This window comes from Acidovorax sp. 107, assembly GCF_003058055.1.
GTDB lineage: Bacteria > Pseudomonadota > Gammaproteobacteria > Burkholderiales > Burkholderiaceae_C > Acidovorax.
Map to the genome: position 1 here is coordinate 4,595,103 of NZ_QBTZ01000001.1, position 55,955 is coordinate 4,651,057.

General features: G+C 65.5%; 53 protein-coding genes (1 of these 53 only partly in view). 34 read left to right on the forward strand and 19 right to left on the reverse strand.

Features of this window, described 5'->3' with window-relative positions:
• From C8C99_RS21405 to C8C99_RS21430, 6 genes are all read left to right on the forward strand, one after another.
• Positions 1-872, forward strand: the end of a protein-coding gene (locus tag C8C99_RS21405; protein WP_108626834.1) for an alpha-2-macroglobulin. 5,101 nt of this gene lie to the left of the window's left edge; 872 of the gene's 5,973 nt are visible here — the last part of the coding sequence; the start codon falls outside the window, past its left edge; it ends in the stop codon at positions 870-872.
• Between the two features lie 71 nt (positions 873-943).
• Complete coding sequence (locus tag C8C99_RS21410; RefSeq protein WP_056646370.1) at positions 944-1,312, forward strand: hypothetical protein; 369 nt, start codon at positions 944-946, stop codon at positions 1,310-1,312.
• Between the two features lie 55 nt (positions 1,313-1,367).
• Complete coding sequence (locus C8C99_RS21415; RefSeq protein ID WP_108626835.1) at positions 1,368-2,237, forward strand: methylglyoxal synthase; 870 nt, start codon at positions 1,368-1,370, stop codon at positions 2,235-2,237.
• A gap of 24 nt (positions 2,238-2,261) precedes the next feature.
• Positions 2,262-4,601: a penicillin-binding protein 1C gene (gene pbpC / locus C8C99_RS21420; protein ID WP_369867700.1), complete on the forward strand. Its 2,340-nt coding sequence runs from the start codon at positions 2,262-2,264 to the stop codon at positions 4,599-4,601.
• A gap of 84 nt (positions 4,602-4,685) precedes the next feature.
• Entirely contained in the window at positions 4,686-6,974 is a 2,289-nt protein-coding gene (locus tag C8C99_RS21425) for a diguanylate cyclase domain-containing protein (RefSeq protein WP_108626836.1), read from the forward strand.
• A gap of 169 nt (positions 6,975-7,143) precedes the next feature.
• The gene (locus tag C8C99_RS21430; RefSeq protein WP_108627264.1) at positions 7,144-8,310 is read left to right on the forward strand and encodes an alpha-hydroxy acid oxidase; all 1,167 of its coding nucleotides are present in this window, start codon (positions 7,144-7,146) and stop codon (positions 8,308-8,310) included.
• A gap of 15 nt (positions 8,311-8,325) precedes the next feature.
• On the opposite strand, the gene C8C99_RS21435 is transcribed toward C8C99_RS21430, so the two are convergent.
• Positions 8,326-8,739: a cytochrome c family protein gene (locus C8C99_RS21435; protein ID WP_056646617.1), complete on the reverse strand. Its 414-nt coding sequence runs from the start codon at positions 8,737-8,739 to the stop codon at positions 8,326-8,328.
• 243 nt (positions 8,740-8,982) lie between these two features.
• Between C8C99_RS21435 and C8C99_RS21440 the strand changes: the two genes are divergently transcribed.
• The 5 genes from C8C99_RS21440 to C8C99_RS21460 all read left to right on the forward strand — a co-directional run bounded on the left by C8C99_RS21440 (position 8,983) and on the right by C8C99_RS21460 (position 12,807).
• Positions 8,983-9,558, forward strand: a complete 576-nt coding sequence (locus tag C8C99_RS21440; RefSeq protein ID WP_108626837.1) for an RNA polymerase sigma factor — start codon at positions 8,983-8,985, stop codon at positions 9,556-9,558.
• A gap of 10 nt (positions 9,559-9,568) precedes the next feature.
• Entirely contained in the window at positions 9,569-10,360 is a 792-nt protein-coding gene (locus tag C8C99_RS21445) for an anti-sigma factor domain-containing protein (protein ID WP_108626838.1), read from the forward strand.
• A 147-nt stretch (positions 10,361-10,507) separates the two neighbouring features.
• Positions 10,508-11,464, forward strand: coding sequence for a DUF3034 family protein (locus C8C99_RS21450; protein ID WP_108627266.1), 957 nt, complete (start codon positions 10,508-10,510; stop codon positions 11,462-11,464).
• Positions 11,465-11,474: 10 nt separating this feature from the next.
• Complete coding sequence (locus tag C8C99_RS21455; protein WP_108626839.1) at positions 11,475-11,951, forward strand: group 1 truncated hemoglobin; 477 nt, start codon at positions 11,475-11,477, stop codon at positions 11,949-11,951.
• 79 nt (positions 11,952-12,030) lie between these two features.
• A complete protein-coding gene (locus C8C99_RS21460; RefSeq protein WP_233247277.1) occupies positions 12,031-12,807 on the forward strand; it encodes a plastocyanin in 777 nt (258 codons plus the stop codon).
• A 44-nt stretch (positions 12,808-12,851) separates the two neighbouring features.
• Here the strand turns inward: C8C99_RS21460 and C8C99_RS21465 are convergent, their stop codons facing one another.
• From C8C99_RS21465 to C8C99_RS21500, 8 genes are all read right to left on the reverse strand, one after another.
• Positions 12,852-13,835, reverse strand: a complete 984-nt coding sequence (locus C8C99_RS21465) for a c-type cytochrome (RefSeq protein WP_056646347.1) — start codon at positions 13,833-13,835, stop codon at positions 12,852-12,854.
• A gap of 193 nt (positions 13,836-14,028) precedes the next feature.
• Positions 14,029-15,099 (reverse strand): ABC transporter substrate-binding protein, encoded by a 1,071-nt coding sequence (locus tag C8C99_RS21470; protein ID WP_056646344.1) that lies wholly within the window; start codon positions 15,097-15,099, stop codon positions 14,029-14,031.
• A 50-nt stretch (positions 15,100-15,149) separates the two neighbouring features.
• Positions 15,150-16,307: an FAD-binding oxidoreductase gene (locus C8C99_RS21475; protein ID WP_056646340.1), complete on the reverse strand. Its 1,158-nt coding sequence runs from the start codon at positions 16,305-16,307 to the stop codon at positions 15,150-15,152.
• A complete protein-coding gene (locus C8C99_RS21480; RefSeq protein WP_108626840.1) occupies positions 16,304-17,692 on the reverse strand; it encodes an NAD(P)/FAD-dependent oxidoreductase in 1,389 nt (462 codons plus the stop codon). The genes C8C99_RS21475 and C8C99_RS21480 overlap by 4 nt, the downstream gene beginning before the upstream one ends.
• Positions 17,689-17,985: a (2Fe-2S)-binding protein gene (locus C8C99_RS21485; RefSeq protein WP_233247278.1), complete on the reverse strand. Its 297-nt coding sequence runs from the start codon at positions 17,983-17,985 to the stop codon at positions 17,689-17,691. Before C8C99_RS21485 ends, C8C99_RS21480 begins: the two co-directional genes overlap by 4 nt.
• 15 nt (positions 17,986-18,000) lie before the next feature.
• Positions 18,001-18,795 (reverse strand): ABC transporter permease, encoded by a 795-nt coding sequence (locus C8C99_RS21490; RefSeq protein WP_056646331.1) that lies wholly within the window; start codon positions 18,793-18,795, stop codon positions 18,001-18,003.
• 5 nt (positions 18,796-18,800) lie between these two features.
• Positions 18,801-19,673: an ABC transporter permease gene (locus tag C8C99_RS21495; RefSeq protein ID WP_056646328.1), complete on the reverse strand. Its 873-nt coding sequence runs from the start codon at positions 19,671-19,673 to the stop codon at positions 18,801-18,803.
• Positions 19,670-20,779 carry an ABC transporter ATP-binding protein gene (locus C8C99_RS21500; protein ID WP_056646325.1) on the reverse strand — a complete coding sequence of 370 codons (1,110 nt, stop codon included), beginning with the start codon at positions 20,777-20,779 and terminating at the stop codon, positions 19,670-19,672. Before C8C99_RS21500 ends, C8C99_RS21495 begins: the two co-directional genes overlap by 4 nt.
• 284 nt (positions 20,780-21,063) lie before the next feature.
• On the opposite strand from C8C99_RS21500, the gene C8C99_RS21505 reads away from it, so the two are divergent.
• Positions 21,064-21,909, forward strand: a complete 846-nt coding sequence (locus tag C8C99_RS21505) for an IclR family transcriptional regulator (RefSeq protein WP_056646322.1) — start codon at positions 21,064-21,066, stop codon at positions 21,907-21,909.
• A 55-nt stretch (positions 21,910-21,964) separates the two neighbouring features.
• On the opposite strand, the gene gcvA is transcribed toward C8C99_RS21505, so the two are convergent.
• Positions 21,965-22,876 carry a transcriptional regulator GcvA gene (gcvA, locus tag C8C99_RS21510; protein WP_108626841.1) on the reverse strand — a complete coding sequence of 304 codons (912 nt, stop codon included), beginning with the start codon at positions 22,874-22,876 and terminating at the stop codon, positions 21,965-21,967.
• Between the two features lie 136 nt (positions 22,877-23,012).
• On the opposite strand from gcvA, the gene C8C99_RS21515 reads away from it, so the two are divergent.
• Positions 23,013-23,951, forward strand: a complete 939-nt coding sequence (locus C8C99_RS21515) for a DMT family transporter (protein WP_233247279.1) — start codon at positions 23,013-23,015, stop codon at positions 23,949-23,951.
• A 214-nt stretch (positions 23,952-24,165) separates the two neighbouring features.
• Here C8C99_RS21515 and C8C99_RS21520 read toward each other — a convergent pair whose 3' ends face one another.
• Together C8C99_RS21520 and C8C99_RS23970 are read right to left on the reverse strand one after the other, a co-directional pair.
• Positions 24,166-25,077, reverse strand: coding sequence for a LysR family transcriptional regulator (locus C8C99_RS21520; protein ID WP_199226473.1), 912 nt, complete (start codon positions 25,075-25,077; stop codon positions 24,166-24,168).
• 118 nt (positions 25,078-25,195) lie between these two features.
• Positions 25,196-25,336 carry a hypothetical protein gene (locus C8C99_RS23970; RefSeq protein ID WP_158274184.1) on the reverse strand — a complete coding sequence of 47 codons (141 nt, stop codon included), beginning with the start codon at positions 25,334-25,336 and terminating at the stop codon, positions 25,196-25,198.
• On the opposite strand from C8C99_RS23970, the gene C8C99_RS21525 reads away from it, so the two are divergent.
• The 5 genes from C8C99_RS21525 to C8C99_RS21545 all read left to right on the forward strand — a co-directional run bounded on the left by C8C99_RS21525 (position 25,335) and on the right by C8C99_RS21545 (position 32,016).
• Positions 25,335-26,870: an aldehyde dehydrogenase family protein gene (locus tag C8C99_RS21525; RefSeq protein WP_108626843.1), complete on the forward strand. Its 1,536-nt coding sequence runs from the start codon at positions 25,335-25,337 to the stop codon at positions 26,868-26,870. The genes C8C99_RS23970 and C8C99_RS21525 overlap by 2 nt on opposite strands.
• A 23-nt stretch (positions 26,871-26,893) precedes the next feature.
• The gene (locus tag C8C99_RS21530) at positions 26,894-28,090 is read left to right on the forward strand and encodes an FAD-binding oxidoreductase (RefSeq protein WP_108627268.1); all 1,197 of its coding nucleotides are present in this window, start codon (positions 26,894-26,896) and stop codon (positions 28,088-28,090) included.
• A 76-nt stretch (positions 28,091-28,166) separates the two neighbouring features.
• Positions 28,167-29,084, forward strand: coding sequence for an amino acid ABC transporter substrate-binding protein (locus C8C99_RS21535; protein WP_108626844.1), 918 nt, complete (start codon positions 28,167-28,169; stop codon positions 29,082-29,084).
• Positions 29,081-30,307, forward strand: a complete 1,227-nt coding sequence (locus C8C99_RS21540) for a pyridoxal phosphate-dependent aminotransferase (protein ID WP_108626845.1) — start codon at positions 29,081-29,083, stop codon at positions 30,305-30,307. The genes C8C99_RS21535 and C8C99_RS21540 overlap by 4 nt, the downstream gene beginning before the upstream one ends.
• A gap of 23 nt (positions 30,308-30,330) precedes the next feature.
• A complete protein-coding gene (locus tag C8C99_RS21545; protein WP_108626846.1) occupies positions 30,331-32,016 on the forward strand; it encodes a thiamine pyrophosphate-binding protein in 1,686 nt (561 codons plus the stop codon).
• A gap of 31 nt (positions 32,017-32,047) precedes the next feature.
• On the opposite strand, the gene C8C99_RS21550 is transcribed toward C8C99_RS21545, so the two are convergent.
• Positions 32,048-32,929: a LysR family transcriptional regulator gene (locus tag C8C99_RS21550; RefSeq protein ID WP_108626847.1), complete on the reverse strand. Its 882-nt coding sequence runs from the start codon at positions 32,927-32,929 to the stop codon at positions 32,048-32,050.
• Between the two features lie 135 nt (positions 32,930-33,064).
• Here C8C99_RS21550 and C8C99_RS21555 point away from each other — a divergent pair, with 135 nt between their 5' ends.
• The 4 genes from C8C99_RS21555 to C8C99_RS21570 all read left to right on the forward strand — a co-directional run bounded on the left by C8C99_RS21555 (position 33,065) and on the right by C8C99_RS21570 (position 37,439).
• A complete protein-coding gene (locus C8C99_RS21555; RefSeq protein WP_108626848.1) occupies positions 33,065-34,012 on the forward strand; it encodes a DMT family transporter in 948 nt (315 codons plus the stop codon).
• 135 nt (positions 34,013-34,147) lie between these two features.
• Complete coding sequence (locus C8C99_RS21560) at positions 34,148-35,365, forward strand: DNA polymerase IV (protein WP_108627269.1); 1,218 nt, start codon at positions 34,148-34,150, stop codon at positions 35,363-35,365.
• Positions 35,366-35,512: 147 nt separating this feature from the next.
• Entirely contained in the window at positions 35,513-37,072 is a 1,560-nt protein-coding gene (locus C8C99_RS21565; protein WP_108626849.1) for a PAS domain-containing methyl-accepting chemotaxis protein, read from the forward strand.
• Positions 37,073-37,172: 100 nt separating this feature from the next.
• Positions 37,173-37,439: a hypothetical protein gene (locus C8C99_RS21570; protein WP_056061307.1), complete on the forward strand. Its 267-nt coding sequence runs from the start codon at positions 37,173-37,175 to the stop codon at positions 37,437-37,439.
• Between the two features lie 33 nt (positions 37,440-37,472).
• On the opposite strand, the gene queF is transcribed toward C8C99_RS21570, so the two are convergent.
• From queF to C8C99_RS21590, 4 genes are all read right to left on the reverse strand, one after another.
• Positions 37,473-38,318, reverse strand: coding sequence for an NADPH-dependent 7-cyano-7-deazaguanine reductase QueF (gene queF / locus C8C99_RS21575; RefSeq protein WP_108626850.1), 846 nt, complete (start codon positions 38,316-38,318; stop codon positions 37,473-37,475).
• Between the two features lie 97 nt (positions 38,319-38,415).
• Positions 38,416-39,327 (reverse strand): 2OG-Fe(II) oxygenase, encoded by a 912-nt coding sequence (locus C8C99_RS21580; protein ID WP_056646286.1) that lies wholly within the window; start codon positions 39,325-39,327, stop codon positions 38,416-38,418.
• Positions 39,328-39,363: 36 nt separating this feature from the next.
• Positions 39,364-40,149 carry a peroxide stress protein YaaA gene (gene yaaA, locus C8C99_RS21585; RefSeq protein WP_108626851.1) on the reverse strand — a complete coding sequence of 262 codons (786 nt, stop codon included), beginning with the start codon at positions 40,147-40,149 and terminating at the stop codon, positions 39,364-39,366.
• Positions 40,150-40,379: 230 nt separating this feature from the next.
• Positions 40,380-43,517, reverse strand: a complete 3,138-nt coding sequence (locus C8C99_RS21590) for an Rne/Rng family ribonuclease (RefSeq protein ID WP_108626852.1) — start codon at positions 43,515-43,517, stop codon at positions 40,380-40,382.
• 599 nt (positions 43,518-44,116) lie between these two features.
• On the opposite strand from C8C99_RS21590, the gene C8C99_RS21595 reads away from it, so the two are divergent.
• The 4 genes from C8C99_RS21595 (at position 44,117) to C8C99_RS21610 (ending at position 47,364) form a co-directional block, all read left to right on the forward strand.
• Positions 44,117-45,118, forward strand: a complete 1,002-nt coding sequence (locus tag C8C99_RS21595; protein ID WP_108626853.1) for an RluA family pseudouridine synthase — start codon at positions 44,117-44,119, stop codon at positions 45,116-45,118.
• Between the two features lie 19 nt (positions 45,119-45,137).
• Positions 45,138-45,812, forward strand: coding sequence for an HAD family hydrolase (locus C8C99_RS21600; protein WP_056646276.1), 675 nt, complete (start codon positions 45,138-45,140; stop codon positions 45,810-45,812).
• Positions 45,813-45,842: 30 nt separating this feature from the next.
• Positions 45,843-46,220 (forward strand): Rieske 2Fe-2S domain-containing protein, encoded by a 378-nt coding sequence (locus C8C99_RS21605; protein WP_056646272.1) that lies wholly within the window; start codon positions 45,843-45,845, stop codon positions 46,218-46,220.
• Between the two features lie 97 nt (positions 46,221-46,317).
• Positions 46,318-47,364 carry a S49 family peptidase gene (locus C8C99_RS21610; protein ID WP_108626854.1) on the forward strand — a complete coding sequence of 349 codons (1,047 nt, stop codon included), beginning with the start codon at positions 46,318-46,320 and terminating at the stop codon, positions 47,362-47,364.
• A gap of 263 nt (positions 47,365-47,627) precedes the next feature.
• Here C8C99_RS21610 and C8C99_RS21615 read toward each other — a convergent pair whose 3' ends face one another.
• The gene (locus tag C8C99_RS21615; RefSeq protein WP_108627270.1) at positions 47,628-48,404 is read right to left on the reverse strand and encodes an SAM-dependent methyltransferase; all 777 of its coding nucleotides are present in this window, start codon (positions 48,402-48,404) and stop codon (positions 47,628-47,630) included.
• Positions 48,401-49,000, reverse strand: coding sequence for a Maf family nucleotide pyrophosphatase (locus C8C99_RS21620; RefSeq protein WP_108626855.1), 600 nt, complete (start codon positions 48,998-49,000; stop codon positions 48,401-48,403). Before C8C99_RS21620 ends, C8C99_RS21615 begins: the two co-directional genes overlap by 4 nt.
• Positions 49,001-49,025: 25 nt before the next feature.
• Here C8C99_RS21620 and C8C99_RS21625 point away from each other — a divergent pair, with 25 nt between their 5' ends.
• From C8C99_RS21625 to fabF, 8 genes are all read left to right on the forward strand, one after another.
• Positions 49,026-49,574 (forward strand): DUF177 domain-containing protein, encoded by a 549-nt coding sequence (locus tag C8C99_RS21625; RefSeq protein WP_056646259.1) that lies wholly within the window; start codon positions 49,026-49,028, stop codon positions 49,572-49,574.
• A 112-nt stretch (positions 49,575-49,686) separates the two neighbouring features.
• The gene (rpmF, locus tag C8C99_RS21630) at positions 49,687-49,869 is read left to right on the forward strand and encodes a 50S ribosomal protein L32 (RefSeq protein ID WP_005794249.1); all 183 of its coding nucleotides are present in this window, start codon (positions 49,687-49,689) and stop codon (positions 49,867-49,869) included.
• A gap of 107 nt (positions 49,870-49,976) precedes the next feature.
• Positions 49,977-51,029: a phosphate acyltransferase PlsX gene (gene plsX, locus C8C99_RS21635; protein ID WP_056646256.1), complete on the forward strand. Its 1,053-nt coding sequence runs from the start codon at positions 49,977-49,979 to the stop codon at positions 51,027-51,029.
• A complete protein-coding gene (locus tag C8C99_RS21640) occupies positions 51,029-52,006 on the forward strand; it encodes a beta-ketoacyl-ACP synthase III (protein WP_056646253.1) in 978 nt (325 codons plus the stop codon). The genes plsX and C8C99_RS21640 overlap by 1 nt, the downstream gene beginning before the upstream one ends.
• Before the next feature lie 59 nt (positions 52,007-52,065).
• Complete coding sequence (gene fabD, locus C8C99_RS21645; protein WP_056646250.1) at positions 52,066-53,016, forward strand: ACP S-malonyltransferase; 951 nt, start codon at positions 52,066-52,068, stop codon at positions 53,014-53,016.
• On the forward strand, positions 53,013-53,771 hold the full coding sequence (fabG, locus tag C8C99_RS21650) for a 3-oxoacyl-ACP reductase FabG (protein ID WP_056646245.1): 759 nt from the start codon (positions 53,013-53,015) through the stop codon (positions 53,769-53,771). Before fabD ends, fabG begins: the two co-directional genes overlap by 4 nt.
• A gap of 103 nt (positions 53,772-53,874) precedes the next feature.
• A complete protein-coding gene (gene acpP, locus C8C99_RS21655; RefSeq protein ID WP_056646241.1) occupies positions 53,875-54,114 on the forward strand; it encodes an acyl carrier protein in 240 nt (79 codons plus the stop codon).
• Between the two features lie 48 nt (positions 54,115-54,162).
• The gene (gene fabF / locus C8C99_RS21660) at positions 54,163-55,407 is read left to right on the forward strand and encodes a beta-ketoacyl-ACP synthase II (protein ID WP_056646238.1); all 1,245 of its coding nucleotides are present in this window, start codon (positions 54,163-54,165) and stop codon (positions 55,405-55,407) included.
• The last annotated feature ends 548 nt before the right edge of the window (positions 55,408-55,955 follow it).

The window sequence follows — 55,955 nt, forward strand, 5'->3', positions numbered from 1 at the left end:
TGGACGACCCAGCCTGGAAGGACGACATGGGCCGCCTGGCCAACGGCTTCATCAGCCGCCAGCAGGCGGGCGCCTGGCACACCACCACGGCCAACCTGTGGGGCGGCCTGGCGTTGGAAAAATTCAGCGCCAAGTTCGAGGCCACACCCGTGTCGGGCACCACCAAGGCCAGCATGGGCGGCAACACCGTCAGCGTGGACTGGAGCAAGGTGGACCGCGTGAAGGCATCGGACGCCACCGGCGCTCCCAACCAGATCACCTGGTTTGGCGCGCCCGCATCGCCCGGCAACCTGAAGAACAACGGCATGTTCCTGCCCTGGAGCAAGGCGGGCGGCAAGGAGCAGCTGGCCGTCACGCACCAAGGGCCGGGCAAGCCCTGGCTCACGCTGCAGTCGGTGGCGGCCATTGATCTCAAGGCGCCGTTCGCGGCGGGCTATGCGATCAAGAAGACCATCACCCCGGTGGAGCAGGCCAACAAGTCGCTGCCCGCCGGCCAGTACACACGGGGCGACGTGCTCCGCGTGACGCTGGAGGTCAACGCCACGGCCGACATGACCTGGGTGGCCATCACCGACCCCATCCCGGGCGGCGCCACCATTTTGGGCAGCGGCCTGGGCCGCGACTCCGAGATCGCCACGCAGGGCGAAAAGAAGACCGGCGCGGGCTGGCTTGCGTTCGAGGAGCGCAGCTTTGAGTCCTTCCGCAGCTACTACGAGTACCTGCCCAAGGGCACTGTCAAGATGGAGTACACCGTGCGCCTGAACAACGCGGGCGACTTTGCGCTGCCGCCCAGCCGCGTCGAGGCCATGTACGCGCCCGAGATGTTTGGCGAACTGCCCAACGCGCGGGTGAAGGTGCAGGTGGCCAAATAGGCCGCTACGTCGTAACACCCTAACGCCGCCATGCACCGCCTTGCCCATCGCTCACCCAGGGCCCGCATGCCATGAGCCTCAGCGTCTTTCTGGAGCTGCGGTTCTGGCTGCTGGTGGGGTTCTCGCTGGTGCTGCCGGTGGGCATCTATGCGCTGCTGCTGGTCACCCGGTCGATCTCGCGCTGGGCGGTGCTGGGGTTTGGGGTGGCGCTGGTGCTCATTGCGGGTGTGGATGTGTACCTGCTGCAGTCGCTGGCCGCGCAGGCCAAGAGCACCCTGTCGCCGGCGGATGACGCGTGGTTCAGCTCCGAGCTGACGATTGCGCTGTACCTGCTGCCGGTGGTGTTCGGCGGTATTGGCGTCAATCTGATCTCGCACGTGCTGCTGCGCCACCTGACCGAGGCCGAGGGGCGGTTTGACCGTGAGCACTCCGATCGCTGAGTCGTGAGGGGCTTACGATGCTCCGATCCCTTCGTTTTCAGAAAGTCAAACCGCCATGATCCTGGGTCTCGCTGCCAACCGCCTGCACCACCACACCGAAGACGCGGCGCTCTTTTCCTGGTTGCGCGCCTGCGAGGCGGGCATCCGGGAACTGCAGCTGGGGCTGCACGCCGTGGGCCGCACGCACGATGCCATCGTCGCTGCGGGCATGCTGCAGGGGTACCGTCCGCTGGTGCGCTATCCGTACGGGCGCGAAGGTGGGCTGATGAAAGTGGTGGCAGAGGTGGTGGGCATGGGGGAAGGGCGCACGCTCGATGGTGCGATTTACCTCACCGACCCTGTGGACCCTTCTTCCATCTTTCCCGAGGCGCTGGCGCTCAAGCGGCAGTGTGTGATCCATGGCAAGCCGTTTCTCTCCACCGTGGCCAGTGCACGCGACTGGATCGAGATGGAGCGCATCCACGCCGGGCTGCCTCCCGACCCGCAGGCTGACCGGTTTCATGACCATGGCAACCAGACGCTGGCCCTGATTGCGCACGACGCGTGCAAGCAGGCCATGCTCGACTTCGCCGATCGCAACTTTGATGTGCTGTCGCAGTTTCGCCACCGGGTGGCCACCGGCACCACGGGCCAGCGACTGAACGCCCTGGCGTGGAGCAAGGGCTGGCCCGAGGGGCAGCCCTGGGTGCAGCGCTTCAACAGCGGGCCGCTGGGTGGCGATGCGCAGATTGCCGACCTGGTGCTGGAGCGCCGTTGCCACCGGGCTGTTTTCTTTGAGGACCCGCATGTGGCGCGCCAGCACGAGGCCGACATCCAGCTGCTGGAGCGCGCAGTGACCACCGCCACGCACGATGCGGTGTGTGTCACAGTGCCGGGCGTGGCGCAGCGCTGGTGCGACGCCGTGCGCCTGCGCGCAGCGCGCTGATGGCGCTTTCATTTCTGTGCGTTTGTGTTCCTTCCCTTCGATTTCTTCTTCACCTTGCGCCTGCGAACGCAGGCCGCCGCTCTGGTGCTGGCGGCCTGTGCCTCGGGCGCCTGGGCTATTCCCACGTTTGACGAGGTGCGCGCGGACTTCAAGCCCTCGGACACCCTGATCCTCTCGCGCGAAGGCGAGGTGCTGCAGCGCCTGCGCACCGATGCCACCGTGCGGCGCGGCCAGTGGGTGCCGCTGGCCGATGTGTCGCCCGCGCTGCGCCAGGCGCTGGTGCTGAGCGAGGACAAGCGCTTTTTTGAACACAGCGGCGTGGACTGGCGTGCTGCGTCGGCCGCCGCCTGGGGCAACCTGTGGAACCAGCGCACGCGCGGGGCCAGCACCATCACCATGCAACTGGCCGGCCTGCTGGACGGCGACTGGCGCCAGGGCCCGGGCGGGCGCACCGTGGCGCAAAAGCTGGGCCAGACCGTGGCCGCCCAGGTGCTGGACCGGCGCTGGCGCAAGGACCAGATCCTGGAGGCGTACCTCAACCTTGTGCCGTTTCGCAGCGAGCTGGTGGGCATCGACGCGCTGAGCCGTACCCTGTTTGACAAGGCAGCCCACGGCCTGGACGACCGCGAAGCTGCGGTGGCAGCGGCCCTGGTGCGCGCGCCCAACGCGCGGCCTGCGCTGGTGGCACAGCGTGCCTGCGGCGTGCTGCGCGACATGCAGCAACCCACCGGTGCCAAGGCGGCGCGTGTGGAATGCGATGCCCTGGACCTGTTCACCACGGCCGCTCTGCAGCGCCGCGCGTTTGACGCGAGCGAAGGCGTGGCGCCGCACTTTGCGCGCTACCTGCTGCGCCAGCGGGACAAGGACAGCGCCGTGCCCGAGCGGGTGACCAGCACCTTGCGCGCGCCGCTGCAACGCTTTGCGATGCAGATCCTGCAGCAGCACCTGCGCGAGCTGCGTGGGCGCCATGTGGAAGACGGCGCCGTGCTGGTGCTGGACAACGCCACGGGCGCCGTGCTGGCCTGGGTGGGATCGTCCGGCCAGCTCAGCCAGGCCAGCGAGGTCGACGGGGTGCTGGCGCTGCGCCAGCCGGGCTCCACGCTCAAGCCCTTTTTGTATGCCGAGGCGATTGCAGAGCGGCGGCTCACAGCGGCGTCGCTGGTCGAAGATTCGCCCGCGCAGATCACCACGGCGGGGGGGCTCTACATCCCGCAGAACTATGACCGCCAGTTCAAGGGCTGGGTGTCGGTGCGCACGGCGCTGGCGGCGTCGCTCAACGTGCCTGCGGTGCGGACGCTGGTCATGGTTACGCCCGATGCGTTTCACCGCCAGCTCGGTGCTGTCGGAATGCCGCTGCGCGAAAGTGGCGACTACTTTGGCTACAGCCTGGCATTGGGCAGCCCCGAGGTGCCGTTGCTGCACCTGACCAATGCCTTCCGCACGCTCGCCAACGGCGGGCGGGCGAGTCCTGTTGCAAGCACGCTCGCCAACGGCGGGCGACAGGGCCCCGTAGCCTCGGCCGATGCCAAGCCCCGCTTCACGCCCGCCATCGATCCACGCGCCGCGTTCATCGTGGGTGACATCCTGTCCGACGGCAATGCACGCGCACGCACCTTCGGCACCGACAGCGTGCTGGCCACCCGCTTCTGGACGGCGGTGAAAACCGGGACCAGCAAGGACATGCGCGACAACTGGGCAGTGGGTTGGTCGGAGCGCTATACCGTGGGCGTGTGGGTGGGCAACGCCAGCGGTGCAGCCATGCACGAGGTCAGCGGCACCAGCGGCGCAGCACCCATCTGGGCGGCGGTGATGGGCTTTCTGCACGCCCGCGAGCCCAGCCGGGCGCCCAAGACCCCTCCGGGCCTGGTGCGGGCGGCCGTGCGGTTTGGCCCGGGGCCGTCGTCTGGCGCAGGCGGCCCCCAGCCGCTGGAGGCTGCACGCGACGAGTGGTTTGTGCCTGGCACGCAGCAGCCGTTGTTTGCTATGGATTCAATAGCTGGTGAGGTATATGACACTAGCGCATCAAGCCAAAAAACCTCAAAAAGTGCCGCCCGTGCCCCAGCAGCGCCTGCGGCCGCTGTCCCGGCGCGCATCACCGCTCCAGCATCCGGCACGGTGATTGCGCTGGACCCGGACATTCCACCCGCGCGCCAGCGCCTGCAGTTCACGGCCACCGGCGATGCGGTGCAGTGGCGGCTGGACGGCAAACCCCTGGGTCGGGGCTCCCGGGTAGCCTGGCTGCCTTGGCCCGGGCGGCATCTGGTGCAGATCACCGACGCGCAGGGCCAGGTGCTTGACGAGGTCCGGCTGGAGGTACGTGGCGCGGGTGTGGTGGCCGTGCCTCCCCGGGCAGGTGCGCATTGACTCGGACAAATCCGAGGAATAGGGTGTGACTTGGGGCTGAGTCCCGGTTAAGGCGACTGTTTAAAATAGTTACAAACTATCCATATGCCCTCGTTTCGCCAGTTCTTCTCTCACCGCCTGATCTGGCTGGCTTTGCTGGTGGCTTTGGGCATCGGTGCATTGTTTGCCCGCACCATCTGGACCATTCGCAACGACGAGTGGAGCTACGCGGTGCAGACCAACACCAACCTGGCACGCACCCTGGAGCAGGGCCTGGCCTGGTCGCTGGACTCGTTCGACAAATCCCTGGAGGGCGTGGCCCGCGAGGTGGCACGGCCCGAGGTGTGGGCGTTGCCCCCCGACCTGCGCTCGCGCGTGGTGTTTGACAACTCGCTGCGCGCACGCGGCGCGGGGGATGTGCTGGTGCTGGATGCGCAGGGCAACGTGGTGCTGGACTCGGGCTCCCTTGAGCCCCGCCGGGCCAACTTTGCCGACCGCGACTACTTTCTGGCAGGGCGTGACCATGGCGAGCGCGGGCTGTTCTTTGGCAAGCCCGTGCCTTCGCGGGTCACGGGACTGAACATCCTGCCCATATCCCGCGCGTATTACCATCCGGACGGCAGCTTTGCCGGTTCGGTGGTGGGCGCCATCCGCCTGAGCTACTTCAACGAGCTGTTTGGCTCGCTGGACCTGGGTCCCAACAGCGGTATCAACCTGTTTCGGCAGGACGGGGTGGTGATCTCCCGCTTCCCGTATGGCGATTCGGATGTGGGCAAAACGATTGCGGGCTCTCCTAACCTGCTGCGCTTTCAGACGGAGGGCACGGGTTCTTTTGTGGGCAAGGCGGCGCTCGACGGCGTGGAGCGTCTCTACTCCTTCCGGCCTGTGGGCAACTACCCGCTGATCCTGAATGTGGCCCAGTCCACCGACACCATCCTGGCCAAGTGGACGAACAGTGCCTGGGTGCTGGGCGGCTTTGCCGTGCTGCTGATGCTGGGTTGCCTGGGCCTGGCCCTGCTGTTTGTCCGCGAGCTTCTGCTGCGCCAGCAGGTTTCCGCGCGCCTGGCGGAGGCAGAGCACGACCTGCGGACCATCCTGGACAACGTGCCCTCGATGATTGCCTATTGGGATGCCAATATGCGCAACCGCTTTGCCAACCGTGCGGCGCTGGAGGAGTTCGGCACCTACCCGGCGCCCGTGCAGGGCCGGCACATCAGCGAGCTGCTGAGTGACTCCCGCTACGCGGCCAGCAAGCCGTATTACGACCAGGCTCTGGCCGGCGCGCTGCAGCGCTTTGAGCGCACGGACGAGGACTCGCAGGGCCGGCGGCGGCACTGCATCGTTTCCTACCAGCCCGACGCCGACGAGCGGGGCGTGGTGACCGGCCTCTTTGTGCAAGTGACTGACATTACCGAGCGCAAGCGCATGGAGGACGAGCTGTTTGACGAGAAAGAGCGCGTGCGCCTGACGCTGCAGGCCATTGGCGACGCCGTGGTCTGCTCGGACGCCCAGGGCATGGTGACTTACCTCAACCCGGTGGCTGAGCGCCTGACGGGCTGGCAGGCGTTTGATGCCGCGGGCCACACGGTGAATGAAGTGGTCTGCCTGCGCAGCCCCGACAACGACATACTCCTGTCCAACACGCTGCGCACCGCCATTCAGCTGGGTGCAGCCTCAGACCCCGTGCGCGGCGTACTGGTACACCGCACCAGCGGCCAGCGCTTCCAGGTGGAGGAGACTGCCAGCCCCGTCACCGACCGCCATGGCGTCGTGACCGGTGCCGTGGCCGTGCTGCGCGACGTGACCGAGGCGGTCGCCATGGCCGAACGCATGGCCCACCTGGCGCAGTACGATGCACTCACCGATCTGCCCAACCGCGTGCTGCTGCAGGACCGCGCCCAGCTGGCCATGGCCCAGGCGCAGCGCGACGGCAGGTCGCTGGCGGTGATGTACCTGGACCTGGATGGCTTCAAGGGGGTCAATGACCGCCTGGGCCACGATGTGGGCGACGTCCTGCTGGTGCAGTTTGCCCAGCGGTTGCAGGCGGCGGTGCGCGCATCCGACACCGTGTGTCGCCAGGGAGGCGACGAGTTTGTGGTGCTGCTGCCCGGCCTGGACGGGGTGGAGCCCGCCTGCCTCGTGGCGCGCAAGATCCTGGCATCCTGCAATCCTGCGTTCGATCTCGCCGGTCAGCGGGTGCAGGTGGGCGTGAGCGGCGGCATTGCGCTGTTTCCGCAGCATGGCAGCACCTTCGATGAGCTCTCGCGCCATGCGGACGGTGCCATGTACGCGGCCAAGCGTGGCGGGCGCATGCGCTTCATGCTCTACCGGGGGCCTGACGCCGAGCCCGAGGTGGTGCTGCCCGAGCCCGCCCTGGTGACCACGGCCAAGTAACGCAACTGCGAGGTTGTGGATGGGCGCCGTATGTCAGGGCTTTGGGCTGGCTGGCAGGCCCAGATACCCGTTCGCTGGAAATTTGTTGTAGGCCGCCAAAAAAATTTTGATGGCTGGCCCGCGTGCCACCGCCTACCATTTGGCGCATTTCCCATACCGGAGAGCCTGCGTGCCCAATCTGTCCAAAATCACCTGCATCGAAGACCTGCGTGTCATTGCCCAGCGCCGCGTGCCGCGCATGTTTTATGACTACGCCGATTCGGGCTCGTACACCGAGGGCACCTACCGCGCCAACGAAAGCGACTTCCAGCGCATCAAGCTGCGCCAGCGCGTGGCCGTGAACATGGAAGGCCGCACCACCCGCACCACCATGGTGGGCCAGGACGTGGCCATGCCCGTGGCCATTGCGCCCACGGGCCTTACCGGCATGCAGCATGCCGACGGCGAGATCCTGGGCGCCAAGGCGGCCAAGGCGTTTGGCATCCCGTTCACGCTGTCGACCATGAGCATCTGCTCCATCGAGGACATTGCCGAACACACGGGCCGCCACCCCTTCTGGTTCCAGGTGTATGTGATGCGCGACCGCGACTTCATCAACCGCCTGATCGACCGCGCCAAGGCCGCCAACTGCTCTGCGCTGCAGCTCACGCTGGACCTGCAGATCCTGGGCCAGCGCCACAAGGACATCAAGAACGGCCTGTCGGCCCCGCCCAAGCCCACCCTTGCCAACCTGATCAACCTGGCCACCAAGCCGCACTGGTGCCTGGGCATGCTGGGCACCAAACGCCGCAGCTTCGGCAACATCGTGGGCCATGCCAAGGGCGTGGGCGATTTGTCGTCGCTGTCGTCATGGACGGCCGAGCAGTTCGACCCCCAGCTCAACTGGGGCGACGTGGAGTGGATCAAGAAGCGCTGGGGCGGCAAGCTGATTCTCAAAGGCATCATGGACGCCGAAGACGCGCGCCTGGCGGTCAACAGCGGTGCCGATGCGCTCATCGTCAGCAACCATGGTGGCCGCCAGCTCGATGGCGCGCCGTCGTCCATCGCTGCGCTACCCAGCATTGCAGCAGCGGCAGGCAAGGACATCGAGGTGTGGATGGACGGCGGCATTCGCAGCGGGCAGGACGTGCTCAAGGCCCGCGCGCTGGGCGCGCAGGGCACGCTGATCGGCCGCAGCTTTCTGTACGGACTGGGAGCCTATGGCGAGGCCGGGGTGACGCGCGCGTTGCAGATCATCCAGAAAGAGCTGGACATCACCATGGCGTTCTGTGGCCACACCAACATCAACAACGTGGATTCGTCGATCCTGCTGCCCGGCACCTTTCCCACTGCCTGAGTCGAGGCAGTCTGTTCAGCGGGTGGCCGCCTCTGGCACCGGCAGGCGTTTGAGCGTGGCCAGATAGGCCACCACGTCTTCGCGGTCGCGCGCATCTTCGAGCCGGTAGTCCATGCCCTGGCCGGGGATGAGCGCCTCGGGGTCGCTCAGCCATGCCTTGAGCGTGGCGCGCGTCCACAAGATCTTGCTCGCGCGCAGCGCAGGCGAATAGTCAAAGTCCTTCAGCGCTCCCGCGCGGCGCCCCACCACCCCCCGGTGGGCGGGGCCGTCTCCATGCTGGTCGATGCTGTGGCAACCGCTGCAATGCGCAGCGTACAGCGCGGCACCACGCTCCACCGACTGGGCGGTGGCAGCGCCGTGGGCCGCCCAGACCAGGGCGGCTGCCACGGCAACACGACAAACAGGGGACAGCGGGCGGGGCAGGGGCATGGTGGTGGCGAGGGGTAGAAAGCGCAGGGGTGTGAGCGGTACGGTCTCTTGCAGTACGGGCGATCACGCCGCCTGGATTCAGCCGCCCGGCGTTTTGTGTCATCGGGGGCTGTGCCCGCTCCCATTGCCGGCGCCAATTGCTGCGTGTGCCCCGGCCACATCCAAAACGCCCGCTGTGGCGTATTCACCTACAGCAATGCCCCGAAGGCACTGCCAACCCCACCAATCTCAGAGAATGGGCGCATGAGCACCCTCCACCCAGACAGTGAACTGATGGACCTCCTAGACCGCATCGCCGCGCAGGACGACTCCGCGCTGAAAAGGCTGTACGAGCGCACCTCGTCGCAGCTTTTTGGCCTGGCCCTGCGCATCGTCCGCAACCGCGACGCGGCGGAGGACGTGCTGCAGGAGGCGTTCTTGACCATTTGGCGCGGCGCGGGCAGCTACCGGGCATCGCTGAGCCCGCCCATGGCCTGGATGGGGCTGATCGTGCGCAGCCGGGCCCTGGACGCCCTGCGCAAGCGCACCACCGACCGGGCCGACCTCATGAACGAGCTGGATGACGCAATGGTGCAGACGCTGGAGGGAGATTCGCCCAACCCCATGGACACCGCCGATGCCAGCGAGCAGGCGTTTGCACTGCACCAGTGCCTGGGCAAGCTCGATCACAAGCAGCGCGAGGTGGTGAGCCTGGCTTACCTGCGCGACCAGAGCCATGGTGAGCTGGCCGAGCAGCTCAAGCTGCCGCTGGGCACCGTCAAGACCTGGATTCGCCGGGGGCTGGAGCAACTGCGTGCCTGCATGGCGCGCTACGCCTGAGGTCGTCGCCATGAACATCACCCAACACCCCGATCTGCTGGACCGCCTGGCCGCCAGTTATGCCCTGGGCACGCTGCGCGGCGGCGCCCGCCGCCGTTTTGAGGCCCTGGCCCGCGAACACGCCACTGTGCGCGCCGCTGCCCTGGTGTGGCAGACCCGCTGGTCGGGCCTGACCGAGTTGCAGTCCTCCATCGACCCCGCACCGGCCGTGTGGACCCGCATCGACAACCTGGTGCAGGCCGACCGGGCCGCCACCGCCATGCAGGCCGCGCGCGTGCCCCCGGCTGCTACAGCCCCCGGTGGCTGGTGGCGCAACCTGCTGGTGTGGCGCGGCGCCGCAGCGGCAGGCGCCATGGCCACGCTGGCGGCCGTGGTGGTGGGCATGCAGGTCAACGGCGGTCTGCGTGCCAACACCGGGGCGCAGATTGCCGCACTGCAGCAGCAATTGCAGGCCACCCCGCAGATCCAGTACGTGGCCGTGCTGGCGGACGACAAGGCCGATGCGTCGATGCTGGTGACATTCGACCCCAAGAACAACCAGCTCGTGCTGCAGCGCGTGGGCGGCTTTCAGGAGGGGACGGACAAGTCCTTGCAGCTGTGGGCACTGCCTCCGGGCCAGGGGCCCCGCTCGCTCGGTGTGCTGGGCCAGGACAAGCTGCTCAAGCTGGTGGCACAGGAGGGCGATGTGAAAGAAGTGCCCACGCTTGCCATCAGCCTGGAGCCCAAGGGGGGGGTGCCCAGCGCCACGGGGCCCACGGGGCCGGTGCTGTTCAAGGGTGAGCTGATCCAGCGGATGCTGTAGCCCCGCCGGAGCACGGGTGGCGAGTGGCGGGGCGGCGGCGCGGATCACCCCTGAAAAAAATTTCTGTCGTTTTTGAATCCACCGACTGCCGGCGCTCGTAAGTTGAGAGCAACATCCACTTACAACCCTCACGCTTCGGAGATGACGATGACACACAGGCTGAAACATGGGCTGCGCCCCTTGGTGGGCGGCACGCTGCTGGCCGCTCTGGCAACCACCGCTGGGCTGGCCCACGCCGATACCGGCAAGCTGTTGCTCACAAGCGGTGTCAGCACCATCGCCGGGTCGGCCGGTGGGGGGCTGACCCCTTGGGCAGTGATTGGCAGCAACGCCACTGAGGGCGAGGTGGGTGTCAGCGCCTATGCCACCCGTGCGGCCACGCAGGACTACAGCCTGAACGGCTATGGCGTGGCACTGGGCCTGCACGACCGCGTGGAGCTGTCGCTGGCGCGGCAGGACTTTGATGCGTCGCCTGCCGTTGCGCTCAACGGCATTGCGCCGTTTGGTGTCACGCCCGGCCAGCACATCAAGATGGACGTGCTGGGCATCAAGCTCAAGGTGGCGGGAGATGCTGTGCTCGACAGCGACAGCTGGATGCCCCAGATTGCGGTGGGGCTGGAGCACAAGCAGGTGCACCCGGGCTCCATCGGCTCGGTGCTGGACTTTCTGGGCACCAAAACCAGCGGCACCGACGTGTATGTGAGTGCCACCAAGCTGCTGCTGGCGCAAAGCGTGCTGGTCAACGGCACGCTGCGCTACACCAACGCCAACCAGAACGGTCTGCTGGGCTTCGGCTCGGCCGCACCCGGCAAGAACAGCCGCAGCCTGCAGCCCGAGTTCTCGGTGGCGTACCTGATCAACAAGAACCTGGCGGTGGGTGCCGAATACCGCTTCAAGCCCAATAACCTGCAAGCGCTGGGTGCCGCGGCGGGCTTGGGCGCTGCGCTGCGCGAAGACGACTGGAAGGACATTTTTGTGGCCTGGGCGCCCAGCAAGAACGTGTCGCTCACGCTCGCCTATGTGGACCTGGGCCGCATCGTCCCTGGCATCACCAACAACCGCCGCCAGACGGGCTACTACCTGTCGGCCCAAGTCGCCTTCTGAGGAAATTGTCATGACGCACTCCAAAACCTTCATCGCCCTGGCCATCTCCCTCGGAGGCTGGCTTGCTGCCCCGGCCTTTGCGCAGACCGCTGCGGCTCCGGTAGCGACTACTGCCGCTCCTGTAGCTCCTGCAGGCCTGTACCAGGCGCTCGGCGAAAAGCCCGGCATCACCCGCCTGGTGGACGATTTTGTGAACCGCGTGGTCAAAGACCCGCGCATCGGCGGCCACTTCAAGGACACCAAACCGGCCGCGCTCAAAGAGAGCCTGACCGACCAGTTCTGCCAGCTGAGCGGTGGCCCTTGCAAATATGAAGGCGCTGACATGAAATCGGCCCATGCCGACATGGACATCAACAAGGGCCATTTCAACGCCCTGGTGGAGGTGCTGCAAAGCGCCATGGATGCCCAGGGCATACCGTTCGCTCAACAAAACCGCCTGCTGGCCTTGTTGGCGCCCATGCACCGTGATGTGATCACCCAACGGTAAGACGATGAAAAATGCTATTTTTTTCATAGCGGTTAGCGCAATATTCACTAGCGCTTGCGCCGGAAATGTCCAAATACAGGTGCTGGACCGCGAGGGCAAGCCCGTGCCCGACGCCGTGGTGGTGATGTACCCCGGTGCCACGGCTGGTGCTGCGCCCAGCTTGCTGCAGGCCAGCCCCACCATCGAACAGGAGCGCATGCGCTTTGTGCCCGCCGTCACCGTGGTGATGCCCGGCACCACCGTGCGTTTTACCAACCAGGACCGGTGGGACCACCATGTGCGCGGCAACCCCACCGGGGCGTCCACCGCGGCGGCACCGGCTGCGGCGGGTTCCAACTTTGAGCTGCGCCTGGCGGGCAAGGCCGATGGCAAGCCCGCCAACTTTGCCGACGTGAAGCTGGACACGCCCGGCGTGGTGCTGCTGGGCTGCCACTTGCACGGCTCCATGCGTGGCCATGTGTTTGTGACCGATTCGGCCTGGACACTCAAGACCGACAGCGACGGCATTGCCCGTTTTGCCAACGTGCCCGATGGCGCCGCGCAGGTGCGCGTGTGGCACGCCGAGCAACTGGTGGACCTGCCGCGCAAGGCGCTGAATGTAGTGCCCGGCCCGGTGCTGGATACCGTGCAGCTCAGCGTGGTGCCCCGGGTGCGGCGTGCGCCCCCGGCCGCGCCCGCAGGCCCCAACAACAGCCCTGGCGGGCCCATGGGGTCGTACAGCCTGGCGCCAGTGCCGTCCCAGGGGGGCATCAGCACCCTGGCAGCTGACCCGCCACCACAGCGGGTGGTCCACCGGGGGCGGGTCAGCAGGGCAGCCATTTTTGGGGACGGAGTTACTCGCCCTTTCTTTGCCTGAGTGTCTGTGGATGCCCACTGAGGGGCCGCCCGCAGGTTGCGAGGTCAGCCGGGCAGCTTGAGCCCGCTTGGCCCCGAGGGCACGGTGTTGGCGCTGCTCTTCTGGCCGCCGGCCGCTGCGCTGCCGACTTCTTGCTTCACGCTGCCGGGGGGCGCGTTCAGATACAGGTACAGCGCCTGCGCATCCACATCGCTGAGCTGGCCGAGCGACTCGAAGGGCATGACCTGGATGGGCGTGCCGTCCGGCCGCTTGCCGGTGCGCAGCATGGCCACAAAACTGGCGGCATTGGGGTAGCGTGCCAGGGCGCTGTCGGTACTGTGTGTGCCGGGACGGATGTCTGCTGCCGCAGGCCAGTCGGGCGGGCCGCCGGGGATCTTGCCGCCCGACAGGTCGGCGCCGTGGCAGCCGATGCACATGTTGGCCACGTACTGGCCGTTGGCCAGCGTCACGCCGGCAGCGGTAGGGCGCGAGGGGGCCAGCTGGTGGTCGATGCGCGAGGCCGCATCGGGGATCGCGCCCAGCCCATACAGCACCCAGGCGGGGTGGGGCAGTTCGATGACGGCGGGCGTGCCTTCCTTGGGCGGGAACTGGCGCACGTACGACACCAGAGCGTTCAGGTCTTCATTGGTAAAGCGGTTGTAGTCTTCGCTGGGCATCACCAGCACCGGGCGGCCGTTGGGCTTGACGCCATGGCGGATCACGCTGTTCCAGTCTTCAGGCTGGTAGCGCGCCACTACACCGGCAGACGTGATGTTGGGGCCTGCCAGGCGCGTGCCCTTGCCATCGTTGACGAACTCGCGGCCCGTGCCCTGCGCGCCATGGCAGTCGGTGCAGCCGCGCGATGCATACAGGTAGCGCCCGCGCTCGATGGTCTGCGCGTCGGTGGTGTAGGCCACGGGGCGGGGCTTGATGTCGATGTAGCGGTTGCGCTTTTGCTCGGCCAGGTACAGGCCGCTGGCGGCGGTGGCGACAACGATCACGCCCAGCAGCAGCGCGCTGCCTGCGGTCCATTTGATCCAGCGTTTCATGGTGGTATCCGTCTTCTTCGAATGTGGGCGGACTGGCTGAAAGGATCAGCGTGTCCTGGCGCCGGATTCTGAAGTCGAAGAAGGGGTTTGTGACACCCCACCACCGCAGGGGACAGCGGAGCCGGTGACATTTGTCACAAACGGCCCGCCGGTGTGAGCAGGTGTAGCCCGCTCACACGCTCTCCATATCCTGTCAGCGCTCGATGGTTTTGTTCCAGCGTGCATTCCAGGCAGGGCGGTTCGCGTTCACGCTGTCCCAGTCCAGCGTCACGGCGTTTTTCATCCACTGGCTGATTTGCGCCACTTGCGCCGCGCCTTCACCCACTGCGGGTGCCTTGGGGTTGGTAGGGATCTGCGCGCCAAACTGCAGCACGTTGGCCTGGGCCAGGGGGCTCAGAAGAAACTCGGCCAGCTTTTGGGCCAGCTCGGGCTCGCTGTTCTTGGCGATCACGCACTGGCCGGTCATCAGCACCACCGAACCTTCCTTGGGCTGTGCGTATTCCACCGGAATGCCCTTGGCCTTGAGGGCCGCCACGCTGGTCGGGGTGAGCGGGAAGATCGCGGCTTCACCCGTCTGCACCATCTCCGAAATCTTGGCCGAGCTGGGGATGTACTCCAGCACGTTCGGCCCGATGGTCTTGGCCCAGTTGTTGAAGCCTGGCTCCACGTTCTTGTCGTTGCCGCCTTGAATGCGGTTGAACATCAAGAAACCGTGCAGCCCGAATGACGACGAAGGCATGGACTGGAACACCACCTTGCCCTTGTACTTGGGGTCGGCAAAGTCCATCCACGAGGTGGGCGCAGCCCAGCCCTTTTCGGCAAACATCTTGGTGTTGTAAGCAATGCCCGTCATGCCCAGGCTCACGCCGCTGGCCAGGTCGTCCTTGAAGCGGGCGGCGGGGTAGATCTCGTTGAGGTGCTGGTTGGGTTTTTGCTTCTCGCACAGGCCCATTCCCATGGCGCGCACCATGATGCCGTCGTCCAGAAACATCACATGCATCTGCGGCTTGTCCTTGTTGGCCTGCGCCTTGGCCAGGATGTCCGAGGACGTGCCGGGCACCACCACCACCTTCACGCCGTGCAGCTTTTCAAACGCCGGGAACACGTACTGCGTGTACGCCTTCTCCATGGTGCCGCCGTTCATGCCGATGTACAGCGTCTTGGTCTGCGCGGTGGCGGTGCCTGCGGCGGCCACGGTGGCCAGTGCGGCGGCCGCCACAAGGGCGCGGCGGGTGCGGCTGGCAAAGCGGGGGGTGAAGGTCATGGTGGTTTCCTTTCTGGTGGGAGAGTGGGGACGGGTCGGTGGCAAATGGGTCACTGGACAGCCGCAGTGCTGGCCACTTCAGCCACTGCTTTGGGAACAAATCGCTCAATCGCGAAGGCATCAATCGGCGTGGTGCTGCGGCCATCGCGGGCCAGCTCGGCCAGCACCTCGCCCACGCCGGGACCAATCTGAAAGCCTGCGCCGGCAAAGCCAAAGCCGTGGATCAGGCCGGGCGTGGTACTGCTTTGGCCCAGCACGGGCTGGCGGTCAGGCAGGTAGCCCTCGGTGCCGCTCCAGGTGCGGATGAAGTGCGCGTTCTTCAGCGCGGGCAGCAGCTCTACCGCCTGCACGGCCAGGGTGGCGATGGCGCTGCGCTCGGAGCGGGCGCGGTCGGCATCCAGTGCCACGCCCGATCCGCCGCCCAGCACCAGGTTGCCGCGGGCCACCTGGCGGCAGTAAATGCCGCCGCCTTCCACGCCCAGGCTCCAGTGCATGAAAAAGGGCAGGGGCTCGGTCACGGCCATGGCCGGGTGGCCGGAGTGGATGGGCACGGCCTCGTCAAATTGCGCTGTCAGCGCACCGGCCCAGGCGCCTGCGCAGTTGATGAGCACGGGCGCACGCACGGCCACGGTAGTGCCCGAGCGCACGGTGAAGATCTTGCCGTCGTGCTCCACCGAGGTCATCGGTGTGCGTTCCAAAATCTGCGCCCCCGCACGCCGCGCAGCCAGCGCAAAGGCGGGCGACACCAAGCGCGGGTTGGCTTGCCCGTCATCGGGGCACAGCGATCCGCCCACAGCGCGCCCGCCCAGCCAGGGGCAGCGCTCGCGCAGCGCGGTACCGGAGATGAGCTGTATGCCCAGATCAAAGTCGCGGCTCAGGTTGGCATAGGCTTCCAGCGCAGCCATGTCCGCCTCGCTGCGGCCGATCTTGAAATGCCCGCTGCGCTGGTATTCGCCATCCGTGCCAATCAGCGCAGGCAGGTCGGCCCACACCTGGTGGGCGCGCTGCGCCAGCGGCAGCTGGCTCACAGGGCGGCCTTGGCGGCGCACGCCGCCGTAGTTCACACCGCTGGATCGGGAGCCGCACAGGTCGCGCTCCAGCAGCACCACGCTCACGCCCTTGCGGCGCAGCGCCAGTGCGGCGGATGCACCCATGATGCCGCCGCCCACGATGGCGACGTCGGTGTCGATGGTTCGGGTGGCGGTCATGTGCGGGCCTCCGCCTGGGCTTGCAGGTGGATGGGGATGGGCTTGATCGGCGCTTGTCCGCGCAGCCGTCCCACCCGATCAATGGGCTTGCCCGTGGCCTGGGCCAGGATTTCTGCCGCCGCCACGCCGCACATGCGGCCCTGGCAACGGCCCATGCCCACGCGGGTCAGAGCCTTCAGTCGGTTCATCTCGTCAGCACCCGCATCGCGCGCACAGGCGCGCAGCTCACCCGCCGTGATGTTCTCGCAGCGGCACACCACCAGCGCATCGGGTGCGTGCGCAGCCCAGTCGGTGGGGAAGGGGAAAGCGCGCTCCAGCCCTTGGCGGAACGGCATCAGATCCGTGAGCTTGCGTTCCAGCTCTGCAGCACGTGCTGTGTCTACCTTCACGCCATGGTCGGCCAGCAGCGCCAGTGCGGTGCGCTCGCCCGCCCACTCGGCCGCATCGGCACCCATGATGCCCGCGCCATCGCCCGCTAGGTACACGCCTGCCACGCTGGTGCGGCCTGAGCTGTCGCGCTCGGGCAGGTGGGCGCGGTGCATGGGCGCCCAGGCAAAGCGGCAGCCCAGCAGGTCTGCCAGTTGGGTCTCGGACCGCAGGGCGTAGCCAAAGCCCACGGCATCGCAGGGCACGGTGTTTTCGGCTTGGCCGTCGCTCCACACCACGGCATTCACCCGCGTGTCGCCTTCCACGCGCACCGGCCGCACGCCGGTGTGCACGGCCACACCCTGCGCGCGGAGCCAAGCTACGTAGTACAAGCCCTTGGCGAGCACGGTGGGCTGGGTGAGCATGCCGGGCAGGGCGGCCAGTTGGTCGGCAAACCGCGCGGTGTCCAGCACTGCGGCTACCTTGGTGCCCGCTTTGGCATATTGGTATGCCACCAGGTACAGCAGTGGCCCGGTGCCCATCAGCACCACGTTGCGGCCAATGGTGCAGCCCTGAAACTTGAGCGCCACCTGTGCGCCACCCAGCGTGTACACACCGGGCAGCGTCCAGCCGGGCACGGGCAGCACACGGTCGGTAGCACCGCTGGCCACAATGAGCTGGCCGTAGGGCACCGTGCGCGTGGTTTGCGTGGGGCCGTGCAGCACGTCGAGCAGGCCGCCTTGGGCGTTCCACACCAGGCTGTCGGGTTGGTAGTTGATGTGGGTTTGTAGGCCGTCGAACGTGCTGTGTAAAGCTGTGGCGCGTGAGGCCTCGGTGCCGTACAGCGTTTGTGCGCTGCGGGCAAAGTGGGCGGGCGGGCGGCGGTAGATCTGGCCGCCGCTGCGCGCGGCCTCGTCAATCACTACGGGCCGCACGCCATGCGCCACCAGGGTTTGCGCGGCGCGAATGCCCGCAGGGCCTGCGCCCACGATCACGGGTTGCAATGCGGGGGCGGTCATGCGGGCGCTCCGGTGGTCAGCTGCATGCCCGCCTGGATGAAGGTGGCGCAAGACCGCAGCCGTTCGCCGGTGGCGGTTTGCACCCAGCAGTCCTGGCACGCACCCATCAGGCAAAAGCCAGCGCGCGGCTCGTGGCTGAATTCGTTGCGGCGCAGCTGGGCGCGGTGCGTGAGGATGGCCGTGAGCACCGTGTCGCCTTCGAGCGCAGTGGCGGGTTCGCCATCGAGCGTGAAGGGCACGGGGGCGCGGTCTTTTTCGGCCACGCGGTGGAGCAGGGCTGTGTTCACAGTCATGGAATTCGTGCCCATTTATTTCTTGCCTACGAGCACACGGTCCAGGCCGTACACGCGGTCAAGAATCACCATCGCGCAGGCTGTCAGGCCCACCATCAGCGCAGACACCGCCGCCATCAGCGGGTCAATGGATTCAGTGGCGTACATGTACATGCGCACCGGCAGCGTCACCGTGCTGGGCGAGGTGACAAAGATCGACATGGTCACTTCGTCAAAGCTGTTGATGAAGGCCAGCATCCAGCCACCCGTCACGCCGGGCAGGATCATTGGCAGCGTGATGCGCGTGAACACCGTGGCCTGGCTGGCACCCAGCGACAGGGCGGCATGCTCGGCACTGCGGTCAAAGCCCACGAGGGCAGCCACCACCAGCCGCAGCGTGTAGGGCGTGACGATGAGCGCATGCGCAAACACCAGCCAGCCAAAGCTGCCCGTGCCGCCGATCAGCGCAAACAGTCGCAGCAGAGCCACGCCCAGCACCAAGTGCGGAATGATCAGCGGCGACAGGAACAAACCATTGAGAAAGCCGCGCCCGGGGAAGTCGTAGCGTGTGATGGCAATGCCCGCAGGCACCGCCAGCACCGTGGCCAGCGTGGCCGATGCAAGGGCTAGCCACAGGCTGTTCCAGAACGACTGCATAAAGTCTGGGTGCTCGAACACCGCCTTGAACCAGCGCAGCGAGAGCTCGGTGGTGGGCAGCGTCAGCGTGTTGTGCGGCGTGAAAGCCACGATGCACACCACCAGCAAGGGGGCGAGCATGAAGGTGATGACCAGCGCGTTGAACGCGAGGGCGAGAGGGCCGTTCTTTTGCATCGTGCTCACCCGAGTGATTTCTTGTAGCGGCCTTCAACCAAGCGGTTGTAGCTCAGCATGACCACCAGGTTGGCCACCAGCAGCGTCAGCGCAATGGCTGCGCCCAGGGGCCAGTTCAGCTCGTGCAGGTACTCGTCGTACACCACCGTGGCCACCATCTTCAGCCGCCGCCCGCCCAGCAGGCCGGGGATGGCAAACGAGCTGGCGGCCAGGCCAAACACGATCAGGCTGCCCGACAAGATGCCGGGCAGCACCTGCGGCAACACAATGCGCCGCAGCGTGGTGAAGGGCGTGGCCTGCAGCGACAGCGCCGCGTTTTCTACCCCAGGGTCCAGCTTTTGCAGCGAGGTCCACACGGGGATGACCATGAAGGGCAGCATCACATGCACCAGGGCGATAACCACCGCGATCTCGGTGTAGAGCATCTTCACGGGCCCAAAACCCAGCAGCCCGAACAGCCCATTCACCAGCCCCTCAGGGCCCAGCAGCATGCTCCAGCCAAAGGCGCGCACCACTACCGACACCAGCAGCGGCGCCAGCACCACCAGCAGCAAGATGGAGCGCCACGGGTTGCCCATGCGGCTCAGTATGTAGGCCTCGGGCGCTCCAACGAACACGCAGATCAGCGTGACCAAACCTGCAATCCAGAACGTGCGCCAAAAAATGGAGTAGTAGTACGAATCGGTGAACACATGGGCGTAATGCTCCAGCGTGAACTCGCCCGCCTTCACCCCCGTGGTCGGGTCGAACGCGTTGAACGACAGCACGGCGGTGAGTGCCAGCGGCACCAGCAACAGCACCGTGAACAGCAGCATCGCCGGGCCGGACAGCCACCAGGGCGCGGCCTTTTTGTGCAGCAAGGTGGTGGCCAGGCTCATGGCGCCACCTCGGCGGCTGTGTCTTCGGCTTCCAGCTCAGCCAGTGCGGTTTCATCGGCGGGCAGCAGGCGCATGCAGTGGTCGGGCCAGTCCACGCCGGTGCGCTCACCCTCGGCCAGCGCGGCGCGGCCGTCATTGGGGGCCAGCACCATCAGGTCACCCACGGGGGTACCCACGCGGTACAGCCATTGGCTGCCCAAAAAGAAGCGCTCGCACACCTGGCCGTCCATCCGGCCCTGCACGGGGGGCACCAGCTGCACTTTTTCAGGCCGCACGCTCAGCAGCACGGAAGCGCCGGGGCGGTAGCGGGCACCGTCCACCTCCATCGTGAGGGCTCCCAACTTCACCTGCGTGTGCGTGCCGCTCGCGTGGGCGACCTGTCCCGGCAGCAGGTTCGCCTTGCCCACAAAGGTGGAGATGAAACGCGTACGCGGGTGCTCGTACACGCGGTGCGGGTGGTCGATCTGCGTGGCGCGGCCGGCCTCCATCACCACCACGCGGTCGCTGATGGACATGGCCTCGCTCTGGTCGTGTGTGACCATGATGGTGGTGGTGCCCACCTTGCGCTGGATTTGCCGCAGCTCAAACTGCATCTCCTCGCGCAGCTTGGCGTCGAGGTTGGACAAAGGTTCGTCCAGCAGGAGTACGGGCGGCTCGATCACCAGCGCACGGGCCAGTGCCACGCGCTGGCGCTGGCCGCCAGACAGCTCGCGGGGGAAGCGCGTGGCGTGCTTTTCCAGGTGCACCAGGGCCAGGGCCTGGGCCACGCGCTCGGCGCGCTCGGCCTTGGGCACCTTGCGCATTTCCAGCCCAAAGCTCACGTTGGCCGCCACCGTCATGTGGGGGAAGAGGGCATAGCTCTGGAACACGATGCCCAGCCCGCGCGTGTTGGCCTTGGCGTGGGTGATGTCCTTGCCGTCCAGCTCGATGCGCCCGCTGGTCACGGCCTCGAACCCCGCCACCATCTGCAGCGTGGTCGTCTTGCCGCAGCCCGAGGGGCCCAGCAACGACACAAATTCACCCTTTTGCACCGTGAGGTTCATGGCCTGCACCGCGCAGGTGCTGCCATAGAACTTGGTCACATCCGTGAGCTTGAGAAACGACATGGCGAAAGCCTTTCCGGTGGTGGCGTTGCACGGGTTGCCTGGGGGCGGTGCATGCCACCTGCTGTGGAGTTGCAGGGATGGGCTGCGGGCCTTTGGGTGTCTGCACCGGTGTGGTGCAAGTAGTTTTCAAAGGTTGAAGCAGCCGCTCGATTCAATTGAATCTATTGCAATAAACAAACCAGAACGCTTCGGGTATTCCATTAAACGGAAGTTTTATTGAATTTATTCCGTTCAATGAAATATGATGCCTTTGGTTTGATCAACGAATTCCACAGGAGCGAGGTATGGAAGCCGCATCCACCGCCACCGGCGGCGTACCCCGGGTGTTTGCCGTCATCCGGGCCCTGTCGGCCGTGCAGGCCGAGGGCGGGCGAGTCACCCAATTGGCGCGTGCCGTGGGCCTCACACAGGCCACCACGCACCGTTTGCTGCAATCGCTGGTGGCAGAAGGCATGGTCGAGCAGGACGAGCGCAGCAAGCTCTACCGCCTGAGCATGGATTTCTTCGCCTTGGCGGCCAAAGCTGGCAACCCTGGCGACCTGCGCAGCCTCTGCCGCCCCGCGCTGCTGCGCCTGTGCGCCAGCCTGGGAGACAGCATCTTTCTATTGGTGCGCAGTGGGTTTGACGCCGTGTGCCTGGACCGCAGCGAGGGCCCGTTCCCCATCCGCTCGTTCACCGGCGATATCGGCGGCCGCGTGGCCCTGGGCGTGGGGCAGGGCGCGCTGGCCATCCTGGCGTTTTTGCCCGAGGCCGAGCGCGAAGAGGTGATCCGCTTCAATCTGTCGCGTGTGCGCGAATACGGCGTGTTTGATGAGGTCTACCTGCGCACCGAAATCGAGCGCGTGCGCCAACTGGGCTATGCGGGGCGCAATACCGGGTTGCTGGAAGGCATGGCTGGCGTGGCCGTGCCTATCCTTGATCGCGAAGGGCGCGCGGTGGCTGCGCTGAGCGTGGGCACCATTTCTGCGCGGTTGAACGATGACCGGCTGCCCACGGTGGTTGAGCTGCTCAAGCGTGAGGCGGCTGCCGTGGGACCGAAGATCAATCCGTTTGACGCGACTTTGAGGCGGCCGGCGCAGAGTTTGGGAGGCGGGGCGCAGGGGTTAGCGATTGGGGTGTCGGGTGAGTAGGGACGGGAGTTTTTGACCCATTGCAGACCATCACAAGGGTTTTGTGTGTCCGCTTCTATGCATCCGCCTCTGATGTGAACGCCTGTATTTCGGTGGTCAACCAATTCCGCAACGCTACAACCTTGGGATGGTCTCGTTCACCGACACGGTAGACCAAGTCATAGCCGCGCTCGGCTTTCAGGCGCAATGCTGAGTATGGTGCTATCAGCCTGCCGGCTGCAATGTCGTCGGCCACCAAAGTGCTACGGGCCAGTGCGACTCCCTCACCCCGTATCGCAGCTTCCACCGCCATTGAACCGTGGCTGTAGCTCGGACCGTGGGGCGGACGTTTCTTGTCCAGCCCCGCCAGCGCTAACCACTGCGCCCAATTCGCCATCATTCCCACTTCGTGCAGCAGGTGGGCGCGAAGCAGCTGGGCCGGCTGCTCCAGTCCGCCGCATCTTGAGAGGTAGTCTGGGCTGCACACTGGCGTGACTGTCTCTTCCAGAATGCGCTCTGCCATGGCGTGCGGGTAACGGCCGAATCCGTACCGAATGGCGGCGTCCACATGCCCCAGGCGCAAATCCACGTTTACGTCGGTCACATCCATGTGCACATCGAAGGGGTGACACGACGCCTGCAGCCTTCCCAGGCGCGGAGCCAGCCACTTGCTGGCAAATGACACGCTGGTGCTCACCGTCAGTCGCTTACCAGTGTCATCACCGCGCAGGCGCTGCGCTTCTCCGGCCAACTCGCCCAACAAGCGGGCGACCACCGCATGAAACTCTGCCCCTGCTTCGGTGAGCACGATGCGCCGGGTCAGCCGCAGAAACAACTGGCAGCCCAGATCGTCTTCCAGCGTCCGAATATGACGGCTGACAGCGCCGTGCGTGAGGTGCAATTCCTCCGCCGCGCGCGTCATGCTTAGCAGGCGCGCCGCTGCCTCGAAGGCACGCAGGGTTTGCAGAGGTGGAAGCCGGTCGAACATGGGGTGCGCTTTGATGCGTGAGTGAGACTCACGCATTATGTGAGAACAAATCGTTTGTCAGTCCATCGCCTCAACGCCACTATCGACCTTGCCCCTTCTGACACCTTGGGGCACCCTCTCCGAGCCTGCCCCATCCATGAGCAACAGCACTACATCCAGCACCGTCGCAGCCAATCCGTCCAAGATCCCAGGAGCGCCAACGCATGACTACAGCCCGCGCCACCTGGGGGCCATGCTGCTCCTGGCATTGATCTGGGGGTTGTCAATTCCGGTCACCAAACTGGGCTTGCAGGACTTGCCACCGCTCACCCTCACGGCACTCCGCTTCGCCTTCGCCGTGCCGTTGATGCTGCTCTTCACCCTGGGGCGCCAAACCCTTCCTTGGCGGGCCTTGCCCAAGGTGGCTGCGCTTGGGCTGTTGGGCATTGGCATAGGCCAAGTGGCGCAGACTTTTGGCGTGGCGGGCACCTCTGCCTCGGTGGGCACCATCGTGTCGGCCACGATTCCGCTGTTCATCGTGGTGTTTGCAGCGATACGGCTGGGTCAGCATGTTTCGCGCATTCAGGCCCTGGGTCTGCTGACCGCCTTCGCGGGGATCGCGCTGGTGGCTTTGGGGGATATGGACGCAGCCGCAGCCACATCGGTCACCACCATGTGGGGCGTTGGCTGGATGCTCTTGTCATCGGTGGCCATTGCGTTCTATTACGTGTGGAGCGTGGAACTGACGAACGAACACGGCACCGCCACCGTGGCCGCATGGAGCACAACCTTCGGCTTCTTGGCATTGCTGCCTTGGGTTGGCTGGGAATGGACGCGGGCGCCAACACAGTTCACCGGCATGGGCATCGGTGCAGCGGCTTACCTCGGCGTATTCGTGACCGTGGCAGGCCTTTACATGTGGCTGGGCTTGCTGCGGGTGGTGCCTGCGCGGGTGGCTGCGGCTGTCCAGTACCTGCAGCCTATCTTCGGCATTGCCGCAGCGGCTGCGCTGCTGGGAGATCGCCTGGGTCCTGCGTTTGTGGTGGGCTCCGTGCTGGTCCTTGCAGGGCTTGGCATTACGCTATCGCGGCGCTGAATCTCTAGCGTGACCCAGTTGGTCATCTGCCCCTTAATCGAACAGCTAGATCGATTCCTTGACTGACAGTTGGCCTAACGGCGCACGGTCATCCTGCTGCGCATCAGACGCATTTAATTCACTTTTGATAGCTAGTAGCGCTTATTCGATAAGCGCTCTAGGCATCTTTCGCTTGTATTTCTCGCGATGTGAAAGTAACCGGCAACCCATACCCTCACCCCTGCCGCTGTCCCGCGCATTCCCCCACCACCCAATCCCTGAACGCCTTCACCAGCGGCGTCTGCGCCCGCGCCTCAGGGTACACGAGGTAGTAGGCATCGGTGCTCGTCAGTACTTGGTCTGACAGCTCCACCAAACTCCCCGCCGCCAGTTCCTGCTCGATCAAAAAGCGCGGCAGCAGCGCCGCGCCCAGGTGCGACACAGCGGCCTGCGCAATCATGGCGAAGTGCTCAGACTGCGGGCCGCGCAGGGCCAGGGCCGTAGGGGCGCCCACCAGCTCAAACCACTCGGCCCATTGGGTGGGGCGGGTGCTTTGCTGCAGCAGCACCACGCGCGTCAGGTCTTGCGGGGTGTGGATGTGGTGGCGGTCGCGGTAGGTGGGGCTGCACACGGGCACGGCTTCTTCGTGCATCAGGTACTCGCACACGGCGCCCGCCCAGTGCGGTGTGCCGAAGTGGATGGCGGCGTCAAACGGTGTGCCCGCAAAGTCAAACGGCTCGGTGCGGGCCGAGAAGTTGACCATGGCCTCGGGGTGCAGCGCCATGAAGCCGCCCAGGCGCGGGATGAGCCAGCGGGTGCCCAGTGTGGGCAGCACGGCCAGGTTGAGCAGGCCGTCGGTGCTGGAAAACGCCATGGCTTTCTGCGTGCTGGCCGACAGCTGTTGCAGCACGTTTTGCACATCGGCCGCGTAGACGCGACCCGCATCGGTCAGTACCACACGCTGGCGCACGCGGTGGAAGAGGGCGGTGCCAATCTGCTCTTCCAGCTGGCGGATCTGGCGCGACACCGCGCTTTGCGTGAGGTGCAGCTCCTCGGCCGCGCGCGACACGCTCTGGTGGCGTGCGGCTGCCTCAAAGGCCAGCAGGTCGGCGGTGGAGGGCAGGAAGGCGCGGCGCAGCAGGGTCATGTGGGGCAGTGGTGAGGATCATGCGCGGGGGGAATGAGCAGCGTGTGCAGCCCATGCACTGTTTTGGCTCGCAGCGCTCATGTATCAAGCGCTACCAGCTCTGCAATTTTCAGGCACTTCATGCTGATTTGTGATCAAGTAGTTCCATTTTTTTGCTATCCACTGCCTTGGGATTGGCGGATATTGGCGCATTCTTTGCGTAGGTTTTCTTGCGCGGATTTGTTTTTTCTGCACCCCCTTCATCTTTGCGAGTCGCCATGTCTGCCACCTCTGCTCTCACCCCTCTTGTGTCTGAAGTCGATCAACTGCTGCAACGCCTGGGCGTGCCCCGCGCCGCGTACACCGGCGGTACGCTGGCGGCCCGTTCGCCCATCACGGGCGAGGTGCTGGCCCAGGTGCCGCAGCAAAGCGCGGCCGACGCCACGGCCGCCATCGGCCGCGCGCATGCCGCATTCACCGCGTGGCGCAATGTGCCCGCACCGCGCCGGGGCGAACTGGTGCGTCTGCTGGGCGAAGAACTGCGCGCCGCCAAGGCCGACCTGGGCCTGCTGGTGACTATCGAGGCGGGCAAGATCCCGTCCGAAGGTTTGGGCGAGGTGCAGGAGATGATCGACATCTGCGACTTTGCCGTGGGCCTGTCGCGCCAGCTGTACGGCCTGACGATTGCCACCGAGCGCCCCGGCCACCGGATGATGGAAACTTGGCACCCGCTGGGTGTGTGCGGCGTGATCTCGGCCTTCAACTTCCCCGTGGCCGTGTGGTCGTGGAACGCAGCGCTGGCGCTGGTGTGCGGTGACTCGGTGGTGTGGAAGCCTTCGGAAAAGACCCCGCTCACCGCCCTGGCAACGCATGCGATCGCGCAGCGTGCCATTGCACGTTTTGGCACCGATGCACCCGAAGGCCTGCTGGAGCTGATCGTGGGCCAGCGCGACATTGGCGAGGTGCTGGTGGATGACGCCCGCGTGCTCGTGCTGTCGGCCACCGGCTCCACCGCCATGGGCCGCGCCGTGGGCCCGCGCCTGGCAGCGCGTTTTGCGCGCGGCATTCTGGAACTGGGCGGCAACAACGCCGCCATCGTGGCGCCTACGGCCGACCTGAACCTGGCACTGCGCGGCATCGCGTTTGCCGCCATGGGCACGGCCGGCCAGCGCTGCACCACGCTGCGCCGCCTGTTTGTGCACGAAAGCATTTACGACCAGCTGGTACCCCAACTCGCCAAGGTCTACGCCAACGTGCAGGTGGGCGACCCGCGCACCGCTGGCACGTTGGTGGGTCCGCTGATCGACCGCATGGCCTTTGACGGCATGCAAAAGGCGCTAGAGCAGAGCCGCGCGCTGGGCGCTACGGTGCATGGCGGTGGCCGTGTGGAAGGCGTGGGTGGTGCGGGTGCGTACTACGTGCGGCCTGCGCTGGTGGAGCTGCAAAAACACGAAGGCCCCGCGCTGCACGAAACCTTTGCGCCCATTCTGTACGTGGTGCGGTACAGCAGCATCGACGAAGCCATTGCCATGAACAACGCTGTGGGGGCGGGCCTGTCGTCGTCCATCTTCACGCTCAATGTGCGCGAGGCGGAGCAGTTCATGTCGGCTGCCGGTTCGGACTGTGGCATTGCCAACGTGAACATCGGCCCCAGCGGCGCCGAGATTGGCGGCGCGTTTGGCGGCGAGAAGGAAACGGGCGGTGGCCGCGAGGCGGGCTCGGACAGCTGGAAGGCCTACATGCGGCGCGCCACCAACACCATCAACTACTCCACCGCTTTGCCGTTGGCGCAGGGTGTGACGTTTGACGTGTGAGCCACGCGCCGCTGGCATCGTTCATGTCCATCGCTAAGGCCTCAAACCCTATCGTCATCATTGGCGGTGGCGTTATCGGCAGCGCCATTGCGTACTTCCTCACGCTGCAGCAACCGGGCTGCGAGGTGGTGGTGGTCGAGCGCGACCCGACCTACGCGCGGGCGTCGTCGGCGCTGTCGGCCAGTTCCATCCGCCAGCAGTTTTCGACCGACATCAACATCCAGATCTCGGCGTTTGGCATCGGCTTTTTGCGCAACGTGGGCACGCTCTTGGCGTGCCATGGCGATGTGCCCGACATTGGCCTGCACGAAGGCGGCTACCTGTACCTGGCCACCCAGGCGGGCGAAGCCACGCTGCGCGAGAACCACGCACTTCAAAAGCAACACGGCGCCGATGTGGCGCTGCTGAGCCCGCAGCAACTGGCCGCGCGCTTTCCGTGGCTGGCGCTGCAGGATGTGGTACTGGGCTCGCTGGGCCTGTCGGGCGAAGGCTGGTTTGATGGCTACCTGCTGCTGACAGCGCTGCGCAAAAAGGCGCAGAGCCAGGGTGTGCGCTACGTGGCCGATGAGGCCGTGGGGCTGGATATGGTGAGCAGCGATGGCGTGCTGCACGTGAACGCGGTGCGCCTGCGCAGTGACGCCGTGCTGCCTTGCCGCTATGCCGTGAATACCGGCGGCCCCTGGGCTGCGGCGATTGCAGGCTGGGCGGGCATTGATCTGCCCGTGGTGGGCAAGCGCCGTACCGTTTTCAACCTCGCCAGCCCTGCCGCGCTGCCAGGTTGCCCTCTGCTCATCGACACCAGCGGCATCTGGCTACGGCCCGAGGGCAAAGGCTTCATCTGCGGCTTTGCGCCTGACGCGGACAACGACGCCGACTTTGCCCCGCTGGAGCCCGAGTACGACGCGTTTGATCACCACATCTGGCCCACCCTGGCCGAGCGTATCCCGGGCTTTGAGGCACTGCGTATGCAGGGCGCCTGGGCGGGCTACTACGAGATGAACACGTTCGATCACAACGCCATCGTGGGCCTGCACCCGGCGTGCGACAACCTGGTGTTTGCCAACGGCTTTTCGGGCCACGGCCTGCAGCAGTGCCCAGCCGTGGGCCGGGGCGTGGCCGAGCTGTTGCTCACGGGCAGCTACCAAAGCCTGGACCTGTCGCCGCTGTCCATCAAACGCATTGCGCGCAACGCGCCGCTGCTCGAAAAGAACGTGATCTGAGCGTCACCCCAGTCGCCCGATTTCTCTCTCCCCGATTCATCCACCTGCCAACCACAACACACACGGAGACAACGACATGGCAATTTCTCGCAAGACCTTCACTGCGCTCGCCGCAGGCCTGGCCCTGGCCTGCATGGCCACAGCCCCCGCGCAGGCGCAGACGGTCACTCAGCCCACGCTGGAGAAGATCAAGTCCAGTGGCAAGGCCGTGCTGGGCGTGCGCGAGACCTCGCCGCCCATGGCCTACGCGCTGGGCGCGAACGAAAAATACGTGGGCTACCACGTCGAGCTGTGCGAGCGCGTGCTCAAGGAGATCGCGCCCGACGCCAAGCTCGAATACATGGCCGTGACGGCGCAGAACACGCTGCCCATGGTGCAGAACGGCACGTTGGATATTGGCTGCGGCCCCACCACCAACAACACCGCGCGCCAGCAGCAGGTGGCCTTTGCAGTGACCACCTACGTGAGCGAAGTGCGCATGGCGGTGCGCAAGGATTCGGACCTGAAGTCCATCAGCCAGCTGGCAGGCCGCACTATTGCAGCGTCCACTGGCACCACGGCCGTGCAACTGCTGCGCAAGCAAGAGCGCGCGCTGGGTGGTGCCCCGATCAAGACCGTGCTGGGCAAGGACCACCACGAGAGCTTCCTGCTGCTGGAGACCGGCCGCGCCGATGCCTTTGTGCTCGACGACAACCTGCTGGCCGGGATGATTGCCAACTCCAAGGATCCCTCGGCCTACCGCATCGTCGGCGAGCCGCTGGGCGCCGAGCCCATTGCGCTGCTGTTCCGCAAGGACGACCCCACCTTCAAGGCTGCGGTGGACGGCGTGCTAACCAAGCTGATGCAGTCCGGCGAAATGGAAAAGATCTACACCAAGTGGTTTGTGAACCCCATTCCGCCCAAGAACATGAGCCTGAACCTGCCGCTGGGCACCACGCTGCGCCAGCTGTTCGCCACCCCCAACGACAAGCCCCTGGAGACCTACCAGCAATGAACGCTCCCATCCCCGCCACGGCCTTCCGCGCGGCCGACCGCCTGGGCGCCATCGGCGTCTCCGAAATCGTGCGCCTGACGCAAGAGGCCAACCAGCTCAAGCGCCAGGGCCAACCCGTGATCGTGCTGGGCTTGGGCGAGCCCGACTTCGACACGCCCGCCCACATTCTGGAAGCCGCCCAGCAGGCCATGGCGCGGGGGGAGACGCATTACACGGTGCTGGATGGCACGCCCGAACTCAAGGCTGCTATCCAGCACAAGTTCAAGCACGACAACGGGCTGGACTTTGCGCTGAACGAAATCACTGCGGGTGCAGGTGCCAAACAGATCCTCTACAACGCGCTGATGGCGTCGGTGAACCCGGGTGACGAGGTGATCCTGCCCGCGCCGTACTGGACGTCGTACGCCGACATGGTGCTGATTGCGGGCGGCGTGCCCGTGGTCGTGCCCTGCAGCGAGGCCAACGGCTTTCGCATCACGCCCGAGCAGCTGGAGGCGGCCATCACGCCGCGCACGCGCTGGGTGTTCATCAACTCGCCCTCCAACCCCAGCGGCGCGGCCTACAGCGCCGAGCAACTGCGGCTCGTGCTGGAGGTGGTGGAGCGCCACCCGCAGGTGTGGCTGCTGGCGGACGACATCTACGAACACATCCTGTACGACGGCCGTGCGTTTGCCACGCCCGCTGCCGTGCTGCCCTCGCTGCGCGAGCGCACGCTCACGGTGAACGGTGTCTCCAAAGCCTACGCCATGACGGGCTGGCGCTTGGGCTACGGTGCAGGTCCCAAGGCGCTGATTGCGGCCATGGCCGTGGTGCAGAGCCAGGCCACGTCGTGCCCCTCGTCCATCAGCCAGGCCGCAGCCGTGGCGGCGCTGACGGGGCCGCAAGACGTGGTGCGCGAGCGCTGCCAAGCATTCCAGGACCGACGCGATCTGGTGGTGGCCGCGCTCAACGCCTCCCCCGGCCTGCGCTGCCGTGTGCCCGAGGGCGCGTTCTACACCTTTGCCAGTTGCGAAGGCGTGCTGGGCCGCACCACGCCGGGCGGCATGCTGCTGCGCACCGATGCCGACTTCTGCGCCTACCTGCTGCGCGAGCACCATGTCGCCGTGGTGCCCGGCGGGGTGCTGGGGCTGGCGCCATACTTCCGCATCTCGTACGCAGCCTCTACCGCTGATTTGCAAGAGGCCTGCGCGCGCATCCAGCGCGCCTGCCAGACCCTGCTCTGAATTTCTGATCCGATACCGTTGATATGAACCCGACTTCCCTCACCCCCCGCACCGGCGGCCAGATCCTGGTGCAGCAGCTCATCACCCATGGTGTAAAGCAGCTCTTTTGTGTGCCCGGCGAAAGCTACCTGGCCGTGCTCGATGCGCTGCATGACGCGGATATTGGCGTGACCGTGTGCCGCCAGGAGGGCGGTGCGGCCATGATGGCCGAGGCGCAGGGCAAGCTCACGGGCCAGCCCGGCATCTGCTTTGTGACGCGTGGGCCCGGTGCCACCAATGCCTCGGCAGGCATTCACATCGCGCACCAGGATTCGACGCCCATGATCCTGTTTGTGGGCCAGGTGGCCCGCAACGCCATGGGGCGTGAGGCGTTTCAGGAGCTGGACTACAGCGCCGTGTTTGGCACCATGGCCAAGTGGGTGGTGCAGATTGACGACCCGGCCCGTGTGCCCGAGCTGATCTCGCGCGCCTTCCACGTTGCCACCTCGGGCCGCCCTGGCCCGGTGGTGGTAGCGCTGCCCGAAGACATGCTGACCGAAGCCGCCACGGTGGCCGATGCGCTGCCCTATCAGGTGACGGAGACCCACCCCGGTGCCGCGCAGATGGCCGAGCTGGCCCAGCGCCTGCAAGCCGCAAAGAACCCTGTGGCCATCCTGGGCGGCAGCCGCTGGTCTGAGCAGGCGGTGCGCGAGTTCACCGCGTTTGCCGAAGCGTGGTCCATCCCCGTGTACTGCTCGTTCCGCCGCCAGATGCTGTTCCCGGCCACGCATGCTTGCTACGGCGGTGACCTGGGCCTGGGCGTCAACCCCAAGCTGCTGGCGCGCATCAAGGCGTCGGACCTGGTGCTGGTGGTGGGCGGTCGCTTGTCGGAGGTGCCATCGCAGGGCTATGAGCTGTTCCACATTCCCACGCCCGCGCAGCCGTTTGTGCATGTGCATGCCGATGCGGACGAGCTGGGCAAGCTTTACCGCCCCACACAGGCCATTCACGCCACGCCCCAGGCATTTGCTGCGGCGCTCAATACGGTGCGACCCACGGCGGGTGTGCCGTGGAAGGCCCACGCAGAAGCCGCCCATGCCGAATATCTGGCCTGGAGCGATACGGCGCCCATCCGCATCCCCGGCAACCTGCAGATGGGCCAGGTGATGCAGCACCTCAAGGACGTGCTGCCCGCCGACACCATCTTTTGCAACGGCGCTGGCAACTTTGCCACCTGGATTCACCGGTTCTGGCCCTTCACCACCTACGCGAGCCAGCTCGCGCCCACCAGTGGCTCCATGGGCTACGGCCTGCCCGCAGGCGTGGGCGGCAAGCGCCTGTGGCCGCAGCGCGAGGTGGTGATCTTTGCGGGCGACGGCGACTTCCTTATGCACGGGCAAGAGTTTGCGACCGCCGTGCAATACGGCCTGCCCATCATCGTGGTGCTGCTGGACAACGCCATGTACGGCACCATCCGCATGCACCAGGAACGCGAGTACCCCGGCCGTATCAGCGCCACGCAGCTCAAGAACCCTGACTTCAAGGCCTATGCCCAGGCCTTCGGCGGCCATGGTGAGCGCGTGGAGCGCACGGAAGACTTCGCACCAGCACTGGCCCGCGCCCGTGCCAGCGGCCTGCCCAGCGTGCTGCACTGCCTGATCGACTCCGAGGCGATCACGCCCACGGGCACGTTGCAGGGCATCCGCAGCGCGGCACTCTCCAAGAAGTAGGCTCCCGTTTCGTAAGCAGGCGCTGAGGCGCTCAGGCAGTCACGCGGGCGCCGCCGGACTGCCGCAGGGTCTGCACCAGCAGGTTCTGCAGGCTATCCACCGCCTTGGAGCCGCGCGATGCGCGGCTGCGGTACACGGCGACCTCCATGGGCGCCAGCGGCCCCAGGCCGTGTTCGGTGCCGAGCACCTGCAGCTGTGGTGGCACGCTGCAGTGGGTGAGGGCGGCCACGGCCAGGCCACTTTCCACCGCTGCAATTTGTCCGGCCAGACTGGAGCTGTGATAGACCACCTTGTAGCGGCGCCCCTGCTGCGCCAGTGCGTGGATGGCGCCGCGCCGCGCCAGGCTGGCCGATTCGTACACCGCAATGGGCAGCGGGTCGCGCCTCCACAACTCGAACTGCGTTGATCCCACCCACACCATGGGCTCATGGAATAGCAGCGTGCCACGGCGTGCGTGGTCGCGCGAGATCAGGGCCAGGTCCAGGTCGCCACTGGCCACGCGCGGGATGAGGGCGGTGGACTGCTCGCAGTCCAGTTCAATCTCCACCGCGTTGTGCCGGGGCGCAAAGCGTTTGAGTACGGGCGTGAGATAGCGCGCTGCGTAGTCATCCGGCACCCCCAGCCGTACCCGGCCAGTGAGGGCATCGCCGTTCAGGGCATCGTGCGCTTCTGCATGCAGCTCCAGAATGCGGCGGGCGTAGCCCAGCAGGGTTTCACCCTCGGGTGTGAGGTGCTGCTTGCGGGCGTCGCGCTCCAGCAGTCGATGGCCTACGGCGTCTTCTAACTTCTTGAGCTGCATGCTGACCGCTGACTGGGACCGGTGCACCTCGGCCGCCGCGCCAGAGAGCGAGCCTGCATCCACCACCGCCACCAGGCACTGAAGCCAGTCGAATTGCAAATCGCGGTAGCTCATGGATTGCCCCTGTGGTGATGTATTCGAAGATCGAATGGTTGATGCGTAAATTATGCGCTTTCGATTGCTGAGGCTGACGGCCACACTGCGGACATGCAGCAGTCTTCTTCTACCGTTTCAGGCACACCCGTCCCCGTGGTTTCAGCATCCGTTTCACCTGCGGTCGGCGCGCATGGGCTGCTATCTGCGCATCGACTGGATGGCTGGATCGCCTTTGTGCTGGGCAACGCGCTGCTGGGCACCATCGGCGTGTTCGTGCACGAGGCGCAGGCGGCGCCGTTGACGGTGACCTGGTTCCGCTGCGCTTTTGGCCTCGTCGGGCTCACGTTATGGATGGCTTGGCGCCACCGGTCATGGCCGGGACTGTGGCAGGGGCTCTGGGTGGGCTGGGCGGCTTTGCTGTGGGTGTTGCTGCTCAGCGGGCTGATGCTGGCGAGCTGGTGGTTGTTTTTCACGGCGATCCAGCAGGTGCCCACCGGGGTGGCGGTGGTGCTGTTCCATGTGCAGCCGTTGTGGGTATTGCTGCTGGGGGCCTGGTGGCTCAAAGAAACTGTGCCCTGGCAGCGCGTGGTATCGGTGCTGGTCGCCATGGTGGGGCTGGCGCTGGCCACGGGCGTGGCCGGGGGGCTGACTTCGTCTGGCGCCGGGCATGCGCCTGGCTACTGGGTGGGCGTAGGCCTGTGCCTGGTCGGTGCGCTGTGCACAGCCACCGTCACCGTGGTTGCCAAGCGCTTGGGGGTGCTGCCAGTGGGTGCGCTGGCGTGGTGGCAATGTGCGCTGGGAGCAGCCGTGCTGTGGGTGGCCCCCGTGGTCCAAGGTTGGCCTGCCTGGGGTGCCTCATGGGCATGGCTGGCAGGGCTGGGGCTGATCCACACTGGCCTGGCGTACACCCTGATGTACGCAGGCATGGCCCGGCTGGCAACGGCCCGGGTGGCGGTGTTGCAGTTTGCCTACCCGACGGTCGCCATTGTGGTGGACTGGGTTTACTTTCAGCACACCTTGGGCGGTTGGCAGATGGCAGGTGTGGTGCTGATGCTGGGCGCCATCGCGGCAGGGGAGCGTGGCGCGAGGCGCAATCGCTAATGCACCGCCTGCGCTGGGATGGCTCCGCCCCGCACAATATCGGGTGTGACCGCCACCGAGCCCGATTCCTCTGAAACCCCCACTCCTGCGCAGGCTGCCCCTTCCTGCAAGCGGCGCCGCATCGCGCACCTGGACATGGACGCGTTCTTCGCATCCGTCGAGCTGCTGCGCTACCCCCAGCTCAAGGGCCTGCCCGTTGTGATTGGCGGCGGGCGGCGCAAGGTGGACGAGTTGCTGCTGCGCAGCCCGGACGGCACCGCAGAGCGCGAGCGGCGCTTCATCCCGGTGGAGGACTTTCCGCTGCTCAAGGACTATGTGGGCCGGGGCGTGATCACCACAGCCACCTACGCTGCGCGTCAGTTCGGCGTGGGCTCGGCCATGGGCATGATGAAGGCGGCCAAGCTGTGCCCGCAGGCCATCGTGCTGCCGGTGGATTTTGAGGAGGTGCGACGTTTCTCGCGCCTGTTCAAGAGCACCATTACCGAGATCGCGCCGGTGATGCAGGACCGGGGCGTGGACGAGGTCTACATCGACTTCACAGACGTGCCGGGAGGCCAGCGCGAAGGCGGGCGGGTGCTGGCGCGGCTCATCCAGAAAAGCATCTTTGAAAGGACCGGGCTGACCTGCTCGATCGGCGTGGCGCCCAACCGGCTGCTGGCCAAGATGGCCAGCGAGTTCAACAAACCCAACGGCATCTCCATCGTTTACGAGGAAGACCTGCAGAGCAAGATCTGGCCCTTGAACGTGCGCAAGATCAACGGCATCGGGCCCAAGGCGGGCGAGAAGCTGGCGCGGCTGGGCATAGAGACCATCGGACAGCTGGCCGCGCAGGATGAGCAATGGCTGATGGGCCACTTTGGCAAGTCCTCCGGCGCCTGGATGCACCGCGTGGCCTGGGGCCGCGACGACAGCCCGGTGGTGACCGAGAGCGAGCCCGTGAGCATGAGCCGCGAGACCACCTTTGACCGCGACCTGCATGCGGTGCGCGACCGGGCAGAGCTGGGCGCGATCTTTACCGACCTGTGCCTGCGCGTGGCCGAGGACCTGCAGCGCAAGGGCTATGTGGCGCGCACCATCGGCATCAAGCTGCGCTATGACGATTTCAAGATCGCGACGCGCGACCACACGGCGGACAGCTATACGGCAGACGGGGCCACCATTCGTCAGCTGGCAGGGCAATGCCTCAAGCGCGTGCCGCTGGACAAACGCCTGAGGCTGCTGGGTGTGCGGGCCAGCACGCTGGTACGACGTGGCGAGGAGCCCGCGCCGCAGCCAGACACTGCTGCGCCCGCTGCGGGCAGCCGACGCAGGCCGCACGCAGATGCGGACAAGGGCACCGGGCAGCTCTTCTGATGCAGCGCGCGCCAGCCGCAGCGGCGCGTTGGAGGGGCAAAACGGCAGGGTGAGCAGTTAGACTTGATTCGTATCAAGCGGTTACTTACAACACCCCACAAAAAGCCGCGCTGCCTGCCCCTGCCGCAGGCCCTTCAGGAGCTTTGAATGCGCATCAACCTGCCTGTGACCCAGCAGAACTTCGACTACCCCGGTGATGAGCTGCTGGTGTCCAGCACCAACACCAAGGGCGAGATCACGCACTGCAACCCGGCGTTTGTGCGCGTCAGTGGCTACAGCCATGACGAACTCATCGGCCAGCCCCACAACATCATTCGCCACCCCGACATGCCGCCCGAGGCCTACAAGGACATGTGGCGCACCGTTGGCCGGGGCGAGCCGTGGACGGGCCTGGTCAAGAACCGCCGCAAGAACGGCGACCACTACTGGGTGCGCGCCAACGTCACCCCCATCATGGAGGGCGGCAAGCCGCGCGCCTACATGTCGGTGCGCACCAAGCCCAGCGCTGCAGAAATGGCAGCTGCCGAGGCCTTGTATGCCCAGATGCGCAGCGAGGCCGCTTCGGGCGCCAGCAGCTTCTACCTCGACTCGGGCAACGTGCGCTACCGCGGCGTGCGTGGCTGGCAGCAGCGCATCGCGCACATGGCACTGTTGCCCCGCATGGCGGTGCTGCTGCTGGTGACCGTGCTGCTGGCCTTGCTGCCCGATGTGATCGGACTGCAAGGCACCACGGCCTGGGTGGCGCGCCTGGTGTTGCTGTTGCTGGGGGCTGGGTGGACGTTGTGGCGCTTTCAGGCCACCGTGTTGCAGGGCATGCACGATGCCACCCGCTTTGCGTCCGACATCTCGGCCTGCAACCTGGCCACGTCGGTGGGCACCGACTACCCCCAGCCCCTGGGCGCACTGATGCAGCGCCTGCAGCAGACCCAGGTCAACCTGCGTGCGGTGGTGGGCGATGTACGCACCGAGGTGCGCAACTTCATCGAATCGGCCGACGAGATCGCACGCGGCGGCGTGAACCTGTCGGCCCGCACCGAATCGCAGGCCAGCAGCCTGGAGGAGACCGCTGCGGCCATGGAGCAACTGGCCAGCACGGTGTTGCAGACCTCCGAGACGGCGGCCAAGGTATCGCACGAGAGTGCGCAAAGCAGCGACATTGCCAAGCGCGGTGGCCAGGCGGTGCAGGAGGTGGGCGCGGCCATGCAGCAGATGAAGCTGTCGTCTACCAAGATTAGCGAGATCGTGGGCGTGATCGAGGGCATTGCCTTCCAGACCAACCTGCTGGCGCTCAATGCCGCCGTCGAGGCCGCCCGCGCGGGCGAGCAGGGCCGGGGCTTTGCGGTGGTGGCGGGGGAGGTGCGCGCGCTGGCCCAGCGCAGCGCCAGTTCGGCCAAGGAGATCAGCGGCCTGATTGGTGTGACGGTGGACCAGATCGCCAGCGGCGCACAGCAGATGGACCATGCGGGCACCACCATCGGGGGCGTGGTGCATGCCGTGGAGCGGGTGAGCATGCTGGTGCAGCAAATCAGCAGTGCGACCAAGGAGCAGTCGCAGGGCATCGCCCAGGTCAACGAGGCGGTGACCCAGCTCGACACGGTGACGCAACAGAACGCGACGCTGGTGGAGGAGTCGGCGGAGGCGGCCCAGGGCCTCAAGGAGAGCGCGGTATCGCTTGGCCGCTCGGTGGATGTGTTCCGCCTGGGGTAGGGGCGGGGACCAGAGGCGGTCAGCCACTGGCGGCGACACAGCCCTTGACGAATTCTTACTCGTAACTTACAGTGATTTTCCCGTTTTCCGGGAGATCACCATGACCCTCGACGAGCTGCAGCGCATCAAGCAGTGGCATGTGGCGCACAAGGCCGACCACCCGCTCGAATACCATCTGTGGGACCTGGTGCTGACCGTCTGGATGCTGGGCTGGGTGGGCTGGTTTCCCATCTGCGCTTTTGGCGAGCCCTGCGCCGCGCCGGTCTGCCTGATCGGCATTTTTGTCCCCAGCCTGTATGTTGCCTGGCGCACCCGTGCGCACCTGCGCCACACCCTGCGGTGTGACTGGATTGATGCGCGCAACTGACGGACGCGGTCGGTTGACGGGGATGGTCGGGGCCTACTGCCGCGCCGTTCGCACGTTGCGCGGCAGGGCCTGCGGGTGGCTGGTGCGCAGGGGGTTGATGTCCAGCCCGCCCCGGCGCGTGTAGCGCGCATACACCGTGAGCTTGATGGGTTTGCAGCGCGTCCACACGTCCATGAAGATGCGCTCCACGCACTGCTCGTGGAACTCGTTGTGATTGCGAAAGCTCACCAGGTACTGCAGCAGCCCTTCCTGGTTGATCTGCGGGCCGCTGTAGCTGATCTGCACGCTGCCCCAGTCGGGCTGGCCGGTCACCAGGCAGTTGCTCTTGAGCAGGTTGCTGGTGAGGGTCTCGGTCACGGGCGCTTCGTTGAATGTGGCCGTGAGCAGGTCGGGCGCGGGCTGGTAGCGAGTGCATTCCGCGTCCAGCCGGTCCAGGCTCAGTCCATCCAGCTCATGCACGGGCTCTTGGTCAAACAGATCGGGCGCAATGAGTTTCACGCCCACGGTGGCGGGGTGCTCGGCGCCACGCCACACGGCTTCGCTGATGTCGGCGCGGATGCGGGCCTGCACCTCGGCCGCATCGGCAAAGCGCGTGTTGTTGAAGCTGTTGAGGTACAGCTTGAACGACTTGCTTTCCACGATGTTGGGCGTCTCACACGGCACCGTGATGTGCGCAAGCGCCACCTGCGGTTTGCCACGCTGGTTCAGCCATGACAGCTCGAACGCCGTCCACAGGTCCGCCCCGAAGAAGGGGGCTGCGCCGGTAATGCCGATCTCGGCCCGCTTGCCAGCGCGCGGGATGGGGAACAGCAGCGAGGCGTCGTACTGGTCGATATAGGCCGAGGCCTTGCCAAGCTGGGATTGTTCTGGCGTGTTCATGGCCTGGTCTTTCAGGTGTATGGGTTCCAAAGGGAGGTGTTTTTGCTACTATTTTTGTAGCTACTGGCGCATATTCGACTAGCGCATACCGGCGTTTTTACTGAAATTCCCGCTCACGCAGCCATTTGGTGGCAATCCACTTGTCCCCGGCGATCACCGGGGCGCCGCCGTGCAGCGTGCGGGTGGATGAGTGCGGCCGCTCATAGCTGAAGAACACCGCATTGCCGCGCTGTGGTGCGACCTCCAGGTGCACGTCCGGGAAGGTGGTGCCGCCGCCTTTGTCGGGCGTGTTGAGGTACATCACCAGCGTGCCCACGCGCTGGCCGCCGCGCTTGATGATGCTGGGCGTGCCGGGCTCGGCGGGGTCAAAGTAGTCGTAGTGGGGCTTGTACTCGGCGCCGGGGCGGTAGTGCAGCACCTGCAGGCCCTCGCCGTTTTCGATAGGCCAGTGGAGCAGGCGCGCAATGCGTTCCTCGATGCGCTGGATCAACGGACTTTGGCCACGCTGAAAGAACATGCCGTCGCTGGTGCGGTCCGCGTTGATCTCTTCGCCCCCCGTGCGGGTCTCCACGGTGAGTGAGCGCGCCATGCGGGGCTCTGCGGCGGCGATCAGGGCATCACATTCTTCGGGCGACAGCAGGTTGCCAAACACCACAATGCGCGGCTGGGCCATGGCCAGCAGCACATTCACGATGCGGTCGCCGCAGTCCACCTGGGCAGGCGATTCATCCAGCCGGGGCTCGGGCACCCGCACGGCCGAGGGCAGGCCCTGCTGCACGGCCAGGTCGTTCAGGTGCTCTTGCAGCGTAACCTCCAGCGCGTCGGCGGCCACGTCTTCGTCCCAGCCCGCATCGCGCATGGACTGCAGCACCACGGGCGCGGCGTAGCCGGCCTGGGCCTGCTCAATGATCCAGCGGCGCAGCTCGGGTGTGACGGCCTGCCGCGCGGCACTGGCGTGCCGGGCGTTGGTGGTGGAGCTGTCGGGGTGCTGGTCAGAACGCGATGCCATGGCGGTCCTTCAACAAGAAAGAGCAGGGAGGGGTGTTTATAAGGCTGGCGGGGCCTTGCGCCGGAAGACCAGGCGCTCAGGCGTGGACGAGGCCGGGGCAAAGGCATAGCCGTCCAGATCAAAACCTTCGAGCTGGTGGGGCGTGGCAAGGCGGTGGGTGATGGCATAGCGGGCCATCAGGCCGCGTGCGCGTTTGGCAAAGAAGCTGATGATCTTGTAGTTGCCACCCTTCCAGTCCTCGAACACGCATTCGATCACGCGGGCCTTGAGCGCCTTGCGGTCCACAGCCTTGAAGTATTCCTGCGAGGCGAGGTTGATCACCACTGGCGTGGTGTCGGCGCGCAGCCGGGTGTTCAGGTGCTCGGCAATCTGGCGGCCCCAGAACTGGTACAGGTTGCTGCCTGCCTCGGTGGCCAGGCGTGTGCCCATCTCCAGGCGGTAGGGCTGCATGCGGTCCAGCGGCCGTAGCACGCCATACAGGCCACTGAGGATGGCGACATGGCTCTGGGCCCAGTCCAGGTCGTCGGCGCTCAGGCTGCGGGCCTGCAGCCCCTCGTACACGTCGCCATTGAAGGCCAGCACCGCCTGGCGCGAGTTGTGGGCCGTGAAGCGGGGGCGCCAGGCCTGGTAGCGCGCCACGTTCAGGGCCGCGAGCGTGTCGCTCAGTTCCATCAGCGACGCGATCTGCTGCGGCGACTGCTCGCGCAGTACCTCGATGAGGGCTGTGGACTGCGGCACGAACTGGGGCGTGGTGTGCGCCAGCCCCTCAGGCACGGGTGTGTCGTAGTCGAGCGATTTGGCGGGAGACAGCAGGAACAGCATGGGGCGAAGGGTCCGTGGATCGCGGAGGGTAAGCGGGCGGGGCCTGGCAAGCAGAGGACGGCTGGCGGCGCCAGCGACCTGAAATGGTACCTGCTGACAGGCTGTCTTAAAGCGCTTGCGGGTATTGGTGCCAATGGCAGTGCGTGCCCAGGGGCCCAAAAAAAGAAGGCGGCCTGAGCCGCCTTCTTTACGTAGGCTGCGGCCCCGGGGGCAGCAGCCATTGCAGCGCATCAGGCGGCTGGGGGCTGCTCAAACGGCAGTGCCATGGTCGACAGATCGCGGCGGGTTTCCACCAGCACCAGCGGGCCTTCGTCCAGCACCACGGCCGGGGGGCGCTCGCGGGGCACGCGGATGGGCTTGGGCTCGGCAGCGATGGCGGCCTGCACGGCCGCGATCTTGTCTGCGTCAGAGTTCACCCACTGCAGGCCCGATGCGGCAGCCACTTGCTGCAGTTCATCGATGGGCAGCGTGAACGCCTGGACGCGAGGCAGGCCCTTGGCTTGCGCTGCGGCAGGGGCCACGGGGGCCGGTGCGGCAGCCGCCGGTGCGGGTGCAGCGACAGGGGCCGGTGCGGCCACCGGTGGGGCTGCAGGCGTTGCGACGGGTGCGGCAGCAGGGGCTGCTGCAGCGGGCTCAGAGGCTACAGCGGCTGGCGCCACCGCGGGGGCGGTAGCCGGTGCGGCTGGCTCTGCGGCGGCCGTGCTGCTGAAGTAGCTGCGGCGCGGTGCTTCGTCCTGTGCAGGCGCGGGTTCTGCCTGGGTGGGCTCGAAATCGAGCATGGCCGGTGCGGCTGCTTCGGCATTGCCGTTGTTGTCACGCGGACCGCGCTCACCGCGTTCGCGGCGGTCGCGGCCGTAGCGGTCACGGGAGCGGCGCTCGCGGCGCTGCTCTTCGGTGGCGCCATTGCCGTTGGCGGGTGCATCATTGCCGCTCAGGTCCAGGTCCGGCAGGGATGCCAGTGGAGCGGTGTCCGCAAAGTCACCAGCGGCGGCTGTGGCGCCTGCCTCCTGGGCCTCGACCGCACGGGGAGCGCGTTCACCGCGCTCGCCACGGTTGCCACCGCGATCACCACGTTCGCGGCGTGGGCCGCGTTCGCCACGGGGTTGCTGGGTCGGTTGGCCTTCTGCGCCACCGGTGTTGCCCGCGTTGGGGCCTTCCACCGGAGTGGTTGCTGCGTTGGTGTTGTCACCATTCACGCCAGCGTTCAGGTTGCGCGACTCGCTGTCGCGGCGGCCACGGCCCCCTTCACGGCCTTCGCCGCGCCCGTTGCGACCGCCTTCACGGCCTTCGCCTTCGGGGCGGCGCTCTGCGTCGCGTGGTGGACGGCTGTCTGCATCGCGGGGGGCGCGGCCTTCGGCAGAGCGCTCGCCACGGCGGCCACGGCCTTCGCCGGAGCCGCCTTCACGGTTGCCGTCACGCGGTGCGCCTTCGCGCTGGCCGTCCCGGTTGCCGTCGCGGCCACCACGGCGGCCACGGCTTTCACCGTTGCGGCCTTCGCGGCGGGGCTCGCCACGGCCGGCGGTGTCAGCGGCGGCCGGTGCGGCTGCGGGCGATGCCGTCGTCACAGGGGCGGGCGCTGCAGGTGCGCTGCCAAAGCCAAACAGGCCCTTGAGCCAGGCGAAGAAGCCTTGTTCCTGGGGTGCAGCAGCGGCGGGGGCTGGAGCGGCCACGGGGGCTGGCGCAGGGGCTGCATTGGCTGCGGGGCGTTGGCCACCACGCGGTGGGCGTGCAGCGCCTTCGGGGCGGGGCTCGGCCACGGGGGCGGGTGCGTCGGGCAGCACGCCCTTGATCACCGGGGTCTGCTTGTTGGTGGGCTCCTGCGAGCGGCGCGTCACGGCGGTGGGGTCTTCCACCTCTTCCGCGAGCTTGTAGCTGGCCTCGATGTGGTCCAGGCGTGGGTCGTCGTGCTTCAGGCGCTCCAGACGGTAGTTGGGGGTTTCCAGCGTCTTGTTGGGAACCATCAGCACGGCCACGCGCTGCTTGAGCTCGATCTTGGCGATCTCGGTGCGCTTTTCGTTCAGCAGGAACGAGGCCACTTCCACCGGCACCTGACAGTGCACGGCGGCCGTGTTGTCCTTCATCGATTCTTCTTGAATGATGCGCAGGATCTGCAGCGCCGACGATTCCGTATCGCGAATGTGCCCCGAGCCGCCGCAGCGGGGGCAGGGGATGGACGAGCCTTCGGACAGCGCGGGCTTCAGGCGCTGGCGGCTCATTTCCATGAGGCCGAACTTGCTGATGGTGCCGAACTGCACGCGGGCACGGTCTTGGCGCAGCGCATCGCGCAGGCGGTTTTCCACTTCGCGGCGGTTCTTCGACTCTTCCATGTCGATGAAGTCGATCACGATCAGGCCGCCCAGGTCGCGCAGGCGCATCTGGCGGGCCACTTCGTCGGCGGCTTCCAGGTTGGTGCGGGTAGCGGTTTCCTCGATGTCGCCGCCCTTGATGGCGCGGGCCGAGTTCACGTCCACGCTGACCAGCGCTTCGGTGTGGTCGATCACGATGGCGCCGCCCGAGGGCAGCTGCACGGTGCGCGCGTAGGCCGATTCGATCTGGTGCTCGATCTGGAAGCGGCTGAACAGGGCGGCGTCGTCGCGGTAGCGCTTCACCCGGGCGGCATGCTCGGGCATGACGTGCGCCATGAACTGCTGCGCCTGTTCGTAGATGTCGTCGGTATCGATGAGGATGTCACCGATGTCGTTGTTGAAATAGTCGCGGATCGCGCGGATGACGAGGCTTGATTCCTGGTAGATCAGGAAGGCGCCCTTGCCGCCCTTGGCGGCGCCGTCGATGGCGTTCCACAGCTTGAGCAGGTAGTTCAGATCCCACTGCAGCTCGGGCGCGGTGCGGCCGATGCCGGCGGTGCGCGCGATGATGGACATGCCGTTGGGGTACTCCAGCTGGTCCATCGCCTCCTTGAGCTCGGCGCGGTCCTCGCCCTCGATGCGGCGCGACACGCCACCACCACGGGGGTTGTTGGGCATCAGCACCACATAGCGGCCAGCCAGCGAGACAAAGGTGGTCAGGGCGGCGCCCTTGTTGCCACGCTCTTCTTTTTCGACCTGGACCAGCAGCTCCTGGCCTTCCTTGATCACTTCGTTGATGCGCGCCTGGCTGGGCGAAACGCCAGGGGTGAAGTAGCTGCGCGAGATTTCCTTGAACGGCAGGAAACCGTGGCGGTCTTCACCGTAATCGACGAAGCAGGCTTCCAGCGAGGGCTCAACGCGCGTGACGACGGCCTTGTAGATGTTGCCCTTGCGCTGCTCGCGCCCCTCGATCTCGATCTCGTAGTCGAGGAGCTTTTGTCCGTCGACGATGGCCAGGCGCCGTTCTTCGGGCTGCGTGGCGTTGATGAGCATCCGCTTCATGATGCGATTCCTTCAGTGTGTTGCGGACGGCAGCGGTGCAACCAACCCTCTCAGCAGGGAAAGCTGCGCGGGCTGCCGCCCACAGTTCCAAACCATTAACAACAAGCTCTACAGGAGCTGTGAATGCCTGGACTGACGCATCGAAACGAAGGGAATTGCCGGGAATGCCAATGATCTGCCGCGCTCTAGCGCAGCATCGTGAGGCAGGGGCGCGTGGATGGGGGCGAGTGGTAGGAGCGCAGTTTTGCTAGCAAAAAAGTAGCTGATTGCGCTTGCTGGCTGGGCGCTGGAGCCGAATTGGAGCGTGCAGCCGGGGGCATCAGCCACCGCCACAAGGTCACCATCCAGCTCATCAACAACCACATGCTCGCTTTGATCCGCTGACAGGCTGCGCCCGGGTAGGGAACATCTGCCAGCTTGGGGGATTCCGTATCAGTGTTTCAATCTGTCAGCCCGCCGCACGGCGTGCTGGCCATCACAGGCATCTGGCCTGCAATCTGCGCGCACGACGCCCGCTGGCATCGACCTGCCTGCGTGAGGGGCAAGGGCTGTGTGGACTAAACTCCAGACAAATCAACCACTTACATAACAACGCGCAGGTGAAACACATTATAGGGGCCAAACCGCCCGCAGCTTCTGCGGGGCTTCCCGCAGCCCGCCTGGTGGAAGTGGATGCTGACTCCGCCGGCCAGCGGCTCGATAACTTTTTGATACGCCACTTGAAAGGTGTGCCAAAAACGCATGTCTACCGCATCATCCGCAGCGGCGAGGTACGCATCAACAAAGGCCGCGTGAGCGCCGACACCCGCGTAGAAGCCGGGGATGTCGTGCGCCTGCCGCCCGTGCGCATCTCCGACAAGGTGGCCGAGAAGGCCGAGCGTCCGGCGCCCGCGCGTGAATTTCCCGTTCTCTTGGAAGACGAGCACCTGATCGCCATCGACAAACCCGCCGGTGTGGCGGTGCATGGCGGCAGCGGCGTGAGTTTTGGCGTGATCGAGCAGCTGCGCCAGGCGCGGCCGGCTGCCAAGTTCCTGGAGCTGGTGCACCGGCTGGACCGCGAAACCTCGGGCATCCTGCTGGTGGCCAAAAAGCGGTCAGCGCTTACTCACCTGCAGGACCAGTTCCGCGAGCGCGAGACGGGCAAGACCTACCTGGCGCTGGTCACAGGCACCTGGCCTGCCAACAAGAAGGTCATCGACCTGCCGCTGCACAAATACCTGCAGGCTGATGGCGAGCGCCGCGTGCGCGTGACCACGCCCGACGACCCGGACGGCATGCGCTCCATCACGCTGGTCAAGGTGCGCAGCACCGTGCCCGCGCGTTCCGCGCAGGGCCTGCCGGCCATGTCGCTGCTGGAGGTGACCATCAAGACCGGCCGCACCCACCAGATCCGCGTGCACCTCGCCAGCCAGGGGCACGCCATCGTGGGTGACGATAAATATGGTGATTTCGACCTCAACAAGCGTCTGCAGAAGCTGGGGATGAAGCGCATGTTCCTTCACGCGTGGCGGTTACAGTTCAACCACCCCGCCTCGGGCGAACGTGTGCAGTTGAATGCCGAACTGCCCCCCGAGCTGGCCGATTTTGTGTCCCCCGCCTGAGAAGGCATGAACGAACCCCATGCCCGCCAAAACCTTCCGTCCGCGCCGCTTCGACCTGATTGCCTTTGACTGGGACGGCACGCTGTTTGATTCCACAGCCATCATCGTGCGCTGCATCCAGGCGGCGGTGCGCGACGTGGGTGGCACCGTGCCTACCGACAAGGAGGCGTCGTACGTGATCGGCATGGCGCTGACCCAGGCCCTGGCCTATGCAGCCCCGGATGTGCCCCCCGAAAAATACCCTGAACTGGGCAATCGCTACCGCTTTCACTACATCCAGCACCAGGACGACCTGAGCCTGTTTGAAGGCGTGCTGCCTTTGTTGACCGACTTGCGGGAGCGCGGCCACTTGCTGGCGGTGGCCACGGGCAAAAGTCGGCGTGGGCTGGATGAGGCGTTGCATACGGTGCAGCTCAAGGGTGTGTTTGATGGCTCACGCACGGCCGACCAGACCGCGGGCAAACCGCACCCTCTGATGCTGCAGGAGCTGATGGCCGAATTTGACGTGTCGCCCGAGCGCCTCTTGATGATTGGCGACACCACCCATGACCTGCAGATGGCCGTCAACGCGGGCTGCGCCAGCGTGGGGGTGAGTTACGGTGCCCACGAGCCCGACGCCTTTCACGCGCTGAAGCCCCTGGCGGTTGCCCATTCGGTGCGCGAGCTGCACGATTGGCTGCTGCAAAACGCCTGACGCCGGGTAGTAGAGGAGCGGACCGAGCCCATGACCACCTCGCCTGAGCAGGCTGTTGCGCTGTGCAACAGTGCCGACCTCGTCGATGGAGGCCTGGCCGTGCCGTTTGATGTGCAGTACGCCGGCCAGACCTGCCGGGCCTTTGCGATCCGCTACCAAGGCCTGCCGCACGCCTACCTCAACCGCTGCACCCATGTCGCAATGGAAATGGACTACCAGCCGAACCGTTTTTTTGACGATACAGGCCACTGGCTGTTGTGCGCCACCCACGGGGCAGCCTACCTGCCCAGCACCGGCCAGTGTGCAGGCGGGCCCTGCCGCGGCGGGCTGGTGAAAATTGCCTTGTCAGAGAGCGATGGCGTGGTGCACTGGCATACTGCCTATAACCTGCAACCCGTAGAGTTCTAGAAAACCCAGATCAGATGAAGCCCCCTCATGTGCTGTCGCGTGGTGTGAGCCAGCGCAGCGCACAGGCCGCGGCGGTGCAGCGCCCAGGACACAAGACATGACAGACCCTCAGCAGCCCGGTTCCTCGGGCTTTGACCCCAAAAGCAATTCCGCCCCCGATCTGTGGGCACAAGTAGCTACTAATTCAGGAGCATCTGTGAGCGATTCATCGCGTGAACCCGGCTGGGAACGTGCCACGCTGGAAAAGCTGGCCTTTGCCGCCCTCAATGAGCAACGCAGCTCTCGCCGCTGGAAGATCTTTTTCCGCCTGACTTGGCTGGTCTTGATTGCGGTCGTGGCGTTCGCGGCGCTGCGCCAGGCATCGCCCAGCGCCAGCAAAAGCACGCCGCACACTGCGGTGGTGGACATCAAGGGCGAGATCGCCAGCGGCGCCGAGGCCAGCGCTGAGTTCGTGGTGGCTGCCATGCGCAGTGCGCTGGAGGACGAGGGCTCGCAAGCGCTGGTGCTGCTCATCAATTCGCCCGGCGGTAGCCCCGTGCAGGCCGGCATCATCAACGACGAGATCGTGCGCCTGAAGGCCAAGCACAACAAACCGATCTACGCCGTGGTGGAGGAAACCTGCGCCTCGGCCGCGTACTACATCGCTGCCGCAGCGGACGATATCTACGTGGACAAGGCCAGCATCGTGGGCAGCATCGGCGTGCTGATGGACGGTTTTGGTTTCACCGGCGTGATGGAAAAGGTGGGTGTAGAGCGCCGCCTGCTCACAGCGGGCGAAAACAAGGGCTTTCTCGACCCCTTCAGCCCGCAGACTGAAAAGCAGCGCGCCTACGCGCAGACCATGCTGGACCAGATCCACCAGCAATTCATCGCTGTGGTGAAGGCAGGGCGGGGTGACCGCCTCAAGACCACGCCCGACACCTTCAGCGGCTTGTTCTGGACGGGCCAGCAGGCCGTGGAAATGGGCCTGGCCGACAAGCTGGGCAACCTGGACTATGTGGCGCGCGAAGTGGTCAAGGCCGAAGACATCATCGACTACACCCGCCGCGACAACGTGGCAGAGCGCCTGGCCAAGCGCTTTGGTGCGGCCGTGGGCATGGGCGCAGTCAAGTCGCTGGCCGTGTCGGGGCCGCAGCTGCGCTGACATTCGCCTGTGAGTCGGCAGGGGGCTTGATCCTCTGCAAGCCCTTGAATTGACTGGAGATGTGTATCTAAAGCCCCGGCAGAGGTCTCTGCCGGGGCTTTTTTGTGGGCCCAGGTTGGTGTTGCGCCTCGATGCCGGTGCAAGGCCGTTATGCAGCGGTTTTGGGTGTTTTGGGGTGAATGTGCCAGTGGAATATGCCCGGAGTGCTCCTGAATATGTAGCAAGCAGGCCCTGTCCCCGCACTGTGCCGCCCCGTCGCCGTTTCAGCGCCCCAGCGCAAACACCACGGGCGTGCGGTTGTCCGGTGGTGCGGGCTGCTGCTTCCACTGGCGCACCAACTGGCTCTGCACCCGCGCGTCTGGCAGGGTCAGGCCGCTGGCCAGCGCCAGGCGGGTATGGGGCTGCAGCGTTTGCACCAAGGCCTGCCACAGGGCAGGGTTGCGGTACGGGGTCTCGATGAACAGCTGGGTCTGGCCCGTGCGCAGTGCGATGCTTTCCAGCTCTTTGATGCGCTGAGTGCGCTCTTGCCCGTCTTGTGGCAAGTAACCGACGAAGGCAAAGTTTTGCCCGTTGAGGCCGCTGGCTGCCAAGGCCAGCAGCAGCGACACAGGCCCCACCAGCGGCACCACGCGCAGGCCCAGGTCGTGCGCGGCCCGCACCACCGACGAGCCAGGGTCGGCCACAGCGGGCATGCCCGCTTCGCTGACCAGCCCGATGTCGTGACCGTTGAGTGCTGCAGTCAGCAGTGGGCGTGCGTCGAACGGGGCTGAGCCTTTGTCGCCATGGTCGCCCTTCTTGTGCACCTCGCGCGGCAGCTCGGTGATCTGCTGCTGCTGCAGGGGCAGGGCCAGAGGGTGGAGCGCGTCGATGCGCTTGAGGTAGGCTCGTGTGCTCTTGGCGTTCTCGCACACCCATTGCGTCAGGCGGGCTGCAGTCTGCAGGGTGGCGGAGGGCAGGGCGTCCTGCAGCGGGGCCTGTGTGTCGCAGCCAAAGTCCAGGGGGGCGGGCACCAGAAACAGGGTGCCGGTTTTGACGCTCATGGCAGCACCAGCCCCGCTGCGCGCAGCATGCGGCATGTGCGAATCAGCGGCAATCCGATGAGTGCTGTGGGGTCGTCGCTGTGGATGGCGTCCAGCAGCGCAATGCCCAGGCCTTCGCTCTTGGCACTGCCCGCGCAGTCGTAGGGCTGCTCAGCGCGCAAGTAGCGCTCAATTTCTTCGTTGGACAGGTCGCGGAACTTCACCTCCACCGGGGCGAGGTCCACCTGCTCAAAGCCGGTGGCGGCGCATACCACGGCCAAGGCGGTGTGGAACACCACCGTCTGGCCGCGCATCTGGCGCAACTGCTGCACGGCGCGTTCGTGCTGGCCCGGTTTCCCCAGCGGCTCACCGGCCAGGTCGGCCACCTGGTCGGAGCCAATCACCACGGCCTCGGGGTGCTGTCGCGCCACGGCGCGTGCCTTGGCCAGCGCCAGGCGCAAAGCCAGAGTGCGCGGGGCCTCGCCGGGCAGGGGGGTCTCATCCACGTCGGGGGCAGCCACTTCAAAAGGCAGATTCAGCCGCTCAAGCAGTTCGCGCCGATAGCGCGAGGTCGAGCCCAATACCAGAGGGCGTTGCGGGGAGGGGGATTGATGCATGCGCCGATTCTCTTACACTGCCGCCATGACCAAGGAATACTCCGCACAGCGCCTCGACGTGAAAGCCTTTGCACAGGCAGGTGGTCGGCTGGCGGGCCACGACTCGCTGCTCAAGTACGAACGCCTGGCGCAAGAGGCCAAGGGCTTGCACCCCGACCTGCTGGTGGACTGGGAGGCGGTGGGCGAGGTACGCACTGCGCTGGGTGGTATGGGGCAGGTGTGGTTGCGCATCAAGGTGCGAGCGAGCTTTCCCATGGAGTGCCAGCGCTGCCTGACCCCGGTGGATGTACCCCTGGAGGTGGAGCGCGAGTTTCGCTTTGTGGCCGACGAGGCCACCGCCGAAGCGCTGGACGACGAGAGTGAAGAAGACCTGCTGGCCCTGAGCCGGGAGTTTGATCTGCATGAGCTGATCGAAGACGAGCTGCTGATGGCGCTGCCCGTCGTGCCCAAGCACGACGAGTGCCCTACCTCGGTGCCCCTGGCGTCTTCCGATGACGATTTTGAAGAAGCCAACGCCGAAAAACCCAACCCGTTTGCAGCCTTGGCCGCCCTTCGAAAGGATGGCAAGGATTGATGAATCGACCCCAAAAAGCATTTGGGTTATAATCGTGGGCTTCACGCGAACCCCATCGTGTCTTTTTGGGCTGATCGCGTTTTTACCAACCTATTCCAGATCAGGAGCCATCATGGCCGTTCAGCAAAACAAAAAGTCCCCTTCCAAGCGCGGTATGCACCGCTCGCACAATGCCCTGAACGTGCCGGGCATTGCTGTGGAACCCACCACCGGTGAAACGCACCTGCGTCACCACATCAGCCCCAACGGTTTCTACCGTGGCCGTCAGGTGCTGAAGAACAAGTCTGAAGCCTGACCTTCACCCCATCCAAAGGCCCGTTGCTACAAACTCTGTAGCGCGGGCCTTTGTTTTGACCGTCGTATTCATCTCTCGGCCCCTCGGGCCGGCCGGACAAGTCGCCCATGATCACACTGGCTGTTGACTGCATGGGGGGCGACCATGGCCCCCGCGTCACGCTCGCGGCGTGCCGCCAGTTTCTCGAACACCATCCCGATGCCCGTCTGCTGCTTGTTGGCCTGGCGGACAGCTTGCAGTCGTTTTCCCACGACCGCGCCACCATCGTTCCTGCTACCGAAGTGGTGGCGATGGACGACCCGGTGGAGGTGGCTCTGCGCAAGAAGAAGGATTCTTCAATGCGCGTGGCCATCCAGCAGGTCAAGGATGGCACGGCTTCGGCTGCTGTCTCTGCAGGCAACACAGGCGCCTTGATGGCGATTGCCCGCTATCTGCTCAAGACGCTGGACGGCATTGATCGCCCTGCCATCGCCACCCAATTGCCCAATGCCACCGGCGGAGCAACCACGGTGCTGGACCTGGGGGCCAATGTGGATTGCTCGGCCGAGCATCTGCTGCAGTTTGCCGTGATGGGTTCCGCCCTGGTGTCGGTCCTGCAGGAGGGCGGCGAGCCCACCGTGGGGCTGCTGAACATTGGTGAAGAAGTCATTAAGGGCAGCGAAGTCATCAAAAAAGCAGGCGAACTGCTCCGATCTGCAGCCAACTCGGGTGATCTTAACTTCTATGGGAACGTCGAAGGCAATGACATCTTCAAGGGAACGGTGGACATCGTGGTCTGCGACGGTTTTGTGGGCAACGTGGCCCTCAAGGCCAGCGAGGGTGTTGCCTCGATGATCATTGGCGCGCTTAAAACGGAGTTTTCGCGCCATATTTTTACCAAAATTGCTGCCATCGTTGCCTATCCGATCTTAAAAGCGCTGATGAAGCGCATGGACTACCGTCGATACAACGGCGCAGCGCTGTTGGGTCTGCGCGGCCTGGTGTTCAAGAGCCACGGATCGGCGGACGCCATGGCATTCGAGCAGGCGTTGAACCGGGCGTATGATGCAGCCCGCAACAACCTGCTCGACCGTGTCCGGACCCGGATTGCGCATGCGGCGCCCCTGTTGGCGCCTGCAGATGCCCAGCCCCTGCCTGGCGTTGCGGCGACCGCACAATAATGAGACGTTATTCCCGCATTACCGGCACCGGCAGCTATTTGCCCCCCCGCCGGTTGACCAACGCCGATCTGGTCGCCGAACTGGGCCAGCGTGGCATCGAGACCTCTGACGAATGGATTGTGGAGCGCACGGGTATCCGGGCGCGCCATTTTGCTGCGCCCGACGTGACTGCGAGCGACCTGGGTCTGGAAGCTGCGCGCAATGCCTTGCAGGCCGCCAATTTGCAGCCGACCGATATCGATCTGATCATAGTGGCCACGTCCACGCCGGACATGGTGTTCCCGTCCGTGGCTTGCATCTTGCAAAACAAGCTGGGTGCCAATGGCTGTCCCGCTTTTGATGTGCAAGCGGTGTGCAGCGGTTTTGTCTATGCCCTGTCGGTGGCGGACGCCATGATCCAGACGGGTGCTGCCAACCGCGCCCTGGTGATTGGCGCCGAAGTTTTCAGTCGCATTCTGGACTTCAATGACCGCACCACCTGCGTGTTGTTTGGTGACGGGGCTGGTGCCGTCGTGCTGGAAGCCTCTGAGACGCCCGGCATCTTGTCTAGCGACCTGCATGCTGACGGCAAGCATGTCAATATTCTGTGTGTGCCAGGCAACGTGTCCGGTGGTCAGGTGCTGGGAGATCCCGTCCTCAAAATGGATGGGCAGGCGGTCTTCAAGCTGGCAGTAGGGGTGCTGGAGAAGGCGGCCCACGCCGCTTTGGCGAAGGCGGGCCTGACGGAGGCTGACATCGACTGGCTGATCCCGCACCAGGCCAATATCCGCATCATGCAGGGCACCGCCCGCAAACTGAAGATGTCGATGGACAAGGTTGTGGTCACGGTGGACCAGCACGGCAACACCTCGGCGGCATCCATTCCGCTGGCGTTGGACCATGCGGTGCGCTCCGGTCAGGTCAAGAAAGGCGAAACCTTGCTGCTCGAAGGCGTGGGCGGCGGTTTCACCTGGGGTGCCGTGCTCCTGAAGTTGTAGCTGCTAGCGCAATAAAGACCGGCGCTATCGGCCAATTTCATCATATTTCTGGATATTTCATGAAGTCTTTTGCATTTGTCTTTCCGGGGCAAGGCTCGCAATCGGTGGGCATGCTCGACGGCTGGGCTGACCACCCTGTGGTGGCGCAGACCCTTCAAGAGGCCTCGGATGCCCTGGGCGAGGATGTTGGCCTGTTGATCAAGGAAGGTCCCAAGGAGGCTTTGGCCCTGACCACCAACACCCAGCCCGTGATGCTGGTGGCGGGTGTGGCTGCATGGCGGGTGTGGCGCGCAGAAGGTGGTGCGGCGCCGGTGGCTGTGGCCGGGCACTCGCTGGGCGAATACTCGGCCTTGGTGGCTGCGGGTGTGCTGACGCTGGCGCAGGCCGCGCCGCTGGTGCGACTGCGTGCCGCTGCCATGCAGGAAGCGGTGCCAGTCGGCACGGGTGCCATGGCGGCCATTTTGGGTATGGAGGCTTCTAAGGTCATCGCAGGCTGTGCCGAGGCCTTGGCATCGTTCGGGGCGGGCACCCCAGAGGTGGTCGAAGCGGTTAATTTCAACGACCCGATCCAGACGGTGATCGCGGGTACCAAGGCCGGTGTGGACAAGGCCTGTGAAGTGCTCAAGGCAGCGGGCGCCAAGCGTGCATTGCTTTTGCCGGTGTCGGCGCCTTTCCACTCCAGCCTGATGAAGCCTGCGGCCGAAAAGCTGCGTGTGGCTCTGGTGGATGTTGCCTTGGCTGCCCCCCAGATTCCGGTGATCAACAACGTGGACGTGGCGGTGCAGCAGGACGCTGACGCCATTCGCGACGCGCTCTACCGCCAGGCCTTCGGTCCCGTGCGCTGGGTCGAATGCGTGCATGCACTCAAGGCGCGTGGCGTGACCCACCTCATCGAATGTGGCCCCGGCAAGGTGCTGGCAGGCCTCACCAAACGCATCGATCCCGAGCTGGTCGGTGCCGCATTGTTTGACTCGGCCACGCTGGCCGAAACCCGGGAGTTGTTGGCATGACGGAATTGACCCAAACGGTAGCGCAGGCAGCGCAAGTCGCGCTGGTGACCGGCGCATCGCGTGGCATTGGTGCGGCCATTGCCCTCGAACTCGCCGTGCGTGGTTACCGCGTCGTTGGCACAGCCACCACCGATGAGGGCGCCGAGCGCATCAGCCAGGCGTTGTCTGCTTACCCCGGCTGCCGGGGTGCCAACCTGAACGTGAACGATGTGACGGCGGTCGAGGCCCTGATGGACGCCATTGTCAAGCAGCAAGGTGGTCTGCATGTGCTGGTGAACAACGCGGGCATCACGCGCGACACCCTGGCCATGCGCATGAAGGACGACGACTGGAATGCGGTGCTGGACACCAATCTCAAGGCCGTGTTCCGCACGAGCCGCGCTGCCATCCGCCCGATGATGAAGCAACGCTTTGGTCGCATCATCAGCATCACCAGTGTGGTGGGTGCGTCGGGCAATCCGGGTCAGGCCAACTACGCAGCAGCCAAGGCGGGCGTGGCGGGCATGACGCGCGCACTGGCCCGTGAGCTGGGCAGCCGCAACATCACCGTGAACTGCGTGGCGCCCGGTTTCATCGAGACCGACATGACCTCTGTGTTGCCCGAAGATCAGCAAAAAGCGCTCAATGCGCAGATCCCGCTGGGCCACATGGGCAAGCCAGCAGACATCGCACACGCGGTGGCGTATCTGGCGTCGCGTGAGGCTGGCTATGTGACAGGGCAGGAGTTGCATGTCAATGGCGGCATGTACATGTAATTAAGGCAAATTAACGCCGGTTCATCCGGACGGCGGGTCGCTTAGGGGCTTCTCCTTAACCGGCTAGAATCGCGGATTCATTCACAACCCCCAGAGGGAAACCATGAGCGATATCGAAGCACGCGTCAAAAAAATCATTGCCGAACAACTCGGTGTGGAAGAGTCCCAAGTCACCAATGAAAAGGCCTTCGTGGCAGACCTCGGTGCCGACTCGCTCGACACGGTGGAACTGGTGATGGCTCTGGAAGACGAATTCGGCATCGAGATCCCGGACGAAGACGCCGAAAAGATCACCACGGTGCAAAACGCCATCGACTACGCCAACAACCACCAGAAGGCCTGAGCAGCGCACTGCGCCTGACTCAAGCGATCAGCAGAAGGTTTTATACGCATGAGCCGTCGTCGCGTTGTCGTGACCGGCCTGGGTTGCATCAGCCCCGTGGGTAACACGGTGGCCGAGTCCTGGGCCAACCTCCTTGCCGGCCAATCCGGCATTGACCTCATCACCAAGTTCGACGCGTCGAACTTTGCCTGCAAGATTGCGGGCGAGGTCAAAGGTCTTGACCTGGAGTCGTACATCAGCGCCAAGGATGCGCGCGCGATGGACACCTTCATCCACTACGGCATTGCTGCTGCGGCGCAGGCCGTGCAGGATGCGGGGCTTCCTACGGGCGAAGCGCTCAGTGAGGAGTTCGCCACGCGCATTGCCTGCGTGATCGGCTCCGGCATTGGCGGCCTCCCGCTGATCGAAAATACCCACGCCGAACTGGCCAGCCGTGGACCGCGGCGTATCACGCCATTTTTTGTCCCCGCGTCCATCATCAACATGGTGGCAGGGCATGTGTCCATGCGCTTTGGCTTCAAGGGCCCCAACCTTGCTGTGGTGACTGCCTGCACAACGGGCTTGCACTGCATCGGCGAGGCGGGGCGCATGATCGAATATGGCGATGCAGACGTAGTCGTGGCAGGCGGTACCGAATCCACGGTATCCCCGCTGGGCATTGGCGGCTTTGCCGCCATGCGTGCCCTGTCCACGCGCAACGACGACCCCAAGACAGCATCCCGGCCCTGGGACAAGGACCGCGACGGGTTTGTGCTGGGCGAAGGGGCTGGTGTGCTGGTGCTTGAAGAGTACGAACACGCCAAAGCCCGCGGTGCCAAGATTTATGCCGAACTCAGCGGTTTTGGCATGAGCGCCGATGCAGGCCACATGACGGCACCCAATATGGATGGGCCTCGGCGCGCCATGCTCAGTGCGCTGCGCAACGCCGGGATCAATGCCGATCAGGTGGACTACCTCAACGCCCACGGCACCTCTACCCCCCTGGGTGACATCAACGAGACCAACGCTATCAAGGCGGCCTTGGGCGACCACGCCTACAAGACCGTCGTGAGCTCTACCAAATCCATGACGGGCCATTTGCTTGGCGGCGCCGGGGGTATCGAGAGCGTGTTCACTGTACTGGCACTGCACGAACAAAAAGTGCCGCCCACCATCAACCTGCTTAACCAGGATCCGGAGTGTGATCTTGATTACTGTGCCAATACGGCACGGGATATGAAGATCGATGTGGCCGTCAAAAACAACTTCGGTTTTGGTGGCACCAATGGAACGCTGGTGTTCAAGCGCATCTGATTTCCCACCGAAATCACGGCTTCGGTCGTAGCATGTGTCGCGCGCTGGCGTGCTTACAGGGCGTCCGCCGCCGTGACGGCAGTTCAGCGTCGCTCTGGAGTGTGATCAGCCTTCCGCGGCGATTCGTCCTGTGATACGGCTCACGCGGCGACCCCCTTCCGTCCAGTATCCGCTGCGGCGCAGTAGGGTTTTGGGCGCGTTGCTGGCTGCTTTGGTATTGGCGGGTGCCTTGGTGCTGCTTGCCTGGGTGGCTCTGGGAAGCAGGGCTGCCGTTCTGTCCATCGGGGTAGCCTTTTGCCTTTGGGCGGCGGCCCTGTTGGGTGCGGTGCATTTTTGGTGGCACCAACCTTGTGGATCGCTGCAGTTCGATGGCGAGGCCTGGAGCTTGTACCGCGCATTGCCCGCCGGCAGGGCGCTAGCACTGTCAGCGTCTCCTGAGGTGCTTCTGGATCTGCAGGGGTACCTGTGGGTGCGCATCTTGCCGGTCGGACACTCGCCCTTGTGGTTATGGCTGGAGCGCTCGAGCCAGCCAGAGCGCTGGATGGACT

Bases quoted from the DNA above. Each gene is read 5' to 3' on its own strand.
- rpmF (WP_005794249.1), top strand. From the start codon at position 49,687: ATGGCCGTTCAGCAAAACAAAAAGTCCCCTTCCAAGCGCGGTATGCAC.
- C8C99_RS21580 (WP_056646286.1), bottom strand. From the start codon at position 39,327: ATGGCATCGCGTTCTGACCAGCACCCCGACAGCTCCACCACCAACGCC.
- C8C99_RS21550 (WP_108626847.1), bottom strand. From the start codon at position 32,929: ATGAGCTACCGCGATTTGCAATTCGACTGGCTTCAGTGCCTGGTGGCG.
- C8C99_RS21590 (WP_108626852.1), bottom strand. From the start codon at position 43,517: ATGAAGCGGATGCTCATCAACGCCACGCAGCCCGAAGAACGGCGCCTG.
- C8C99_RS21490 (WP_056646331.1), bottom strand. From the start codon at position 18,795: ATGCAAAAGAACGGCCCTCTCGCCCTCGCGTTCAACGCGCTGGTCATC.
- C8C99_RS21535 (WP_108626844.1), top strand. From the start codon at position 28,167: ATGGCAATTTCTCGCAAGACCTTCACTGCGCTCGCCGCAGGCCTGGCC.
- C8C99_RS21640 (WP_056646253.1), top strand. From the start codon at position 51,029: ATGAGACGTTATTCCCGCATTACCGGCACCGGCAGCTATTTGCCCCCC.
- C8C99_RS21500 (WP_056646325.1), bottom strand. From the start codon at position 20,779: ATGTCGTTTCTCAAGCTCACGGATGTGACCAAGTTCTATGGCAGCACC.
- C8C99_RS21620 (WP_108626855.1), bottom strand. From the start codon at position 49,000: ATGCATCAATCCCCCTCCCCGCAACGCCCTCTGGTATTGGGCTCGACC.
- plsX (WP_056646256.1), top strand. From the start codon at position 49,977: ATGATCACACTGGCTGTTGACTGCATGGGGGGCGACCATGGCCCCCGC.
- C8C99_RS21565 (WP_108626849.1), top strand. From the start codon at position 35,513: ATGCGCATCAACCTGCCTGTGACCCAGCAGAACTTCGACTACCCCGGT.
- C8C99_RS23970 (WP_158274184.1), bottom strand. From the start codon at position 25,336: ATGGCGACTCGCAAAGATGAAGGGGGTGCAGAAAAAACAAATCCGCGC.
- fabD (WP_056646250.1), top strand. From the start codon at position 52,066: ATGAAGTCTTTTGCATTTGTCTTTCCGGGGCAAGGCTCGCAATCGGTG.
- C8C99_RS21605 (WP_056646272.1), top strand. From the start codon at position 45,843: ATGACCACCTCGCCTGAGCAGGCTGTTGCGCTGTGCAACAGTGCCGAC.
- C8C99_RS21470 (WP_056646344.1), bottom strand. From the start codon at position 15,099: ATGACCTTCACCCCCCGCTTTGCCAGCCGCACCCGCCGCGCCCTTGTG.
- C8C99_RS21505 (WP_056646322.1), top strand. From the start codon at position 21,064: ATGGAAGCCGCATCCACCGCCACCGGCGGCGTACCCCGGGTGTTTGCC.
- C8C99_RS21410 (WP_056646370.1), top strand. From the start codon at position 944: ATGAGCCTCAGCGTCTTTCTGGAGCTGCGGTTCTGGCTGCTGGTGGGG.
- C8C99_RS21560 (WP_108627269.1), top strand. From the start codon at position 34,148: ATGGACGCGTTCTTCGCATCCGTCGAGCTGCTGCGCTACCCCCAGCTC.
- C8C99_RS21480 (WP_108626840.1), bottom strand. From the start codon at position 17,692: ATGACCGCCCCCGCATTGCAACCCGTGATCGTGGGCGCAGGCCCTGCG.
- C8C99_RS21445 (WP_108626838.1), top strand. From the start codon at position 9,569: ATGAACATCACCCAACACCCCGATCTGCTGGACCGCCTGGCCGCCAGT.
- C8C99_RS21530 (WP_108627268.1), top strand. From the start codon at position 26,894: ATGTCCATCGCTAAGGCCTCAAACCCTATCGTCATCATTGGCGGTGGC.
- C8C99_RS21520 (WP_199226473.1), bottom strand. From the start codon at position 25,077: ATGACCCTGCTGCGCCGCGCCTTCCTGCCCTCCACCGCCGACCTGCTG.
- C8C99_RS21425 (WP_108626836.1), top strand. From the start codon at position 4,686: ATGCCCTCGTTTCGCCAGTTCTTCTCTCACCGCCTGATCTGGCTGGCT.
- C8C99_RS21455 (WP_108626839.1), top strand. From the start codon at position 11,475: ATGACGCACTCCAAAACCTTCATCGCCCTGGCCATCTCCCTCGGAGGC.
- C8C99_RS21440 (WP_108626837.1), top strand. From the start codon at position 8,983: ATGAGCACCCTCCACCCAGACAGTGAACTGATGGACCTCCTAGACCGC.
- fabF (WP_056646238.1), top strand. From the start codon at position 54,163: ATGAGCCGTCGTCGCGTTGTCGTGACCGGCCTGGGTTGCATCAGCCCC.
- acpP (WP_056646241.1), top strand. From the start codon at position 53,875: ATGAGCGATATCGAAGCACGCGTCAAAAAAATCATTGCCGAACAACTC.
- C8C99_RS21515 (WP_233247279.1), top strand. From the start codon at position 23,013: ATGAGCAACAGCACTACATCCAGCACCGTCGCAGCCAATCCGTCCAAG.
- C8C99_RS21485 (WP_233247278.1), bottom strand. From the start codon at position 17,985: ATGACTGTGAACACAGCCCTGCTCCACCGCGTGGCCGAAAAAGACCGC.
- C8C99_RS21545 (WP_108626846.1), top strand. From the start codon at position 30,331: ATGAACCCGACTTCCCTCACCCCCCGCACCGGCGGCCAGATCCTGGTG.
- gcvA (WP_108626841.1), bottom strand. From the start codon at position 22,876: ATGTTCGACCGGCTTCCACCTCTGCAAACCCTGCGTGCCTTCGAGGCA.
- C8C99_RS21450 (WP_108627266.1), top strand. From the start codon at position 10,508: ATGACACACAGGCTGAAACATGGGCTGCGCCCCTTGGTGGGCGGCACG.
- C8C99_RS21540 (WP_108626845.1), top strand. From the start codon at position 29,081: ATGAACGCTCCCATCCCCGCCACGGCCTTCCGCGCGGCCGACCGCCTG.
- C8C99_RS21525 (WP_108626843.1), top strand. From the start codon at position 25,335: ATGTCTGCCACCTCTGCTCTCACCCCTCTTGTGTCTGAAGTCGATCAA.
- fabG (WP_056646245.1), top strand. From the start codon at position 53,013: ATGACGGAATTGACCCAAACGGTAGCGCAGGCAGCGCAAGTCGCGCTG.
- C8C99_RS21600 (WP_056646276.1), top strand. From the start codon at position 45,138: ATGCCCGCCAAAACCTTCCGTCCGCGCCGCTTCGACCTGATTGCCTTT.
- C8C99_RS21625 (WP_056646259.1), top strand. From the start codon at position 49,026: ATGACCAAGGAATACTCCGCACAGCGCCTCGACGTGAAAGCCTTTGCA.
- C8C99_RS21570 (WP_056061307.1), top strand. From the start codon at position 37,173: ATGACCCTCGACGAGCTGCAGCGCATCAAGCAGTGGCATGTGGCGCAC.
- C8C99_RS21465 (WP_056646347.1), bottom strand. From the start codon at position 13,835: ATGAAACGCTGGATCAAATGGACCGCAGGCAGCGCGCTGCTGCTGGGC.
- C8C99_RS21615 (WP_108627270.1), bottom strand. From the start codon at position 48,404: ATGAGCGTCAAAACCGGCACCCTGTTTCTGGTGCCCGCCCCCCTGGAC.
- C8C99_RS21610 (WP_108626854.1), top strand. From the start codon at position 46,318: ATGACAGACCCTCAGCAGCCCGGTTCCTCGGGCTTTGACCCCAAAAGC.
- C8C99_RS21415 (WP_108626835.1), top strand. From the start codon at position 1,368: ATGATCCTGGGTCTCGCTGCCAACCGCCTGCACCACCACACCGAAGAC.
- yaaA (WP_108626851.1), bottom strand. From the start codon at position 40,149: ATGCTGTTCCTGCTGTCTCCCGCCAAATCGCTCGACTACGACACACCC.
- C8C99_RS21435 (WP_056646617.1), bottom strand. From the start codon at position 8,739: ATGCCCCTGCCCCGCCCGCTGTCCCCTGTTTGTCGTGTTGCCGTGGCA.
- queF (WP_108626850.1), bottom strand. From the start codon at position 38,318: ATGAACACGCCAGAACAATCCCAGCTTGGCAAGGCCTCGGCCTATATC.
- C8C99_RS21475 (WP_056646340.1), bottom strand. From the start codon at position 16,307: ATGACCGCCACCCGAACCATCGACACCGACGTCGCCATCGTGGGCGGC.
- C8C99_RS21495 (WP_056646328.1), bottom strand. From the start codon at position 19,673: ATGAGCCTGGCCACCACCTTGCTGCACAAAAAGGCCGCGCCCTGGTGG.